Here is a 57,671-nt window from a genome sequence, read left to right as displayed (position 1 = left end):
TCCACCCATGATCCACGGGCGATCGCCAGCAGAAGCGCGATCAAGTGGGGCGATCGCACCATGGCCCGCCCAAAACCAGCGTCTAAAATAGATCAATTCATTGCTCTCGGGAGATGCCGATCGTGAACTGGCGCGGAACGACGACAACTTGGCGCGATCGCCTGTTTGGTGCTTTGGTCTATGCCCTGCCGCTGGTGGATGTGGTGGGCTTTGGTGGCTCCATCTTCCGGGAACTGCCGTTTTTGACGGTGTTGTATGTGCCGCTGCTGCCCCTGCTTCAGCTCTACCAAATTCCCTTCATGAGCTTCATCATCTTTTTGGTGCTGTTTTTGTTGGTGGTTCGTAACAGCAACATCAGCTATTTCATTCGTTTCAACACCATGCAATCGATTCTGATTTCGATTTTGGTGTCCCTTTGTGGGCTGGTGATTCAGTATGTTTTCCAGCCAATCGGGGGCTTTGTGGTGCAAACCCTGGCCAGCACGGTGTTCTTGGGAGTTGTGGTGGCGGCCATTTACTCGATCGTTCAGTCGGCTTTGGGGCGCTTGGCAGAAATTCCCAGCCTCTCGGAAGCGGTGCACATGCAGGTGCGCTAATCGCTGTTCACGGCATCGGGGCGATCGGGAGAATTCGGGCGATCGGGCAGCCCCTCGGTGGGGTATGATATACAGCCCGTGAATCCTTGTCGATCGGCAACAGCGGGGCCCTCAGCATTGCCCCCCAGTCAGCCCGATCGACCATTCTATTGTCCGCAAGGAACTACCCATCCATGTCTGCAAATCGCCTCTACGAAACGATGTACATCCTGCGCCCCGACCTCAACGAAGAGGCCGTGGATGCCAACATCAACAAATATCGGACGATGCTGACGGAGCAAGGAGCCACCGGCCTCGAAATCCAACACCGTGGCAAGCGCCGATTGTCCTATGAAATCAACCGTTGCCGCGAAGGCGTGTACATCCAAATGAACTACGAACACGCCACCGGCAGCCACATCGCCCCCATGGAAAAGGCCATGCGCCTCAGCGAAGACGTGATTCGCTACCTGACGATTAAGCTCGATCCTCGCAAGGTGAAGGCCGCCGCCGAAGCGGAATCGGCTGCTTAAATCCCAAGCTCGATCGAGTGGGGTTTGAGCTTCCGTTCAAACCAAAACAACTTAAGGGCCAGGGCGTGGGAGCTACCGCGCCCTTTTTTGCGCTCATGTTTGCGCCCGTGGTTTTGCTCAAACCCTGATCCCAGCCAGCCAACTTTTTGGGAAATCGTTACTCTAGGGCCAGGGAAATCGATCGAACGCATCCGTTCCGCAGCGTCGGGCTGGCTCCGTGAAGATGCATCCCTGATTTTGCAACAGTGCTGGCCTGAAGATTTGCCCAATTGACTTGACCAAAATTCAGCTCAACTAGGCTAAAAACTGAGCCGATCCAACTCAATTGGCTAAGCTCAGTTCGTCCAATTCAGTTCATTCAATTCAAGACCCAAAATTAACAAACGGCGGATGCAACCTATGGGTGGGGTGATGGGGAAACCACAAGATCAAAATCAGTTCAGAACCCAAAGCCATTCGCTGCGATCGGGCAACGGCAACGCCCCCGGCTGGTTGGCTTGGGTGGCGGCCCTGCTGCTGTGGCTACCGGCAACCACGGCCTGGGCCGCGCCCGGGCCGGTCATGGGTTCTGTTTTTGGCAATTTGTTTGCGGGCAATCGCCCCGAAAACTTGGGCGCAGTGGCGGGTCAACTTCGCCCCTGTCCCAACAGTCCCAATTGCGTCAGCAGCCAAACCCCAATCACGGATTTGCAACATACGATCGCCCCGCTCCAGATTATGGGCGATGCGGATCATGTCTTTGCGGCCCTGACCGAATTGGTGAAAGCGACGGAACGCACCACCGTGATTACTGAATCGCCCGATTATCTCTACGCAGAATTTGCCACACCGCTGCTGGGGTTTGTGGATGATGTGGAATTTTTGCTGGATGGAGAAACCAATCAAATTCAGGTGCGATCGGCTTCGCGATTGGGAGAATCAGACTTGGGACTCAATCGCCAGCGCATCGAAACCCTGCGGGCCCAATTGACCCAAAAGCTGGCTTTGGAACAGGCCGCATTGATCCCCACACCCTCGAATTCAACTTCTGGGAATTCAACTCCTGAGAGTTAATCTCCTCATAATTCAGCCCCTGAATGAGTTTTCTAAACCCATGGGCTAATTTGGGCGAATTCATGCCCTAGATTAGTCCCCTGATTCCTGAAAACAGAACCATTGCAGAGGATTGCAACAGACCGAACCTATGGGTGCATCGGCCACAAAGCAAGACACGATCGCCGCGATCGCCACGGCAATTGTGCCGCAACAGGGCAGCGTTGGCATTGTGCGGATGTCAGGGCCCGAGTCCTGGGCGATCGCCCGGCGAATTTTTCGGGCCCCTGGCTCCCAACCCTGGGAAAGCCACCGAATTTTGTATGGCTATTTGCACAATCCCCAAACGGGCGAAACCGTTGACGAAGCCCTGTTGCTACTGATGGCGGCTCCGCGCACCTACACCCGCGAGGACGTGGTGGAACTCCACTGCCACGGGGGAATGATGGTGGTGCAACAAACGCTACAGCTCTGTTTGCAGCAGGGGGCGCGTCTGGGGCAACCGGGGGAATTTACGCTGCGGGCGTTTTTGAATGGGCGGATTGACCTGACCCAGGCGGAAAGCATCGCGGACTTGGTGGGGGCCCAGTCGCCCCAGGCGGCCCAGGCGGCCTTGGCGGGGGTGCAAGGGAAGCTGGCCCGGCCGATTCGCGATTTGCGATCGAGCTGTATGGACTGGTTGGCGGAAATTGAGGCCCGCATTGATTTTGAAGATGACCTGCCGCCGCTGGATTTGCCTGCCGTGACGGCGGCCCTGCAAACCATCGCTACCCAGGTCGATCGCTGGTTGGCCACGGCCGATCGGGGTGAGCTGTTGCGCAGCGGCTTGAAGGTGGCGATCGTCGGGCGACCGAACGCGGGCAAGTCCAGCCTGTTGAACGCCTGGAGCCGGAGCGATCGGGCGATCGTCACGGAGTTGCCGGGAACCACGCGGGACGTGGTGGAATCGCGGCTGGTGGTGGGCGGCATCCCGATCCAAGTGCTGGATACGGCGGGGATTCGGGAAACCGATGACCTGGTGGAAAAAATTGGAGTGGAGCGATCGCGGGCTGCGGCCCGATCGGCGGATCTGCTGCTGTTGGTGATCGAAGCGCCCCGGGGCTGGACGGGGGGCGATCGGGCCATCTATGAACAAATCCGCGCCGCCGACCCCGACCGACCTCTGCCGCCGACCATTTTGGTGGTGAACAAAATCGATTTGGTGGCTCCGGAAACGATTTCGTCTCTGTTGCCCCAGGATTTTGCCCAGGTGGTTTACACGGCGGCGGCGGAAGGGCGCGGCATTGACGATTTGGAGCAGGCGATTTTGCAAATTGCCCGATCGGGTCGGGTGCAGGCGGCGGATTTGGATGTGGCGATTAATCAGCGGCAGGCGGCGGCCTTGCTGCGGGCCCAACAGGCGATCGGGCGGGTCTGCGAAACCATGGATCAACAATTGCCCCTGGATTTTTGGACGATCGACCTGCGGGACGCGATTCAAGCCCTGGGGGAAATCACTGGCGAAGAGGTCACAGAATCCGTGCTCGATCGAATTTTCAGCCGCTTTTGTATTGGTAAATAATCAACCCACAGAAACCCCTAGGGGCCGTCGATCAAAACCGGTCAACCCCGTAGGGGCGTACAGCGGTACGCCCCTACCCGACCTTGCGCTTGTATCGACCATGCCTTGACGGTTGGCCGGGTCAAAATTATGCCAATCGGAATGGATTGAAACCGGCCAAACCTTTGAGGGCGTACGGCGGTACGCCCCTACCCAGACTTTGATCCGCCGATCGCCCCTAGCAACTGCCCACTTGCAACCCGTCGGGCAACTCCAGCGTGTCGCCCAGGGTCGTGCCGTTGTGGTAGGCCGCCAGCAAGACTTCACTGGTTTTGCCCCAGGCGATCGCCCCGGTGGCATCCAGCCCGATCGCCCCCAAATCGCGACCCCGATCGGCCGCCTCCGCCATCGACTTTTCAAAGGCCGCTGCCAGGCCCAAGCCGTCATCCACCCGGATCGCGATCTTGGCCGCCAAGCATTCGTCCAAAATGTCTTCGCCAATGCCAGTGCAGCTCACGCCCGCGCGGGCCGTGGCGTAGTTGCCCGCTGGGGTGGCGGAGTCGCTGACCCGGCCAATGCGCTCAAAGCCTTTGCCCCCGGTGGATGTGCCGGCCGCCACGCACCCTTGCTGATCCAGCGCTACCACCCCGATCGTGCCGCGGCCCGCCGAGTCCGATCGCGCACCGGCCTCGACTTCGGCGATCGTGGAAGCCATCGATCGCCTGCTGAAGTTGTCCTTGCGCTCCTCGATCCACTCGTTCAGCCGCAAATCCGTGAGCGGGTTATAGATCGGCAGGGCTAGCTCCCGCGCCAACTCCGCCGATCCCACATCCGACAACACCCGATCGCTCTGGGTTTGCAAAAAGGCCGCCAGTTCGATCGGGTTTTGGATCCGCGACACATTAATCGTGCCGCTGAACCGTTGGGCGCTGCCATCCATCAGAGATGCGCTCATGCGAATTTGCCCATCGGACTGCAACACCGATCCCGTACCCGCATTGAAGCGCGGTTCATCTTCCAACAACCGACAGCCCAGCACCACCGCTTCCTGGGCGCTGGCCCCGGCCAACAAACGTTCATAGACCTGTTCCACAATGCCGGACAGCAGCGCCCGCACCGCAGCCACGCCCCCTTTGCCCTGGAGCGAGCTGCCCGCACCGCCGTGGATGATCAATTTGGGTTGGGTATTGGGTTGTGTAGATGCTTGACTCATGGCGGGTGATCAAAAGGGCGATCGCAAAAAGACCGCCTCAGATTGTCCGGCTTTGGGGGAGGCTTGTCCAGGGCATCGGAAGAGGGCGAAAGCCTTAGAGAATCCATGAAACGGGTCGATCGGGATTTGCTAAGACTCGACCCGATGCCAACCAAACACCGACCCGATCCCGATCGCGACGGGACTAGGGGGTAAGAAGGAGACCATTCAAGTATCAATTTTGACGAACCAGCCGCCGCCTTGGCCCGCAACGCCTCTTCGTTCTAATTCGGGGATCTTGCTCGTTCTCCAGCCAAGCAGGCTACAAATGTTCCAGAATCAGCGATTCTGAGGATTCAAGGCTAAGGTAGGGGGTGATCGCGGCGACTCTCACTCAATTACTGATCTCAAGCATCATCAATTCATAGCAATCCAGCGATCTGAGTAGATCTAAGGAGGTTCAAGGAGATCCGAGAAGATTTCAGGAGATCCGAGAAACTTCAAAGAGATCTGAGCGGATCAACGAAGCAATGATTTAGCACCTGACCGGCCCGGCCATCCCCATGACCATCCGCCCACCGTCGCCTGCGTTCCATGTTGGCTCAACCCTTGCTTAAAACCCTTACGAAATGGATTCGCCTCCTGAATCGGTTATGGGCCGGGTCAGTGTTGTTGTCTTGGCGCGATGGGACAGCGATCGCCCTGTTGGTGGCGGTGGTGGTGGTGATGGTGCGGGGGTTGGGCTGGATGCAGGGGACAGAGTGGGCCGCGTTTGATTTGCTGGTGCGGTGGCGGCCGGCCCGTTTGGAGCAACGGGTGGTGTTGGTGGTGGTGACGGAAGCGGACTTGCGCTTGTTTCGGCAATGGCCCCTGTCCGATGAAAAGTTGGCGGACTTGCTGGAAACGTTGGAAGAGTATGAACCCCGGATGATTGGGCTGGATTTGGTGCGGGATTTTCCCATGCCCCCGGGCAACGATCGCCTGGAAAAGTTGCTGCGCCAGTCCGATCGCCTGGTGGGGATCCGCAAGGTCAGTGGCGAGGGCATCGCGCCGCCCCCGGCCCTCATCCACAAACCTGGGGCGATCGCCGCGTCGGATTTGCTGCTGGATCCCGATCGCAAGGTACGGCGGGCGATTTTGTCCTTGGCTGACCAGCAGGATCAAGCGGTCTTTGGTTTGGGAACCCAATTGGCGCTGAACTATCTGGAGCGCCAACCCAACCCGATCACGTTGGAAGCCCTTGATGAAGAAGCGGGCCTCTATCAACTGGGTCGCGCCACCATCGCCCCCTTTCAGGGTAATGACGGAGCCTATGTGGGGGCGATCGATGATGGCTATCAACTGCTGTTGGACTATCGCGGCTTGGCCTGTCCCACCGACAGCCAGCACAATTGCGGGTTCCAGGTTTATTCGGCCAATGATGTTTTGAATCGACGAGTGCCCCTAGATGCCCTCTACGATCGACTGGTATTGGTGGGGGTCACGGCGGAAAGTCTGGGCGATCGGTTCTATACCCCCTACAGCGACACAGACCAGGGCCCACAACTGACCTCCGGCGTGGAAATTCATGCCACGATCGCCAGCCAACTGCTGTCGGCGGCGATCGACGGCTGGCCCCTCCTTCAGGTTTGGAGCGACTCCTGGGAAATGGGCTGGATTGTGCTTTGGACGGTGGGAGGCACGCTGCTGGGCTGGACTCTGCGTCAACCGTTGCTGCTGTTTGCCATGACGGCTTTGGGCATCGTGGCCATTCTGGCGGCCGCTTGGCAAGCGTTGCAATGGATGGTTTGGATTCCGCTAGTGCCACCGGTTTTAGGGCTGGTGGGCGGTTCCTTTGGGGCCTCGTTGGGGTTGGCGGCCAAAGAACGGCGCGATCGACAAACCATCACCGAGCTGTTTGAGCGCTACGTTACGCCGCAGGTGGCCCAGGTGATTTGGCAAAGCCGCCACCAAATTGTGCGGCGCGGGGAATTCATTGGGCAGATTTTGCCAGCCACGGTCATGTTTGCGGATTTGGTGGGGTTCACATCGATCGCGGAATCCAACCCACCGGAAATTATCTTTCCCTGGCTGAATGAGTATATGCAGTCCATGACCCAAAGCGTGCTCGATCGCAACGGCATCGTGAACAAGTTCATTGGCGACGCAATCATGGCCCTGTTTGGCGTACCGGTTCCCCAATCGCGCGATCACCAGGTGGGTGACGATGCGATCGCTGCCGTCACCTGTGCCGTGGAGATGGGTCAACGGCTCCAGCGCTTAAATCAACAGTGGCGCGATCGAGGCCGCCCCACCGCCGCCATCCGGATTGGTATCGCTTCGGGCCCCGTCATGAGTGGTTGCATTGGCAATGTCCGCCGGTTGGAATACACCGTTATTGGGGACACTGTGAACATAGCCGCCCGATTGGAAAGTTATGACAAGTCCTTTGATGGGGGGCTTTGTCGCATTTTCATTGAAGAAGAAACCTATCGCCATGTGCGCGACCGCTTTCCCACCCGCTTCATTGGCCCAGTTACCCTCAAGGGGCGAGAACGGGCCACAAATATCTATCAAGTGCTGTTACCTTTGCAGCCAGATGATCTCAACAAAACCCCTTAGAATGCTCGCTGCAACCCCTGCTTTCCCACATTCTGGAAGAGCAAGGTTAAACCGGCCCCGTCGGCCCAAGAATGGAAAAAGACTCGCATCACCCGGTCGGCAGGTTTTGAAAATGGTGCGGGTGAAAGTGGTGTGGGATCGGTCAATCTCGATCCATCCTGTTCCAGCTCTCTTAGCTCAGGCTATCCCAGTCTCCCATGGGACTTTTGGGCAAACACCAGCATTATTCAGCCATTTCTGAAGTATTTTAGAACCACTTTTCAAGTTATTTTGCCGACCGGCTCTTGGGTGATTTTTTCTAGTCATTTTCTTTAGTCATTTTTTAAAGGCATTTTGCTGCTTTTTTCAAAGTTCCTTTTCCAATCCACTTCACAACCCACTTCCTAAGCGCATCCCGTGGCAATGGCCCAATCCCGATCGCCCACTCAGCCACCGATTGACTAGCCTGCTCGGTCACCGATCGCAGGGAACCCGGAGCCAAACCGGCTCGATCGACCGTTGGCCCAGCGGCCACCAGCCCCTTGATCCAGACCTCAGACGAAATATGAAAGGGTGCAATTCTCATTCATCACCTAAAATGTGACCTTGTTCAACACCAAGCAAGAAGGGGCGAATATCTTTGGAGGAATACCCTTGAGCAAAGATATTCCTCCAAAGATCTTTGTTATGCCATCACTTTGATCACAGCATTGCATCCGGTCTGCTCGGTGACGAATGGCCAAGATTTTTTCTGTTGATTGCCGATGGGTTGCCTATTGATTGCCTCTTAATTGCCTGTCAATCGTTAATTGCCTGTCAATCGCCCATTGCCTGTGTGTTAGTTGCCTGTGTGTTAATTGCCCTGTTCATGACCTGCTAGCGACCTGTTGACGACCTGTCAATCACCTGTTAATCCCCCGTTGATGCCTATCAATTCCCCGTTGACTGCTTGGCAATCGCCCGTGGATCAGATAGCGATCCCCGTTGATTGCCCTCGATCGCCCAGTTGATCGCTCACCTGCCAACTGTCTGTCGGGAGGTCGCCACCCACCCCGAAGCCCCAACAATCACGCGGCGGCCCAGTCGCTTTGTGCTTATTTGGTTTTGTCTATGAAGATGCCTTGGCTACCCACGATCGTTGCGAGCGGAACTGTTGTTGCGATTTTGGCCGGCACTTGGCTGTTTGATCAGGCCGATCGCGATCGCCGTTTATACGATCGACGATCGCGCATTTCGGCGGAGCTGACGGCCCTGGAAACCCAAATTCAAAGCAACCTGAAGGTGCGGGCCATGCTGGGCTACAGCCTCGCCACCTACATTGCCACCGAAGGGCGACTCAACACCGCAGCATTCAACGCCTTTGCCGGTTCAATCATTGCCGATGATCCGGCCATCCAGGCGGTGCAGGTGGTGCAGGGGCCGCGGGTTGTATACCGCTATCCCCCGTTGTCACCCACCGAAATTAACCCCCGAGTTCCCACTTCAGCCGCTTGTCCGCCTCAGCCGATCGCAGCGGGTCGATCGCGGGCCCCTTCTTGGACATTAGCCACAGATTTACCCTGGGATTTAAATCCCGTTTGTCTCCCCCGTCTTCAGTTCGATCGCCCCCGGCCTCTGCTTCTCATCAACACCACCATGCCCATTCGCCAGTTGGCCCCCTCGAGTCAACCCCCCATCCAGGTGCAAGTGGCGATCAAGGTCAATCAAGTGGTGGAAGATTTGCGCGCCAATCGCCAATCGTCGGTGCATCTGGCCGTGTGGGTGCGAGGCCAAGCGCTGGAGCGACAGTTTGGGGAATCAATTTTGGCTCGCCAGCAACCGGTGCGATCATTCCTGCAAGTGGGCAACAGCCATTGGGAACTGGCGGCCCTGCCCCGAGATGGTTGGGTGCTGTACTCGCGTCGATCGCTCTGGACTTGGTTAACCGGCTGTGGCTTGGCGATCATTGGCGGTATACAGATCTATCGCTGGATGCAATTGCCCGCCCGCCTGGCCGATCGGGCGCAATCCAACGAAGACCGCTGGCAACTGGTGCTCCAGGGCAACAATGACGGCATTTGGGATTGGAACCCCAAGTCCGATGAAGTGGTCTACTCCAGCCGCTGGAAATCCATGTTGGGCTATCAAGCCGATCAAATTGGCAACCGCCGATCGGAATGGATTTCTAGAGTGCATCCCGATGATTTGGGTCGGGTTTTGCGGGGCTTTGACGATTATGTCAACCGCAAAATCGATGAATATTCCATGGAATATCGGCTGCGATGTCGCGATGGCCAATACAAATGGATTTCGGCTCGGGGTCAAGCCCAGTGGGATCGCCGGGGACAAGTGCAAAGAATGGTGGGATCCATTACCGACATTGACAAACGCAAGCGCTCAGAAGCAGCCCTCCGAGAAAGCGAAGAACGGTTTCGGGCAATTGTGGAACAGGCTGCGATCGGGATTTGCCAAATTGACCCCAACGGCCGCTATTTACATGTCAATCAGCGGTTCTGTAACCTCCTGGGCTACACAGAAGCAGAACTTTTGCAGCAAACTTTCCAGGATTTGACCTATCCCGGCGACTTGGCCGAAAACCTCCAACAATCCCAGCGGCTTTGGCGAGGCGACATTTCCTCCTTTTCCCTGGAAAAACGCTACCTGCGCAAGGACGGTCAGCTCCAGTGGGTGAATGTGACCGTTTCCCTGGTGCAATCCGCCAGCGACGCACAGCCCTACACCCTGGCCTTGGTTGAAGACATCAGCGCCCGCAAACAGGCGGAAGAACAGCTAACCTACAACGCGTTCTACGATGCCTTGACGGGGCTGCCCAATCGAAACTTATTTGTCGATCGGCTGAAAGTTTGCCTCAGCCAATCCCAGCGCCACGCCAATCGGATGTTTGGGGTGTTGTATGTGGACCTCGATCGGTTCAAAGTGGTCAACGACAGCCTGGGACACCATGCGGGCGATGAACTCTTGGTGCAAATTGGCCGCCGTCTGCAAAGTTGCCTGCGGTGCAACGACACCGTGGCCCGGCTGGGGGGCGATGAGTTTGCCGTGATTTTGGATGATGTGGGCACGAGTGAGGAAGCCCTTTGGGTGGCCGATCGGGTGCAGGAACACCTGAAACAGCCCTTTCATATCCATGGCCATGACTTCTACACCAGCGCCAGCATTGGCGTGGCCCTCAGCCAGGATCCCGCCACCCAACAGCCCTACGCCAACTGGCAAAACCTCATGCGCGATGCGGATATTGCCATGTATCGTGCCAAGGCCAACGGCAAGGGCTGCTCCCAAGTCTTTGAGCCAATGTTGCACCACAGCACCCTCACGCAGTTGCAAATTGAAAGCGATTTGCGCCAAGCCCTCAGCAACAACGGTTTAGAGGTCTATTTCCAACCGATCGTCCGCATTCAAGATCGGCGGTTAGTGGGCTTTGAAGCCCTGGTGCGCTGGAACCACCCCCAACAGGGTTGGATCTCACCGTCCGTGATGGTGGCGGCAGCAGAGGAAACGGATTTGATTGTGCATTTGGGGGAATGGGTGTTGGCGGCGGCCTGTGCCCAACTGCAACAGTGGCGATCGCACTGGCATCGGGATCATAGCCATCTCCCCCTCTCCATTAGCGTCAACATTGCGGGGCGACAGTTTGCCCAAGCGAACTTGGTGCAGCAGATTGAACGAACCCTGATGGAAACGGGCTTGCCGCCGGCCTGTTTGCGGATTGAGGTGACCGAAAGTGTGATTGCGGAGCGGGTCGATTCGGTGGTGGATAAGCTGGCACGGCTCAAGGCGTTGGGGGTGCAATCCTGCATTGATGATTTCGGCACGGGCTATTCTTCCCTCAGCCGATTGCAGCAGTTCCCCATCAATGCCCTGAAGGTCGATCGCTCCTTCGTGAAGGATCTGCCCTACTCGGAAGACAGCGCCGCCATTGTGCGGACGATCGTGAACTTAGCCCGCAGTTTGAACATCCACACGGTGGCCGAGGGCATTGAAACCCCAGAACAGTTGCAATGCCTAGAGCAGTTGGGCTGTGACTATGGCCAGGGCTTTTTGTTTGCCAAACCCATGCAGGCGGCCGCGGCGGAGGAATTGTTGAGGGGCGATCGGGTGCTATCGGTCATTCAGCCCCAGTTAGGCCTGAATTAGCGGGATCAACCCCAGTTAGGGCCCCTTTGGCGGCGGCAATCAGTGATCGAAAGAAAGGATGATTCAAATCCACCGGCTCGGCCGTTTCCCGGTTGGGGCCAAGCAGTCCGGTGGGTTCCCCGTCAACAAGGGCCAGCACTTTACCCTCGGGGTTACGGATCCGGAGTTCCGGTTGGCCGTCCCGATCGCCCCAGGCGCAGTTGTAGGGGCGATCGCGGAAGGTAAAGTTGGCCCGCTTGGGACTTGGGGGAGCAAGGTGCTCAAGCCCCTTGTCTACGACGACGGCTGGATCGTAGGTGGCAGGGCGATCGGCTAGGACGGGCGATCGCGCCGGGGCACTACCAGCGACAGCGGGCCGGATCGCCACCACGTCCAATTCCAAATTCACCGCGCCGTTCCAGTGGTTTTCCTTGAGCTGATAGGCCACATCCACCACGGGCGGCAACGGAAACGCATCTCCCCAACGCCAGGCGATCGCCTCCATTTGGCCCGTCCCATCAGACACCGTGAGCCGCAAATGCTTGCGATCCTGGCCCAACTGCCGCTGCCCCACCACCTGCAACCCCGGCGACCAAAACACCGGATCCGGGTTGCCAATGCCGCAGGGGTGCAGCATGTCGATTTGTTCGTACAGCTCCCCATCCAGCTCGCTCAGGCTGGCCCGCACATCGGGCTGCACCAGCGGGCAAATATGCTCCGGTTGCAGGCAGGTTTGGGCAAATTCCCGCAACCGCGATTCAAAAGCGGGCAAATTCGCTGCCGGAAGCGAAAAGCCGCCCGCCGCCCGGTGGCCGCCATGCTTGGTCAGCAGGTCTTTGCAATATTCCAGGGCTTCAAAGACGTTGAATTCCGGGATGCTGCGGGCGGAACCGCGCACCTGCTCGGGGTTCTCCTCTTCGTAAGTGCCGATGAACACGGGCGCGCCGTAACGCTCCACCAACCGGGAGGCAACAATCCCGATCGTCCCGTGGTGCCAATCCGGTTGCACCACCAGCATCACCCGCGCCGCCTTCAGATCCAAATTGCTGGTTTGATACCAGGCGTGGGCTTCCTGCTCAATTTGGTTGCAAATTTGTTGGCGCTTCTGGTTGATTTCCTCGCACTGCATGGCCCGCTCCAGGGCCTCGCCATCGTCATCGGTGGTCAGCAGGTCGATCACCACGTCCGGCTGGTGAATCCGCCCCACCGCGTTGATCCGCGGCCCCAACCGAAAGCCGATCGCCTCCGGTTTCAGGGGGCCTTTGCTGGTGCTGGCCGTGGCGTTGCCGTCCGCTTGCCCATCGCCGGCCACGTTAATCCCCGCCACCTGTTGCAAGGCGCGAATGCCGGGAACCGTCGAAAAGGGCAGCAAACTGAGGCCCCGCCTGACCCAGCGGCGATTCACGCCGGTCAAGGGCGCAAGATCGGCGATCGTCCCCAGGGTGAACAGTTGCAACAGGGATTTCCACGGGGCCGATCGCTCCATCCGCTGGGCCAAGGCCACGGCCAACACGTAGGCCACACCGACCCCCGCCAATCCGGCGTAGGGCGAGGCCGGGTCGATCAATTTTGGGTTTAGGATTGCGTTGGCGGGCGGAATTCTGGGCGGCACGTCGTGGTGATCCGTGAGAATCACGGTCAACCCCAACTCCCGGGCCCGGGCGATCGGCTCGTAGGCGGCGATCCCGTTGTCCACCGTCAGGATCAGGCTAATCCCGTTTTGGTGAAACTCCTCCACGATCCGCTGGTTAATCCCGTAGCCATCGGTCATCCGGCTGGGGATCGAGGCGGTCACATCGGCTCCCAAATGGCGGAAGGCGCGGATCAGCAGGGCGGTGCTGGTCATGCCGTCCGCGTCGTAGTCGCCACAAATCCCGAGCCGATCGCCCCGTTCGATCGCCTCCGCCAACAGATCCAGCGCCGGGGCCAAATCGGGAAACTCCGCGATCGGGCTGGGCAGTGCCGCCAAATCCGGATCGAGAAACAACTCCGCCAGCTCCGGTGAATCCACACCCCGGTTAATCAGCACCTGCGCCAACAGCGGCGACAAGCCCGTGGCCGCTGCAATTTCAGCGGCGCGATCAGCATCTTCCGGGGCGATCGCCCAGCGCGTGGCTCTCATGATTTAGCTCCGGAATGTGCAGAAAACGAATCAACCCCTAGGCCATCACCATGCCGCCATCGACGTTAATCGTTTGACCCGTGATGTAGGCTGCCGCCGGGTCGGCCGCCAAAAAGGCCACCGTGCCCGCAATTTCCTCGGGCTTGCCGTAGCGACCCAACGGAATCGCCTTCAGGATCCCTTCGCTGTCCAAGCCTTCGGTCATGTCCGTGGCAATGAACCCCGGGGCGATCGCATTCACCGTAATTCCCCGCGCCGCCAGTTCCTTCGCCACCGTCTTCGTGAAACCAATCACACCTGCTTTGGCAGCGCTGTAGTTGGCCTGGCCCGGGTTGCCCATTTGCCCCGCCACGGAAGCGATGTTGATGATCCGGCCAGACTTTTGCTTCAGCATCACCTTGCTGACGGCCTTCGTGCCCAGAAACACGCCGGTCAGGTTCAGGTCAATCACCGCCTGCCAGTCTTCCAACTTCATCCGCAGCAGCAGCGTATCGCGGGTAATCCCGGCATTGTTCACCCACACATCGACGCGGCCCCATTTATCCAAGGTGGCTTGCAACAGCGCGTCCACCTCGTCGGGCTTGGACATGTCGGCTTTCACGGCGATCGCCTCGCCCCCGTTCCCGGCAATTTCCGCCACCAAGCTTTCAGCCGCCCCGCTGGAGGCCGCATAGTTCACCACCACCTTGGCCCCTTCGGCGGCCAGAGCGAGGGCGGCGGCTCGGCCAATCCCCCGAGAAGCCCCGGTCACAACAGCCACTTGGTTTTGCAGGCGGGTTCCAGTCACGGTTACAAGCTCCCAAAAACAGATTTCAGACAACAAAATTCAATACGAAAATCCACCCGTAGGGGCGCACCGCGTGCGCCCAGCCCCCACCCGAATTGATCGAATTGGAAGGCGAATCGCGTGTGCCCAGCCCCCACCCGAATTGATCGAACCGGAGGGCGCACAGCGGTGCGCCCCTACGGAAATGCGGGTCGGGTGATCGATTAAGGTTGGGTCGATCGCGCCGCGTAATGGGCCTGCACATCGGCGATCGAGAACAGCGCCTCAAAGGCCAAGCCCTGTTGCGCGTACAGTTCCGCACCGCCCTGAAGCCGATCGACAATCGCCACCACCCGATCGACCTGGTAGCCCGCTTCCCGCAGGCGATCGACCGCCTTCAGGGCCGACCCGCCCGTCGTCACCACATCTTCGAGCACCACCACCGACGAACCCGGCTCCAACGCCGGCCCCTCGATGTAGGCCATCGTGCCGTGGCCCTTGGCTTCCTTGCGGATGATCAGGGCAGAAATCGGGCGGTTTTCCAGCGCTGACACCACACTCACCGCCGACACCAACGGGTCAGCCCCCAGGGTCAACCCGGCCACCGCCGCCGCGCCCGTCGGCACTTGCCCCAGCAGCAACCGCCCCAGCGCCAATGCCCCCTCAGGATGCAGCGTCACCGGTTTGCAGTTGATGTAATAGGTGCTTTTTTGGCCCGACGAAAGGGTAAAGTCCCCTTCCCGGTAGGCGCGATCGCACAGCAAATCCAACAGGCGATCGCGCAATTCAGCCTCACCGGCAGTGGCGGCCCAGTTCCCAGCGGTAACGGTCATGGCGACAGATGGAGCGACAGGACGAAGCAAACGAATAGCAACAAAAATTGCGACTCCCTATCCTACCGCGCCGGGTACGCACCACCGATCGTCACCGGTTCACCGGGCGATCGACCCAAATACCCATCCCTGGGCGATCGCACCACCACCTCCGTAGGGGCGCAACGCCTTGCGCCCTCCGGTTCGATCGCCTCAGAGAGGACTAAGCGCAACGCCTTGCGCCCTCCGGCTTGCGGGGATTTAACCTGCATTAATCCGGCATCACCAGCCCCTTGCTGGCCAGCCACTCCGCGTTATACAGCCGCGACTGATACCGCGACCCGCCATCGCACAGCACCGTGACGATCGTGTGGCCCGGCCCCAGTTTTTCCGCCAGCTTCACCGCCGCCCCCACATTGATGCCCACAGAGCCGCCCATAAACAGCCCCTCCTTTTTCATCAACTGAGCCAGCACCGCCAAAGCTTCCGGATCCGTCACCCGAATCGCATCATCGATCGGCACACCCTCCATATTCGCCGTCACCCGCGAATTCCCGATCCCTTCCGTGATCGAGTTACCCTCCATCGTCAGCTCCCCGGTTTTCGCGTAACTATAGAGCGCGCTGCCCATCGGATCCGCCAGCACCATTTGCGCTTGGGGGTTCTGCTCCTTCAGGAACATCGCCACACCCGCGTAGGTGCCGCCCGTGCCCGTCGCCGCCACCCAAGCGTCCACCGTGCCGTCCGTTTGCGCCCAAATTTCCGGCCCCGTCGTTTCGTAGTGGGACTGACGATTTGCCAAGTTGTCGAACTGGTTGGCCCAAATGGCGTTCGGGATTTCCGCCGCCAACCGACCCGACAGCTTCACATAGTTATTAGGATCGCGGTAGGGCACAGCGGGCACGGTCTTCACCTCCGCCCCCAGCGTCCGCAGCAGGTCGATTTTTTCCTGGGACTGGGTATCGGGAATCACGATCAGGCACTTGTAGCCCTTGGCGTTGCAAATGTGGGCGAGGCCGATTCCGGTGTTGCCTGCCGTGCCTTCCACCACCGTGCCGCCGGGTTTCAGCAACCCGCGCCGTTCCGCATCTTCAATAATGTAAAGGGCCGCCCGATCTTTAACCGACCCACCAGGGTTCAAAAATTCCGCTTTACCCAGGATTTCGCAGCCGGTTGCGTCACTAAAGCTGTTGAGCCGGATCAGTGGAGTATTACCAACTGTCCCGACGAATCCATTTTTGATATCCATTGCTCGGGGTCTAACGGCGATTTGGTGACTCAATTTACGGTGAGTTTGACTCGTTTATTCACAGTACCGGAACTTGGGAATTGTACCTAGAGCCAAATCCTAGGCGATCGCCCCTTGATTGACCCACCCAAGTTATCCATGCTAGCGTCAAACGGCAGTCTGTCCAAATAACCTGTGATCCATGACACAGGTTTGAATCCACCGAGCCAACTCAAAAGAAATTCATCGAAATCTATCAGTTGCCCAAAGTCTTTAGGCTGATTCCACCTGAGTCTTCATGCATTGTCTCCATGCTTGGAATGACATGCCTAGAGCTATTGGTTTTGGTGATTGCAAAATCAATAGCAAAATGAAGAAACTTTTTGGCAATTCGTCAAAAAATTTCATCAGTCATGGTTAGCCAACCTCAAGGCAGACGTTTTTAGCTGAAGGGCAATTAGACCAAGTTTGGATTTTTTTGAGTAGACACTTGATTGGATTAAGTCGCTTTATGTCATTGATAAACGACATGGACAAATTGCAACTTTCACTATCTCGTAGTCAACGCTTAATCGATCGGCTCTGGTCTTTAAGTCCAATTGAAGCAGGGCGATCGAGCGGGGGAACCAGCCTAAATTTTGGGGCGAATCTTGTGCTGCAAGAAGGCTACTTCCAAGCCTAGCCCGTCAGCTAACCTCGTCAGCCAATGGAAGGAGAATCGGAAATGCTAGAGCAAATCGGAAACCTAGACGCTTGGATTGCCGGAATTGTCTTCATCACCGTCATTGTGGTGATCATGACGGAATGGATTCACCTCACGGTTGCAGCTTTTTTGGGAGCACTGGTGTTGGTGTTTGCCCACGTCATGAGCTTGAAAGAGGCGATCGGGTACATCAGCCAGAGCCATGGAACCCTCGCCCTCTTCTTGGGGGTCATGATTTTGGTGCGGGCCTTTGAACCCACCAAAGTTTTTGACTATCTAGCCACCCAAATGGTGATTTTGGCCCAAGGCAAAGGCAAAAATTTACTGTTAGGGATTGTGGGCATCACAACGCCCATTTGTGCTGTTTTGCCAAACGCCACCACAGTCATGTTGTTGGCTCCTTTAATTCCCCCATTGGCAGAAGAAGTGGGCGTAGATTTCGTGCCCCTTCTGATTTTGATGGTTTTTGTGGCCAACAGTGCCGGACTTTTAACCATTGTGGGTGACCCAGCCACCTACATTGTTGGGGACGCAGTAAATTTAACCTTCACCGAATACCTAACTCGCCTCAGCCTAGGGGGTGCTGTGGCGATCGGGGTGATTATTTTGCTGCTTCCTATTCTGTTCCGAACCACTTGGAAGAAAGAGCTGAAAAATCTGGACGACTTGCCCCATCCCAAAATTAATCACCCGCGCACATTAGCCTTTGGTGGTCTGATTGTGCTGCTCGTGTTGGTCTTTTTTGTGATTGGTGAGTCGTTGCCCATTCCTGTTTCTCCCGCCGCCGTTGCCCTCCTAGGTGCTGCGTTAGCCTTGCTCTTAGCCCATCACAGCAAAATTGACACCGTTAATAACATTTTGCGAGATGTGGATTGGAGCACATTGCTGTTTTTCATGTCCATTTTTGTGCTGATCGGTGGCCTGCAAAAAACTGGCGTGGTCAGTCTTTTGTCAGGAGCCTTGGCAGCCATGCTCGGAACCAATATTTTCTTGGGTTCGATCGCCCTGATTTTCTTTGTGGGCTTGGTGTCTAGCGTTGTTCCCAATATTCCTTTGGTCGTGGCAATGGTTCCCCTGCTCAAGGAATATGTGGTGAATGTAGGGATGGCTGGGCCAGAAATTTTGGCGCAGGATTATTCTGGGAGCTTTCCTCCACAAGTGTTGCCCCTGTTTTACGCAATGATGTATGGGGCAACCTTGGGAGGAAATGGAACCCTAGTTGGCGCTTCTTCTAACATTGTGGCGGCTGGAATTGCTGAATTGCACGGCAAAAGCATTTCTTTTCACCGCTTTTTGAAGTATGGAATTCCGGTGATGTTAGCCCAATTAGTTGCTGCTTCTTTGTATATGATGATTCGGTTTTTGCTACCGGGTCAGTCCTAAGTTTGTCTACTAACTTAAAAGTAACGAGTAGAATACGGGCTGGCAATTGTCAGCCCATTTTTATGATCATTTTGCTTACTTTTAGTATAGAAATTAGAGTGTTTATTTCGGTTTTAAATATGAATTTAAGAGCTAATCTAAGCCAATTAATATAAAACACATTACGTATTTTGACTTTAATGTTTTTGTCGTTTATTTAGGAAGTTTTGGAACTACATAGTTAATTGATTTGTCAGACGATTTTATAGTGCTATTGCTGTTCTAGTAAATGTTTCAGCGATTGAGATAGAGGTATTAAGTCCGTTTGTACAACATCCCAAATAACTTGGACATCAACACGATCATATTGATGCGCTAAAATGTCTCGCATTCCTGCCATTCCCTTCCAATCAATGCTTGAATGGGTTGCTCTAAACTCTGAAGATAGACGCTTGGTTGCTTCACCAATAATGATCAGAAAATAAAGAATGGCAGCTTGCTTCTCTCGGTTGGTAGATAGCTGATCTAGGCTGACACCAGCCATCGAGCACAAAATCTCTTCGATCGCTTGGAGAATATCAACGATTGCATCCCTATCTCGATTTCTGTCCATAAATCCACATCGCTGAATCTAGAATGTCATTTCTTCGACTTAAGTTATGGCTAGTCAGGACTTCCTTTAATAAGATCAAGTCAACGGATCGGTGACATAAGGCTTCTAATTCTATTGCCATTCTTGCTCGTCGCAGTAAGCTCATATTTGCGTTTGGCAGATAGCAAAATAAGAAATCTGCATCACTAAGATTTTTTCCATCAGATCGAAAATCGTCTCGCAAAATTGAACCAAACACGGCTAATTCGGCAATCTGCCACCGAATGCAGAAATCCTTGAGCTGTTCGGGGGTGATGGTTAGGCGATTGTAGACTTCTTGAATTGATATTATGTCAGTTTTCATATCATTTACTCTCTGAACTAGTGATAACAACTGGGACATTAACTTAGATCATTAATGGGCTATGAATTTTGAGGTGGCCTTGGTAGTAGTGGCTCAATCTGTCGCAAAACATCAGGCAATTTGACCTCAATGATGGGCTTCAGTCGCTCAAAGTCAATACCATCATAATCATGTACGATCACATCTCTTAAACCTGCCATCTCTTTCCAAGGAATATCAGGGTGAGCATTGCGAAACGTCATTGACAATCGTTTGGTCGCTTCGCCAATAACAATCAGACGACGAATGACAGCATCTTGATTTTTGACAGATTCCAGGAACTCACCCCAATTAGGGATATATTCCATGATTAACTGAATGGAGTCGGCAATATCCAGTAAAGATTGATCATCTCTAGATGCACTATTTTTGGGCATATAGAATCATCTCTGAATTTAAGATTTCTTGGCGGCGCAGCCAATTACGACTATTTTTAATTCCTTGTTTGCTAATCAAGTCAATTCTTCGATGGCAGAGCTTTTCTAGTTCTTCGCGCATCTGCATGATGTCGAAAAGGCTATGACTTGAAGACTGATTCAGGCTGTAAAGCAAATCAATATCACTGACATCATCTCCGCGATCGCAGAAATCGTCTCGCAAAATTGAACCAAACACGGCTAATTCGGCAATCTGCCACCGAATGCAGAAATCCTTGAGCTGTTCGGGAGTGATAGTTAGGCGATCGTAAATTTTCTGAATTGAGATTGCATCAGTTGCCATACTCCTGCTCCACTGATGACCGATTGCGAAGGCTGCCCATTATTCTAGCCGCGCTGATTGTCAGAGATGTGAGTACTACGACATTTCAGCGCAGACGATGGCTTGCGTGATGGGCAATGGATCGGGAGGGGTTTAGGATTGCTGGAATTCTAAGAGATTGCCGTCGGGATCGGGGGCAAAGATGGCGGCGCGACCGGAGGCGCTGGCTTGCCAGGAAATACCCGCTTCGGTGAGTTGGGTTTTCAGGGCTTCTAGGTCATCCACCGCGATCGCCAGGTGGGCATTGCGACCCCAACGATCGTCCTGAATCGTGTTCACCACCCGGGGCGCAACAATCAGGTGAATTTGCCAATCATCGATCGCATACCAAAGACCGGGAAATTTCAAGGGGCGATCGATCAATTCCAGCCCCAACAATTCCCCGTAAAATTCGGCGGCGTGATCGAGATCGGTCACATTCAACGCCACATGTAGCCCCCGGATTACCGCCACGATCGCCTACCTCCGAATGTCGTAACCAAACAAATTGGCATCCACTTCCATTAGGTTAATATCCGCCAAGCCGTATTCCGCCCAGCGCCGATCAACCGTGGCGGCCACCTCCGGATCGGATTCCAAAACCTTGCCCCACTCCCGATCGATTTCGGGATAAATCTTATCGGTGGCATCGATGCCCATCCGACTGCCGAGACCGGCTTTTTCGGTAGCGAAATCCAGCGAATCCAGGGGATTTTCCGGCAGGATAAACACATCCCGATCAGGGTCAACCTTGGAGCAAACGGCCCACATCACCTGGCGCGGATCGCGAATATTAATCGACTTGTCCACCACGATCACAAATTTGGTGTAGGTGAACTGGGGCAAGGCGCTCCAAAACGCCAAGGCGGCCCGGCGAGCTTGACCCGGATAGGCCTTGTCGATCGAGATGATGGCCGCCTTGTAGCTCAACCCTTCCATCGGTAGGAAAAAGTCCGTAATTTCCGGCACTTGCGTCCGCAAAATCGGCGTGTAAATCCGGTTGAGGGCGATCGCCATCATCGCCTCCTCCTTGGGCGGTCGGCCGCTGAAGGTGGTGAGGTAAATCGGGTCCTTGCGGTGGGTGACGGCATGAACCCGCAGCAGGGGGCCGGGAGCCGCCGGGCCGTAGTAGCCCATGTGGTCGCCAAAGGGCCCGTCGATCGCCGTTTCCGAGGGGTCGATCGTCCCTTCCAAAATCATTTCGCAGTTGGCCGGCACTTCCAAATCCAGGGTTTTGCACTTGGTCAGGTGTACGCCGGAACCGCCGTAGAGACCCGCAAACAGCCACTCAGACAAGTCCACGGGGATTGGTGTGGCCGCCGCCATCAGCAACAACGGGTCAGCGCCCAGGGCGATCGCCACCTCTAGTTTTTGGCCCCGTTCCGCCGCCTTCCGCAGGTGGCGCGCGCCGCCCCGCACCGACAGCCATTGGACGGTCATCGTGTTGTTCGATTGCCGTTGCAGCCGGTAAACCCCCACATTCGGGATCTTGGTTTCGCAATCTTTGGTAATCACCAGCCCGAGCGTCACCACATGGCCCGCATCGTCGGGATAGGGGCGAATCATCGGAATTTCGTTGAGATTCACCTCTTCGCCCCGTTTCACCACCTGATGGCAAGCGGGAAATAGGTCGATATCGGGCTTGGCGCGCAACACATCAAACAGTACTTTGCCAAACTCGATCGCCTGGGAAATTTTCTTGGGTGGCTTCGGCTGTTGCAACAGGGACAGCTTGCGGCCCAAGGTTTCCAGCTCCCCGGGCGAGTCCATGTTCATAGCCCAGCAGGTGCGCTCCACCGTGCCCAACAGGTTCACGGCCACGGAGCTAGGGCTGCCTTTGACATTTTCAAAAAGCAGGGCCGGCCCGCCCGCCGCCAGCATCCGATTGGCAATTTCGGCGATTTCCAGGTTGGGATCAACGGGAACCGTAATCCGGCGCAGTTGACCGCGCTCATCCAAAAGCTTCAAGAAGCCGCGTAGATCTCGGGGCATGGGGCGATCGCGTGAATTGTCGAAGGGGTGATGTAACGAACCGTAACGATTCCCATTATCCCGAAATTCGGCACTGACCCGCCGTCCCAAGGGCGATCGCCCCCGATCGAGCCAGACCCAATCGGGCCGGGTATGATGGCCTGCTAGTTCGATCGCCCGTCCATCGCCTGTCACCCGTGAATCAGCCGAATCTTCCGCCCCATCTCCAAGGTCTGACCCGCAGCGAAGTGCTGGAGCGCCGAGCCGCCGGCCAGGGTAATGATGCCCCCCTGAAAACCAGTCGCTCCTATGCACAAATTCTCCGGGAAAACATTTTTACCTTTATTAATTTTGTTTTCGTTGCCATTAGTGTTGTTTTCTTATTTTTAGGCAGTTTTAGCGATGCCATCCTGGTGGCGGCGGTCATTTTGAGCAGCGTGGTGATTAACGCCATTCAAGAAGTGGCGGCCAAGCGCAAACTCGATGAAATTGCCCTTCTAACCCGGCCCAAGGCCACCGTGGTGCGCGAAGGCCGTGAACAGGATATTGACCCGAGCGAAATCGTGGCGGGTGATGTTTTAGTGTTGCGATCGGGCGATCAAATTTTGGTGGATGGGGAGTTGATGGCCGGGGAAATCGCCGCCGATGAATCGCTCTTGACAGGAGAGTCAGACCCCATTGAAAAGGAAACCGGCAGCCCTGTTTTTTCGGGAACCATTTGTTTAAGCGGTAGTGGCTATTATTTAGCCCAAAAAGTGGGCCGCAACAGCTTGGCCCACCAACTCACTGAAAGTGCCCGCACCTTTCGCCAGATGCTCACGCCCTTGCAATCGGAAGTGAATTTGGTGATTCGGATTTTTATGATCATCGCCTGCTTTTTTTGGGCCCTGGTGGCGATCGGGTTCATTGCCAAAGCCATTTCCTTCAATGAAACGGTACAGCGATCGGCCGTGATTGCCGGTCTGGTTCCCAGCGGTTTGTATTTAACCGTCACCCTGTCCTATGCCCTGGCGGCGGTGCGGATGGTGGGCAAGCGGGTGCTGATTCAACAGGCCAACGCCGTGGAATCCCTGAGCAATATAGATGTGCTCTGTGTGGACAAAACTGGAACCTTGACGGCGAACCGAATTCAGCTCACGGAACTGTGGCCGATCGCCCCCGGCCAGGACTTGGCCACCCTGACTCAGCAGGTGGGAACCTATGCCGCCAGCACCCGTTCCGGCAACGCCACCAGCGAGGCGATCGCCCTCGGTTGCCCCGCTCCCGGCCAAGAACCGCTCTATGAAATTCCCTTTTCATCAGCCCGCAAGTGGAGCGCGATCGCCTTTGGGCCTGACCCGATCGCCCCGCAAACCGCCGGGCCCGTGGCGGGATATTACGTCCTGGGTGCGCCGGAAATGGTGAGCGTGGGCCTGGCGGAACCGCTGCCCCCGGAATGGCGCGATCGGGCCCAGACCCTGGCTCGCCAAGGATTTCGGGTGTTGCTGTTTGCCGTCAGTCCCACCATTCCGCCCAAACCCGCCAAACGCGACAGCGCCCCCCTGCCCCAGGATTTGCAACCCCTGGGCCTGTTGGTGTTTAGCGACGAGCTGCGCCCCAGCGTGACGGAAACGCTCCAAGGATTTGCCGAGGCGGGCATTCGGCTGAAGATTATTTCTGGTGACAACCCCGACACCGTGCGGGCGATCGCGGCTCGGGTGGGTTTGGGCGAAAATCTGTCGGCTGTGTCCGGAGCCGACCTGGCCGCCATGACTGAGGCGGAATTTGCCCAAGCCGCGATCGAGCATCAAATCTTTGGGCGGATCGTCCCGGAACAAAAAGCCCGCTTAGTCACGGCCCTGCGACGTGCGGGCAATTATGTGGCCATGATTGGCGATGGCGTAAACGATGTGTTGTCTCTGAAGCAAGCCAACCTGGGCATTGCCATGGAAAGTGGCAGCAAAGCCACCCGCAGCGCCGCCGATATTGTGTTGCTGGGCGACTCCTTCGAGACCCTGCCCTATACCTTTTTGGAAGGGCAACGGATCGGCAACGGCATCCGCGATGTGCTGAAACTGTTTATGGTGCGGGTGTTTTGCGTCACCCTGTTGATTTTGTGTACGGGGCAAGTGCTGGGAACCTTTCCGCTGCTGAATAAACACAGCGCCGTGGTGACGATCGTGGCGGTGGGGCTGCCCACCTTTGGATTTCCCCTGTGGGCCCGGCCCGGGAAACCGCGCCAAAAGAGCGTCCTCAAGTCCATGCTGAATTTCACCTTGCCTGCGACCTTGACCCTCACCCCGATCGCGGTGGCGGTTTACTTGGGCTATCTGGTCACCACCATTTGGAACGCCACCCAAACGGGCGAAGAGTTGGTGGTTTTGAACGATGCGCTCTTGGCCGTGCCCCGCAGCGCCCTGGTGACGCTGTTGGTAAGCTGTGGCCTGTTGCTTGTGCCGTTTTTGAAGCCGCCAGCGGGGCCTTGGGTGGCAGCGGAGCCTCTCTGTGGCGATCGCCGCTATTCCCTGCTGGCCTTGGGCCTATTGGGGGTCTATGCCGGTTTGGTGGCCCTGCCGGGAACGCGCGAGTTTTTTGAGTTGGCGCTGTTGCAACCGGTGGACTATTTGCTGATTGGGGCGATCGCCCTGAGTTGGTGTTTGCTGTTGCGATATATCTGGCGATCGGGATTGTTTGATCGATTCTTGGGCTTCAAACTCAGCGATTGGAATCATTAACAGATCCCTAGGGCGATCGCTGGGCTTTTTTGCGCCAACGGATTGCCGGAATTTCGATCGCCCAGTAGGTGAAGCTGGCCAGGGCGATCGACCCTAAAAACACCAACCCCAACCGTTCGCCATAGGCCACCAAGGGCGATCGATTCGTGATCAACGGGCCGATCACTTTCAGTAAGGGATAGTGCCAAACATAAAGACCAAAAGACAACAACCCGAGCAATTCCCAAGCCCGGAGCGGATTAGCCGCCATGGCCAATCGCGAGAGCGGCCGGTTGCGCCCAGAACTGAAATAAACCCGTCGTTCAAAGGCAAAAATAAACAGCCCCGTCGCCAACACCGTCAGCCCCGGAGCCACCAACAACACCCGATCGCTCCCTTGATATTTCCACCAGGCGGCCAACCCATAAAGCAACACCATCGCCCCGATCGCCCAGCCTTTCCAGGGCAACCCCAGAATCGATCGGCCCCAAGCCAGGGCCACCCAGGGCCGAACCGGTAACCGTTGCCCTAGCTCGATCGGGTCTGTTTGCCCCTCCGCCGGGTCGATCGTTGGAGGTCGGTTTTGGTGCAGCTTTTGCATCAGCGGATTCAGCCAAAAACCCACCAGAAAGGCATCTAAATTGGCCGGCAAAAAAGTATAGATATAGCGAATAAAATAGGGATTTCCCTCTGTGCTGCCCAATAATTGTTCAATTAACTCAAAAACTCCGAACCGATAGAGCATTAATCCACTGGTCACCGCTGCCATGGCCACCAGTAATAATTGCCCGGTTTTCAGCCAGCGCCGACTCGCCCAAAAAATAAGAGGGGCGATCGCATAAAATTGCACTTCCGTGGAAAGCGACCATAGGGGTGCATTAAACTCAAAGGGCAAAGAATGCTCATAGGTAAAAGTCAGCAACCGCAGCAAATGCCCCCAATGATTGGGTTGCCAACTGTGGGGATAAAACACCGCTGCCGATATCAAAATACAGGCATAGTAAAGCGGCAAAATTCGAGTGGCGCGGTTTTGAAAATATCGAATGATCCCAGGTCGATCGAGCCGATAGCGTTCGGTATAAAATCCTTTGCCAATTAAGTAGCCCGACAAGCAAAAAAACACCCGCACTGCCACGCCCCCCGGCGCAAACAGCAGCCAACTCCAATCCTGTCCAGCCCAGACCAAGCTTTGGGCCGGCGGGCCGCAGTGGGCCACAATCACCAAACAGCAAGCCACCCCCCGCAAGGTCAGCAATGCATCCCAACGGTTGGGCGGGCGCAAACCAGAACCATCAGCAACCATGGCCAAGTGCCGCCAGCAAAACACTACGGTAAAGTAACACTACGGTTCGCCGCTGCTCGCCCGTCGCGCCCGGTTCAGTCTCTTTTTTATTCCAGTCTCTTTTTCATTCAGTTTTTCCGGGGACAATTCACCCATGCCTGCCCGTTGCGTTCCTTCCCGCACTGAATTTTCCCTGAATGGACTGCTGCGATCGCTGCGGTGGGCAATGTCAGCGGGGGCGATCGCCCTGGTCTTGGCCAGCGCCGGGGAAGTGGCACGCGCCCAGTTGCCTTTCCTGGATAACCTGCCGATTTTTGATATCTTTTCGCGGCCGGTTAAGGATGAATTTCCGCCCAGTCCGCTGGAACTGTTAGAGGCGGATCCGCTGCTGCCGGAGTTTCCCATGAAGCGGGAACTGTCGCCCACGGAGCGCGATCGGCTGCGTTTGGCCCTCGATGAATTGAACCTCCAGGCGGCGGCCACCCTGCGGGCCGGCAAAACCCTAGAAGCCTTCGCCCTTTGGAATCGAGAACTGCGATTGCGGCGATTTTTGGGTCTGTTTGAAGAGTTGCCGGCCCTGGGACGGGTGGGCGAGCTGGCTTGGCGGGAAGGGGCCGTGGAAGAAACGCGGGTGGTGACCGATCGAATCAAGGCGATCCAAGCGGGGCAAACGGGCCCCAAGCCGGTTTTGCCCGACGAACAACCGCTGCCCATCCCTGAAGATCCGGCCCTGCTGGAGGCCCTGGGCTTGGCCTATTACCAAGTGCGTGCGCCCAAGTTGGCCTTGGCGGTGTTGGAACCGCGCCTGTTGATGGCCAGAACGGCCGACGATCCCACGGGAATTGAAAAATATCTGGTGGCGATCGGCCAATTGCGAGCCAGCCTGTTTGAGGATGCGGCGGCTGTGGATGCCTACCGGGAGCTGCTGGCGATCGAGCGGGCCAAAATTGCTGCGGGTCGTTGGGTGGCGGTTCCCGTACCGCCGGGCACAGAACCCACCATTCCGCTCCATCGCCAGGCCGAGGTGCGCTATGCGCGGGAATTGGTGATGTTGCTGAATCGATCGCGCCAATGGGATGAGGCGATCGCCGCCCAGCGCGACTTGTTGGGGGTCTATCAGGAATTGGGGATTGTGCGGCTCATTCCGCCCTTGATGAGCGAGTTGGCCGCCAATTTTGACCGGGCCGATCGTGTGGAAGAGGCGGTGTTGCAATATCGCGAAACGGCCGCCGCCGCCCGCTCCATCAAGCAGTTGGGCATTGCCCGAGAAGCGCTCGATCGCCTGGCCACTCTCTATCGCAGCCGCCCCGCCTTTGCCGACAAGCCCGATCTGCTCGCCAGTCTTTACATCAGCCTGTTGGAGTTGGCCCGCGAGGCGGCGGACGGCTACGGGATGATGGACACCTACGAAAAGTTGGGTGATTTGTTTGTCAGTTTGAATCAACGCGATCGGGCCCGCATTGCCTACGAACAGGCGGTGATTTTGGCGAAGCAGTTGCAACACCGCGAAAGCTATTTCGCCCGCAAGCTCCAAGACCTGGGCCCCGCCCCAACCCCCTTCAACCAACCGTAGCGGACGAAAACTGGCGAAAGGCTCCCATACAAATGTAGGGTGCATGGGAGAACGCTGGGAAATCAACAACAATTTGGGTTCATCTCCCATGCACCGCCACCTGTGACGCATCCAACGACCATGATCGGTTGGGTGGCAATCGGGCTGCGGTGCATGGGAGTACGAATTAACCGTTTCGTGACGATCAAGGGTTGCTCCCATGCACCCTACGGCTACGGTTGTCGGGGCGTGGGGGCTGGTGGAGCGGGTTGGTCAGGGAACTTGCATTTCACTTCGATCCCAAAGTCGTAGTCCATGGAGCCGCGCACCAAGAAGGGAATCCCACCTTGTCCACCAATTTTGACGTTGAACTTCACGGTCATTTCTTCAACGTTGGCCGCCGAGAACTGGCGAAAGGCTCCCATACAAATGTAGGGTGCATGGGAGAACGCTGGGAAATCAACAACAATTTGGGTTCATCTCCCATGCACCGCCACCTGTGACGCATCCAACGACCATGATCGGTTGGGTGACAATCGGGCTGCGGTGCATGGGAGTACGAATTAACCGTTTCGTGACTATTGGGGCTTGCTCCCATGCACCCTACGGGTTTTCGTGAAATTGCCGCATTGATCGCCTTCCAATCATCAATTTTCGGTGCATGGGAGAACAAATCAACCGACTCGTGACCATTGGAGATTGCTCCCATGCACCCTACGGGATTGGTGGGATTTGTAGGGTGGTGAATAATGGATGGGGTGATTTGTTGCGGGGATGGATGCGATGCCCAATTATCGGCGCTGGAGATCGGAGGGGGGCACGTACTTTTTTACGGTTGTCACCTATGGTCGCTACCCGTGGCTTTGTGAGCCGATCGCCCGGCAAGCCCTGCGCCAAGCCATTCGCACCACCCAAGCTGCCTATCCATTCTCGATCGATGCGTGGGTGCTGCTGCCCGATCATCTTCATTGCATCTGGACGCTACCGACAGGCGACGACGATTTTTCGACCCGGTGGCGGCTGATCAAAACTCGCACCACTCGAGTTTGCACCCGTCAATTACCGATCGATTTACCCAGCAGTCGATCGCGTCAAACCCGAGGCGATCACCCCTATTGGCAACGTCGGTTTTGGGAACACCAAATTCGTGATGAAGCCGATTTCCAAAACCACATCCACTACATTCACCAAAACCCCGTTAAACACGGCCACGCCATCACCCCCACCGACTGGCCCTATTCCACCATCCACCGCTCGATCGACCCGTAGGGTGCATGGGAGAACGCTGGGAAATCAACAACAATTTGGGTTCATCTCCCATGCACCGCCACCCATTCAACGACCATAATTCGGTTGGGAGGAAATAATAATCTCCATTCATCTCCCATGCACCGCCACCCATTCAACGACCATCTCCACGTACCACAACCCACCACAAAGAAACGAGCATCCCTGGTCTGTTGGGTGGCGATCGCCCTGTGACCCATCAGCCATTGCGGGGTGCTGTGGTTGTGTTTTCACAGGCTACACCTTGCACCGCAACCCGTGAGCCTAGATCGGAATTTCCACGGTGAACGTGGTTCCCTCCTGGGCCGTTGAATGGCAACCGAGCGATCCTTGGTGCTGCTCCTGCACAATCTGGTAGCTGATGGCCAAACCCAGCCCCGTGCCCTGGCCGATCGGCTTAGTGGTGTAAAACGGCTCAAAAATTTTCGATCGCAGCGCTTCGGGAATGCCCAAGCCGTTGTCCTGGATGGAAATTTGCACCCGATCGGGTTGGCTGAGGCGCGTGGCGATGTGCAATTGGGGCGCAAATCCGGCTCCCTCCTGGGCCCAGCGATCGGCCAAGGCATCGATCGCATTGCTCAACAGATTCATAAACACCTGATTGAGCTGATTGGCATGGCAAGTGACCGGAGGCAAAGGGCCATAGTCCTTGGTCACTTGAATCGCCGGGCGATCGCCCTGGTCAATCAATCGGTGATTCAAAATCATCAATGTGTTGTCCAGCCCTTCATGCAAATCCACCGCCTTCATGCTGGACTCATCCAAGCGGGAAAAATTCCGCAGCCCCAACACAATATTGGTGATTCGTTGGCAACCGGATTGTAAGGAGCCGAGCACTTGCGGTAAATCGGCAATGAGGAAGTCGAAATCCAATTCTGCCAGGCGATCGCGCATGGCCGGCGAAAGATTGGGATATTCCGCTTGATAGGCCTGAATAATGCTCACCAAATCCTGGAAATAGGCTTCCATGTGATACAAATTCCCCGCAATGAAAGCCGTGGGGTTATTAATTTCGTGGGCAATTCCGGCCACCATTTGCCCCAAGCTCGACATCTTTTCCGCTTGGATTAATTGGGCTTGGGCCTGGCGCAATCGTTGAAGGGTGTCTTGAAGCTTGGCGGTGCGTTCTTCCACCTTTTGTTCCAAGGAGAGATTGGCGGCTTGCAAGGCTTCGGCCCGGCGGTGGGCTTCCATGGCAATGCTGGCCAGGCTGGCGGCGGTGTTGATCACCTCCCGGTGGTAGGCCGTGGGCTGGCAGGGAAACCGGTGCGACAGGGCAAAGGTTCCCAACACCTCGCCGTTGGCGGCCAAAAAGGGCGACGACCAGCAGGCCCGGATGCCGTGGCTGAGGGCAAAGTCTCGAAAAGATGACCAAAGGGGGTTGGTGGCAATGTCCGTGGCAAAGACCGGCTCGCCGCGATAGGCCGCCGTGCCGCAGGATCCGGCACATTCGCCAATCATCAGCCCATCAACCCCTCGGGCAAATTCGCTGGGCAGGCTGGGGGCGGCCCCGGCACGCAGGCATTTTTGCTCGGGATCCAACACCAAAATTGAGCAATAGGCTCCGGGAAGTTCCTGCTCTAGCAGTTCACAGAGTTGATTAAAAACGAATTGCAGCTTGGCTCCTTGGGCGATCGAGCCGAGAACGCGGCTTTGGGTGTCAATCAAGGCTTCCGATCGCCGCCGCTCGATCGCCCCCGCCAGCACATTGGTCACAGCTTGCAGGAAGTAAACGTCATCTTCCGAGAACGATCGGGGCTGTTCGTGATGAATTTCCAGCAGCCCCAGCAGTTGATCGCGGCCCACCACGCCCAGCAGCAAACCGCTTTGGCTGTTGGCGGGCAAGGGAAGGGGAAAGTTCTGTAAATCGTGACCCAAGGGCACATTCGCCGCCAGCAATTGCGATTCCACACTGAAGAGCGACTGCACCAGGGGCACGTTAGCCACGGTCACTTCTGTGGGTTCGTTGGCGGCGGCGGGAATGGTGGCCACGCGCCGCAGGGATTGGCGATCGGACAATACGCGCCAAATGCTGCTGTAGGAGACTTTCAGCACTTCTGTCACCGCCTGCACGGCCCGCTCAAACAGGCGATCGAGCTGATTTTCAAGCAAGGCCCACTGGCTTAAGGCTGTGATCACCATCTGCGCATTGCGATCGCTCAAGCAAGAGTAGGTCGCGCGATCGGGAGCCATCAAAGGAGAGTGGATTGCAGGATTCGCAAAGCTCATAGGGATTAAATGCGGTGGAGTTTCGGTCAGAGTGCTAATGAAAATCTGTATTCACGAAAACGCTATTCACGAAAACGCTATTCACGAAAATGCCATCTACAAAAACACCCAAAAAACCAGTGAATCGCCTCGGGCATTCTTGTGCTTAATCGGGGTTTGAATCCTGTTATAGGATGGCTCAAAAACCGAATTTCAAAAGTCGGCATTGATACTCAATTTGCCCTAGCAGTAGGTTGGGTTGAGCTTTGCAAAATCCAACGCAATCCATGCAATCTTTGCAATCTTTGTGGTTGTTGGATGACCCTGCGGAAAGCAAGCCACGGGCCTCAAGCCAACCTACCAGTTGAGCAATTTTGACAATTTTGTCAGTCAGCCAGCCTGATGGGGGAGAGAGATGTGGGTGCGGGTCTTGAGGGGTGCAAGCGGCCACGTGGCGATCGCTCGCAAATCGCGTTGCTTGCGAACTGCGAACCAAGGGTCGGGATTGCCCTGATGGGGGCCTACGGTAGCGGCTAAAGGCGAAAAACTCGGGAATAGGCTCCCAAAAACGCGAAATTCCCGAATGTGAAGGGTTTTCATGACAAATTAGTTACGAAAACGACCTAATTCGGCTTGGTTAGCGAGCGATCACCTAACGAATTTAGGCAAACCCTAGGGACTGTCGTCATTTCCTAGGATCAGTCGAAAACGGTTGATTTTCCATGCCCCAATCGTCGTAACAAGGGGCTTAAGCCCCTTGTCCCCCACAATCTGACAACGGCGGAATCAGGGTTTCAGGCGATTTGATGACAGGCCCTAGCGATTGAGTAACCATTTTTGGATTAATTCCATCAGTTGCTTCAGGCGCATGGGCTTGCTGAGGTAATCGTTGGCCCCCGCTTGCAAGCAACGCTCCCGATCGCCCGGCATGGTCAGGGCCGTGAGCGCAATAATCGGCACGTCCGCCAGTTCCTCATCGTTGCGAATTTGCCGCATCGCTTCAATGCCATCCACCCCAGGCATCTGGATATCCATCAAAATCAAGTCGGGCCGCTCCAGGGTAGCCAAGGTCACGGCGGCGGCTCCGTCCCGGGCCACCAATAGCCGATAGCCCTTCGTATCCAAATAGGACGACACGGTGACGATGTTCGCTTCGTTGTCTTCCACCAGCAAAATCAAGGGCGCTGATGCGGGCCCCTCCAGCAGCGATGTGGTTTCCGTTACCTCAGCGCCTTGGCCGCTGACCGCTGCTGCTGGTACGGCCTGCGTGAGGGGCAGTGTGAAGAAAAAGCAACTGCCTTGACCCAAGGTGCTGGTGACGTTCACGATGCCTCCGTGAAGGTTCACAATCCGCTTCACCAGGGCCAGGCCCAGGCCGGTTCCTTCGTATTGACGGTTCAAGGCGCTATCCACCTGAATGAAGGGCTGAAAGAGCCGTTTCACGTTTTCTTCGCTGATGCCGATGCCGGTGTCAGTGACGCTGAACCGCAGGGCTTCGTAAAGGTTTTGGCCGTTGGGGTCGGGCTGGTCGATCGAGCCGTCCAGGTTGGCATAGCCCACCTCCAGCAAAATGGAGCCACCTTCTGAGGTGAACTTCACCGCATTATTTAACAGGTTGATCAACACTTGTCTCACCCGCCGTTCATCAATGCGGATGGGCGGAAAATCCCGGGGCAATTTGGTGCTCAGGCGAATTCGTTTTTCCAAGGCCTGTTGTTTCACAAAGGCCAAACTGGAATCGCAAAGGGGGCGAACTTCCACATCGTTGTAGGCCAATTCCACTCGCCCCGCTTCGATTTTGGCCAAATCTAAAATGTCGTTAATCAGGGACAACAAATGATTGCCGCTGCGTTCAATAATTTGCAGCACTTTGATTTGTTGCTCGGAAACGGGGCCAAACACATTCTCTTGCAGCCCTTCCACAATGCCCAAAATGGCATTGAGCGGGGTTCGTAATTCATGGCTCATATTGGCCAAGAATTCATCCTTGAGGCGGGTGGCGCGGGCCAATTCTTCGTTGTTGAGGGCAAGCTGTTGGTTGCGCTCGGTCAGTTGTGCTTGGGCGGCTTGCCGTTGGGTTAGTTCCTGTTTCAGTCGATCGACCAAAGTGGCTTGCTGAATGGCGATCGCCAATTGGTTAGCAATTTGTTGCAGCAACTGAGCCTCAGATTCTTGCCAAACCCGCTTTTCATGGCAAGCATGAACCACCAAAACGCCCCAGAGTTTGTTGGGTGCGGCAGGGGCAACCCAGCGGTGATCTTCGTGGGCAAAGGCTTCCTGCAAAATCGGAGCCACAATTTTGGATTGAATTTGGCCCTCTTGGGAATATTCCCGCAGACAATCGGTCCAGCGATCGTCCATCACGTCGGCCACAATTCTGGCCTTGCCTTGCCAATACCACTCCAAAATTTCCGAAGACCAAACTTCATCTTCCCAATGGCGATCCTTGAGGTGAACTAATCCTTCAAGGACGGCTTCTTCGACGATCGCGCTGCGGCCATCATCAAACAGTTGAAACACAATCACCCGATCGCACTGCATCACCGCTTGCACCTGCTGGGTGACGGTGTTTAAGATTTGGTGCAAATCTAAGGATTGCCGAATGCGTTCGGTAATTTGTGCAAGAACAGTTTGTTCCTGTAACTGGCGGCTGATGCGTAATTCGGCCTGTTGACGCACCTCCAGTTCTTGCTGCACTTGGTAATAGAGACTGGATTGTTGAATTGCGATCGCCAATTGATTAGCAAGCCGGTGGGCCAATTCCACCTCATCCGGCAACCAGTGGCGCGGGCGATCGCACTGATGAATGCACAGCAAACCCCACAGTTCTGAACCACAAAGCAGCGGCATCACCAAATTAGCCCGCACTTCAAATTGGGCCAGAATATCGCTGTGGCATTTGGTGAGACCGTTGTTGTAAATGTCATCCACCACAAAATAGCGACCATTGGCATAAAGCTGGGAATAGTTATCCCCAAAACAATGGTCATGAATACGAAGACTGAGGGCAGAAGAATAGGGCGGAATCACCGATTCGGCCACGAAGCAACCATCGTCGTAGTCTGTTTGGGGATAAAACTGAAAAATTCCAACTCGATCGGCTTGCAGCACGGCTCGAATTTCATTGCAAGCCACGTCAAAAATAGTTTGTAAATTCAAAGATTGCCGAATTCGTTCAGCAATCATGAGTGCTAAATGCTCACTTTCGGCTTGTTTTTTTAAGGTAGCCTCGGCCTGTTTGCGTCTCGTAATTTCCTGAGCTGTTCCCAAAATTCCAAAAGTTCGACCATGAGCATCTTTGAGCGGAATTTTGTTGGTTTCTAACCAAATTGTCGAGCCATCCACCAAGCCATATTCCAATTCACAGCGGAGAACAGATTCCCCCGATCGCAAGATTTGTCGATCTTCTTCTTGGATCTGTGCCAGAGTTGCTGGATTCCAAGGTAGTTGATCGTCTCCGACTCCAATTAACTCCTCAGCAGAATTTAGGCCAATGATTGTGGCGCTGTAGTTATTAATGCCTTGATATTTCAGGCGCTGATCTTTCCAAAAAACAGCAATCGGAACCGTATCCAAAATCCCTTGCAGGAGTTGTTGGGATGCATGACACGCACGCTCGGCCTGTTTTTGGGCACTGATATCACGACAAACGCAAATTAATAATCCATCGTCTGTGACGGTGAGGGATAAGCCCTCATCAAAGCTACTCCCATCGGACCGCTTGGCAATAGCTTCCCCTTGCCAAGCCCGATCGCGGATCAAAATTGGAAAAATGTCTCGTTTAAAGCGGTCTAATTCTGCCTCGCTATAGAGACTGCGCCAAGACTTTCCCAAAAGCTGCTCTGGGCTGTCATACCCAAACATTTCCAAATGGGATTGGTTGAGGTAAACGTAAGTATCTTCTTTGAGAATAGCGATCCCATCTTTGGCGCATTCAATGGCAGCTAATTGCTGCTTCAAAATTGCGTTTAGGTGTTGTTGGTCGCGCAGATCAAGGGAGAGATGGGAATATGACCCGGCGCATAATTCAGAAGATGCAGAGCAGGAAGCGATCAAAGACTGAGCTTGTTGAGTATATTGAGCAATCGGTGGCTGAGAAAGTTCAGGATCTGGCTTGGGTTCTGGCTCAATTTTTTGTTCGATCGCCTGTTTAACCAAACTGCGATGCAACAGCACGGCGGCCACTGTTTTGCGGAGGGCCAAACCGGTTAAATGCTCTTTAACTAAATAATCCATGGCCCCCAGTTTCAGGGCCTGTTCCGCCAAGGATTCTTGGTGGGCTTGAATCAACACAATCACCGGTAGTGGCAATTGACGTTTGATGCCCTCGTGGAGACTTTCGAGCACGTGAATGCCTGTGCGATCAATCAAATCTAACAGCACCACATCGGGCCGGTGCGATCGCCACCACTCAACACCCTGTTCCCGACTCGGCGGAACCAAAATTTCATATTGCCGATGGAAATCACTCTGCAAGATCGCTTGCAAATAACTGGTATAAACTTTTACTTCGCTCTTAGAGGCCCCAATTAATAAAACTTTTGTCGGTGATTGCATCGGCGGAGTAACAGCGGTATTGAGGCGTAGTTGGCTCATGGATCAAGATAGCGCGGTAATTTAGGGAGAGCGAGTTGATTGCGCTGAGGTTTGCGAAAGCCACACAGAGCAAAATCTTCCTACCCCAACCGAATCAGGCGAGCATAATGAAATTCCAAAAGACGTGGAAAAATTGAAAAAGGGTAAAAATTGTTCAAAACTAGCCCTAATTTGCTATTTGCTGCCCTCAGGATTCGTTCTCCTTATTTCTAGGATAGATGAATTTTGATGGATGATGATCCGTGAACAAGGGAGAATCAGGGTTAAATCAGGTATTAATTTACACAAGTATGGTTTTCTTGAATATTCGTTAAAAATTCGATTTTGAAGAACATGGTCGCGACTGAGTGACCATGTTCTTCAAAATCTTTCTGGATTAATTCCCGTGATCAGGGTTTTGAAAGTCCTGACCACAAAAAACTTAATGGGTGAAACCAATCACTCAGTCCCAATATTTTTAATAATCCCTGGTTTCTAGGCTAACAGGGCGAAAAGGCATTGTCTACCGTGGCGAAGATGTTATAGATTTTCAAAAATGCTTGTTTAAAACAATTAGAACTTGAAAAAAGTTGAAATACTTGAAAAAAGCTGAAATTATAGGCTGTCTGATTTCTATTCCTGGTTCTGGCTGCCGCTGACGGTGATTATTGATACCTCTCAGGAATCGCTGATGCCACCAAAATAGCCCAGCCCTGGAAGGCTCATTTTGAAAGCATGATTGACAAGCATTTCCCAGCCCCTGCTATGACTGTTTTCAGGTCGGTTAGCCAATCGCCCGGAGCAGAGCATACATAGCCGGAGCGATCGCCAGGGCTGGCAAAAACGAACCGACCCGAATTTGAGTCACCGCCAATAGGTTCAACCCGATCGCCACAATGGCCAAGCCGCCCACACCAGTGAGGGCCAACACCTGGGGATCGGTGGCTGGGTTGGGCACAAATTGGGTCAGCAAGCCCGCCGCCAGGGACAGGGCCCCTTGATAGATCCCCAGGGGCAACACTGAAAAGGCCACCCCCAACCCGGAGCTACCGGCCAGGGCGATCGCCGCCAGGCCGTCCATGGAGGCCTTGAGAATCAAGATTCGATCGTCGCCCGTGAGACCGTTGTTCAGACAGCCCACCAAGGCCATGGGCCCCACGCAGAACAACAAACTGGCAGCCACAAAGCCTTCGGTGAATTGACCGTCGCCCTTGACTTTGCTCTTGAGCCAGTCGCCCCACTGTTGCAAGCGGCGTTCGATCGCCAAGGCTTCTCCCACCAGACCACCCACCACCAGCGCCACCAGCCCCAACACAATCCCATCGATCGCAATGCCCTGAAGCCGGCTCAGGCTTTGGGCCATTTGCAACCCCACCAAAATCACAATTAGCGCCACGCCTTGGGTGACGATTTGCAGCATGTTGGCAGACCAGTAGTTGCGCAGTAGCAAACCCAGGCCGCTGCCAACCAAGATGGTGGCAATGTTGATGATGGTTCCGCTGAGGGGATTAAAGGGGGCCATGGGGCGATCGGGGAAGGTTAAGCGAGCAGGTTGAGAAGACGGGGGCGCGAACGCCGCGATCGCGCAACACAATCGACCAGCGTAGGGCCATTTCAGGCGATCGCAAGGGGCTGATTGGTGGGCTGATTGGGATCATGCTTAGGATTTGCTGGGGAGCCATTGGGCCGCGCCAGTGAACAGACCGGCTTTTGAATCTGTTCCTGAATCAAGTTTCTGAATCCCCTGAATTCAATTTCTGAATCATTTGAATGAGTTGCGAGCAATTTGGCCGCGCCAGCGGAAACACCGGCTTTTAAAATGGGCCAGGGAGCCAACTATCAACGCTGCCAATCTTTGTCATAAATTCTGATCATCCATGACCCCACTCAGCTCCTTTAATCCCCCACCCCGTCACTCACAGCCCCCCTTGGGCCGCCGTTTGTGGGCCCTGACCCTGGCGCTGGTGGCCGCCGTTGGCCTTTGGTTTAGTGCCAGCGCCCCTGCCGCCGCCACGGGGGTGTATGACATGCCGACCTTTGACCCGCAAACTTGGGTGCTCGATCGTGCCGATTTGTTCAGCCGCCTCACCAAAGGCAGTCTCGAAAAGTCCCTGCGCGATGTGGCCCAGTCCACGGGGTCAGAAGTTCGGTTTGTGACGTTCCGCCGCTTGGACTATGGCGAAACGATCGATAGCTTTGCCCAAGAACTTTTTGAAACCTGGTTTCCGGAAGCCGAAGACCAAGCCAACCAAGTGTTGATGGTGTTTGATGCGGTCACCAACGATGCGGCGATCGAGGTGGGCAGCAGCGCCCAAGCAACCCTCACCGCCGACATTGCCACCAGCGTGGCCCAAGAAACCCTGCGCGTGCCAATCCGCGATGGCAACTACAACGAAGCGTTCATCGCAGCTAAAGATCGGCTGGCCGTGGTTTTGGCTGGCGAACCGGATCCCGGCCCGCCGGTTGTCGTCAGCAAAATTTCCGTAGAAAGCACCTTCAAAAAGGCTGAAGAGACCGATCGCAATGGCTCCACGATCCTGGTCGTGGTGCTGTTGATTTTGGCCACCGTGATCCCCATGGTCACCTACTTCGCCTACGTGCGCTGAGGCCGATATTTTTGGGCCTGCGCTGGCGGAGATGTCTTCAGACCTAGACCTGAGGTTGGCTGAGTGCTTCCGAGTTGCCAGATTCTCTGGGGCCATGGCAAAAGCCATAACCTTGGCTATGGTCGTCTTTCAAGTCATCTCGCGTTGCGGGGGCTGGCCTGGGGCGGTCTAATGGGAGGGGCAAAAATTTCTGGCCCTTCCCTGAATCAAGACCAATTTCGCCGAAATTCAGGCACAATTACGGGCACAATTAATAAAACCATTAACACTCTTGATAGTAGTAATTCCTTCCGGTTAGTTCTGCTCATCTTTAGGCTCAGTTCTAGGACGCTTCCTGACCAATTCAAGGGGCACTGACCCATAGCCCGCCATCAGCCCGAATCAACACAGACCGGCTCGATCGGCTCCTGCCCTGGGCCAGATGCTTGCCAAATCCAATCGCTGATTACCCCCCATCCTGACTGCTCTCCCCCCCTGGGAACCTATGGCTAGGGTGATAGAATTTCAAATATTTGTTCGGGACAGCGCCGGAAAGCAGCCGCGCGTAGGTGTTGCAGCTCTCAGTGCAGCCCTCCAGTGATGAGCAACCCGATCTCAGTCAACGTTTTCCGACCGTTACCCACGAGGAGAAAAACTACCTATGCCGCAACTCGAGGCACCCGCTGCGATCGACTACCAAAGTGAAACCTACAAAGATGCCTACAGCCGCATCAATGCGATCGTGATTGAGGGCGAAGACGAAGCCGCCAGCAACTACGTGCGTCTAGCCGAGCTGATGCCCACCCATGCCGAAGAATTGGCTGACCTGGCCAAGATGGAGGCCCGCCACAAAAAAGGCTTCACCGCCTGCGGCAAAAACCTGAACGTGACTCCCGACATGGACTTCGCCAAGAAGTTCTTTTCGGATTTGCACGGCAACTTCCAAGTGGCGGCGGCCGGTGGCAACATCGTCACCTGCCTGTTGATCCAAGCGCTGATCATCGAAGCCTTTGCGATCTCGGCTTACAACGTCTACATCCCCCACGCCGATGATTTTGCTCGCAAAATCACGGAAAACGTGGTCAAGGATGAATATCTGCACCTGAACTTTGGCGAGCAATGGCTTAAGGCGAACTTTGAAAGCGCTAAGGATGAGCTAGAGCGTGCCAATCGCGAAAACCTGGCGATCGTCTGGCGCATGTTGGACGAAGTGGCCGCTGACGCACTGGTGCTGGGTATGGAGAAGGAAGCCTTGATGGAAGACTTCACGATCGCCTACCAGGAAGCGCTGCAAAACATTGGCTTCACCACCCGTGAAACCCTGCGAATGCTGACGGCCGGCTTGGCAGCCGCTGCCGCCTGAGGCGAAGGGCAGGCTTGGGGGGTTCCAGTTCACGCTGGGCCCCCCAGCCCAATTCCCGCCGCCCGATCGCTGTAGATTTGCGCCCAGCTTGGGGCCATGATTTTCCAAGACTGTTGCTGTGCAGTCTCCGACCTCGATCGTGATGATTTGGCGATCGGGGTCATGTTCTTGAACGCAGTCACCCCAGCCCCCGGGCCCATCCTGACAGGGCTTGCAAAAGGGCAGAACCAGTAAAAGGCCAAATCAGTAGCCAAAGCGGCTGATTCTGGCCCAAACCGCTGCTTTGATGGCTCTGTGATGGGCTTGTGCAATGGGTTGGATTCCTGCGCTTCCCTGTTCGTTCCCTTCGCTTCCTTATCCCCCTTCAACCCGTTTAGCAAAGAGATGTTTGGTCTTATCGGTCACTCCCCCAGCTTAGAAAGAACGCACGAAATCGCGCGCGAGTTGGGTCTTCCCGAATGTGCCGATCGGGATTTGGAGTTTTGGTGCAGTGCGCCGCCCCAAGCGGTCGATACCGTGCGGGTGAAGAGCGCCACTGGACAAGAAATCGAAGGTCAGTATATTGACTCGGGATTTTTGCCGGAAATGCTCACCAGCAATCGCGGGAAAACCGCTGTGCGCAAGGTGCTGAACGCGATGGCCCATGCCCAAAAGCTGGGGTTGTCGGTGACGGCGCTGGGGGGCTTTTCCTCGATCGTGTTTGAAAATTTCAATTTGTCTCAAACCCGTTTGGTGCGGAATGTAGAGCTAGACTTTGCTCGCTTCACCACCGGCAACACCCACACGGCTTACATCATCTGCCGCCAAGTGGAAGAGATGGCCAAGCGGTTGAATCTGGAACTGTCCCGAGCGACCGTGGCCGTTTGCGGAGCCACGGGTGATATTGGCAGCGCCGTTTGTCAGTGGCTCAATGCCCGCACAAATATCCAAGATTTGCTGTTGATTGCACGCCAGGAAGATCGCCTGCAAGCGCTGCGGGATGATTTGGGACGCGGCAAAATCCTGTCCTTGGAAGAATCTTTGCCCCTAGCGGACATTATCGTTTGGGTGGCCAGTATGCCCAAGGGGGTGGAAATTGATCCGACAATGCTGAAAAAGCCTTGCCTGATCATCGATGGTGGCTATCCGAAAAACATGGGCACCAAAATCCAAGCGCCGGGTGTGCATGTGTTGAGCGGTGGTATTGTGGAGCACACCCTGGACATTGACTCGCGGATCATGCGGGCGATCGGGATGGTGAACCCAAAGCGCCACATCTTTGCCTGCTTTGGAGAATCAATGCTGTTGGAATTTGAGAAGTGGTACACGAACTTTTCGTGGAACCGCAACCAAATCACGATCGAGAAGATGCTGCAAATTGGAGAAGCCTCGATTAAGCACGGTTTCAAACCCTTGTTGCTCGATCCTGTCGGCTAAAGACCCCATGCGCCAGCTTTGGGGCCCCGTTGCCCACCGGGGCCCCTGCCGAAGTTGGCAACCACGACCGTTGCGCGATCGCGCCTGTGTTTGACCTATGGCTACTGCAAATCGAAAACCTCTGTATCTGGACTTTGAAAAGCCGCTCGTGGATCTGCAAGAGCGCATTGAGCGGATCCGTCGCCTCGCGGAGGAGAACGGGGTGGATGTGAGCGATCAAATCCAGCAGTTGGAGGAGCGATCGAACCAGTTGCGCCAAGAGGTCTATGGTGGTTTGTCGGCGGTGCAGCGGTTGCAAGTGGCTCGCCATCCCCGCCGCCCCAGCACCTTGGACTACATCAACGCCATGACCGATGATTGGCTGGAGTTGCACGGCGATCGGCGCGGGGGAGATGACCCGGCGATCGTGGGCGGTGTGGCCAGCTTGGATGGGATGCCCGTGGTGATTTTGGGCCACCAAAAAGGCCGCGACACCAAAGACAATGTGGCCCGGAATTTTGGCATGGCAACCCCCGGCGGCTATCGCAAGGCCATGCGCCTGATGGAACATGCCGATCGATTCGGAATGCCGATCATTACCTTTATTGACACGCCCGGTGCTTGGGCGGGGGTCGATGCCGAGCGGCTGGGCCAAGGCGAGGCGATCGCCTATAACCTGCGGGAAATGTTCCGGCTCAATGTGCCCATCCTTTGCACCATCATTGGCGAAGGCGGCTCCGGCGGGGCCCTGGGAATTGGCGTTGGCGACTGGCTGATGATGTTTGAGCACTCGGTCTACACCGTGGCTTCACCGGAAGCTTGCGCCTCAATTTTGTGGCGAGATGCGGGCAAGGCGGCCCAAGCGGCCGAAGCCTTGAAGATCACGGCGCGTGATCTGAAGGATTTGGGAATTTTGGATGAAATTTTGTCGGAACCTTTGGGCGGGGCCCACTCCAACCCGCTGGAAACGGCCGAAACCCTGAAGCAGGCGATCGTGCGGGCCTTGGAACAACTCCTGAGCCTGTCGCCCCAGGCCCGGCGCGATCGCCGCTATCAGAAATTCCGCAAAATTGGTCAATTTACCGAGGGGCCGATCGAATCGCTGGTGACCTCCGCTTCGTAGCCGTTGCCGTGGGCAGATCCAATTAAGCGTCTGTACCCGATCATAGAAATGAGCATCCTGTATTTTTCCCGTGGGGATCAGTCTCGCAGGGGCCTTGGAGGTATCTATGAGCGATGCGACCAGCGGCGCGATCGACCGTGCGATCGCCCCATCTATGGAGTTTTTTGATGGGGTGGTTGAAGATCCCAGCAACGTGAGCCTGCGACGGGATCCGACCACGGGCGCAAAGATCGTGATGATGGTTTTTGAGCAACTGAACTGCATTGAGCGCTTTCGGGCCGTGACCAATCGGTTTTCCGGGAGTCTGCGCCTGCGAGACGAGGAAGGCGACATTTTGGTAGAACCTTCCAGCGTGCGGTTTATCTTCGGCGGGCCCGAAGGCGATGATTTTGAACGGTTTGAATGTCAATTTCGGATTGAAATCCCGGAACAGTGGGATCGGTTCATGCGGTTCATGAATCGCTAGGCCGATGCCAATGGAATGGGCTATGCCCCGCGCTAGGCGATCGCCATGGCCGGCGATCGGGTGGGTGAATCAACGGCTAATTCACGGCTAATTCATGGGGGCTGATCGACAAATCGACAATGGATCGACAATAGGATGAGTCGATCTTTAGGCATGGATGATGCGTTCTCGGGATCTGAGTCCTTCAAAGCCACTCAGCCAAAATCACTCCGATCCGTTGCGCCAATCCATCCATTCAGATCCCGCGTTTCTACCGTTTTTCTGGCGAAGAGTCCCCCATGAAAGTTGCAATCACTGGAGCAACCGGTTTCGTTGGCCGTGCCTTGGTGCAGCGGTTGAATCAGCAAGGGGATTCCCTGGTGCTTTTCAGTCGCGATCGGGCAAGGGCGGAGCGCTATTTTCCCCGATCGGCCTTTCCCAACCTGTCAATTGTGGGCTATGAACCCACGGCCGCTGGCGATTGGCAACAGGCGATCGCGGGGTGCGATGGGGTGGTGAACCTGGCCGGTGCTCCGATCGCGGAAGGCCGCTGGACCACGGCCCGCAAGCAGGAAATTTTAGACAGTCGCCAACTGGGAACTCGGCGAATTGTGGAGGCGATCGCGGCGGCCAATCCCAAACCCGCCGTTTTGGTGAATTCCTCCGCGATCGGGTTCTATGGCCCCAGCGAAACGGCCACCTTCACCGAGGCCAGCTCGGCCGGCCAGGGCTTTTTGGCCCAGGTTTGCCAAGCTTGGGAAGCGGAAGCCCAGGCTGTCACGGCCCAGCAAACCCGGTTGGTGATTTTGCGCACGGGCATTGTGCTGGGAGATGGAGGTGCTTTGGGCAAAATGCTGCCGGTGTTTCGGGCCTTTGCGGGCGGCCCCTTGGGCACGGGTCAACAGTGGTTTTCCTGGATTCACTTGATGGATGTGGTGAACCTGATTGAGCGATCGCTCAAGGATCCCAGCTTCAGTGGGGTTTATAACGCCACCGCTCCCAAACCGGTGCGGATGGGGGAACTGTGCCAGGTGCTGGGCAGTTTGCTGAATCGCCCCTCTTGGTTACCGGTGCCTGCCTTTGCGCTGGATCTATTGCTGGGGGAAGCGGCTCAGGTGGTGTTGGAAGGTCAATGTGTGCTGCCCGATCGGGCCCAACAGGCGGGCTTCCAATTTGACTATGGGGATTTGTCGGCGGCCTTGCGGGCGATCGTCTAGGGCTTGCCGGGGACGGGGGAGCCAAAACGGTGGATGCTCCCGCTGCCCAGTGGCTCCTGTTCCTTGCTGGCTCAGAGTCTCCGGCATTTAGACTTCTGGCTTTTTCAACCTTGTTTCCGGTTTTGGTTGCAGCCCTATTGCCAGCCCTATTGCCAGCATTAATATCTTTGGCATCCGTCATCTCGCCCGCCCCCCTCTGCCATGTCTCCTCGCACGCTGGATCTGAGCGATCGCCTCTATGACTATTTGTTGGCCGTGTCCCTGCGGGAAGCGCCAATTTTGCAGGAACTGCGTCAGGTAACCGCTCGCCACCCCGCCGCCCAAATGCAAATTGCGCCGGAACAGGGCCAGTTCATAGCCCTGTTGGTGCAACTGATTGGGGCTGAGCGGGCGATCGAGGTGGGAACCTTCACGGGCTACAGCACCCTTTCGGTCGCCTTGGCCATGCCCGATCGGGGGCGGATTGTGGCCTGCGATGTGAGCGCCAACGACACCGCGATCGCCCAGGAATTTTGGCAGCGGGCCGGCGTTTCCCACAAAATCGATCTGCGAATTGCGCCGGCCCTCGAAACGCTCGATCAATTGCTGGCGGCCGGTCAGGCAGATTGCTTCGATTTCGCCTTCATTGACGCGGACAAGAAAAATTACCCCAACTATCTCGATCGCTGCCTGGCCCTGGTGCGACCCGGCGGCCTGATCGCCATTGACAATGTGCTGTGGGCCGGGCGCGTGGCCGATCCCACCAACCAGGAAAACAACACGGAAGCGATTCGCGAATTCAACGCTCGGTTGCACCAAGACCCTCGGGTGGATCTAAGCCTCGTCCCGATCGGGGATGGGATGACCCTCGCTCGCCGCCGTCCCTCCCCAAATCTGGCAAGCTAGACATGGGCCGCCCCTTGGAGGGGTTAATCAACAGCCCAACTCGATAGATCCTGTCCATTGCTTCATGACCGCTTGGTTGCCTTTGCCATGACCCTGCCCCTATCCCTCCCGATCGCCCTTGGCCTGTTCGTTGGTTTGCCCCTTTTGGGTCTGGCGTTGTATTTGTGGTCTCCTCGGAAGTACCAGTCCGCCAACTCCGTCGCCAACGCCTATGACGAGTGGACCACAGACGGCATTTTGGAATTCTATTGGGGTGAGCATATCCACTTGGGTCACTATGGCTCTCCCCCACGCCGCAAGGACTTTTTGGCGGCCAAAGCGGATTTTGTCCATGAAATGGTGCGTTGGGGCCAGCTCGATCGCCTGCCAGCCGGCACAACCCTGCTGGATGTGGGCTGTGGCATTGGCGGCAGCAGTCGCATTCTGGCCAAGGACTATGGTTTCCAGGTCACAGGCATTACGATCAGTCCCCAGCAGGTGGCCCGGGCCCAATCCTTGACCCCGCCGGATGTGACAGCGCAATTCGCGGTGGATGATGCCATGGCCCTGTCGTTTCCCGATGCCAGCTTTGATGTGGTTTGGTCGATCGAAGCGGGGCCCCACATGCCCGACAAGGCCGTTTTCGCCAAGGAACTGCTGCGAGTGCTCAAGCCCGGCGGAATTCTGGTGGTGGCCGACTGGAACCAGCGGGACGATCGACAAGTGCCCCTCAACGGCTGGGAGCGCCCCGTCATGAAACAACTGCTGGAGCAATGGGCCCACCCGGCCTTCGCCAGCATTGAAGGCTTTGCCGAAGACCTGGCCGCCACGGGCCTCACGGATGGCGATGTGATGACGGCTGATTGGACTCCTGAAACCTTGCCCTCTTGGCTTGACTCCATCTGGCAAGGGGTAGCCAGACCCGCCGGCCTGATCAAGTTTGGTGTTCCGGGCCTGGTGAAGTCTTTGCGGGAAGTGCCCACCTTGCTGCTGATGCGTTTGGCCTTTGGGGCCGGGCTTTGTCGGTTTGGCATGTTCCGAGCAGTGCGGGCGGCGGCTCCGGTTTCGGCTCAACCGGCCACGACTGCCACCGCTCGTTAAGGCAAAAGGCTCGCTCAAGTTGATCGCCCCAATCGATCGCCCCAATCGATCGCCCAATCTGACGTTCCTTGCAAGTCATGCTTTTTCCCAATCCTGTGCCGAGTCCCGCCGGGTGGCAACTGTTTCGCTGGCTGTTTGATCCGCTAACTTTTCTGGATCAATGCACCGATCGATGGGGGTCAACGTTTTCCCTGGGACTGGTCACCGGGTTGCGCATGACCCTTGTGGCGGATCCAGAGGCGATCGCGGATGTGTTTTCCCTGGATCCCAACCACATCGAAAGCGGTTCCATGAATTATCTGCTGGAGCCGCTGGTGGGTCTCAATTCCCTGCTGTTGTTGGATGGTAATCCCCACCGTCGCCATCGCAAGTTGCTGTTGCCGCCGTTCCATGGCGAACGCATGACAGCCTATGGGCGGTTGATTTGTGACTTAACCCGCCAACAGGCGGCGGATTGGGGATCGCAAAAGGTCATTGCTGGGCGCAAGGTAACCCAAGTCATTACGCTGAAAACCATCCTGAAAGCGGTGTTTGGGCTGGTGGATGGCGATCGCTATGGCCAAATCCAAGTTTTGGCAGCCAAAATTCTAGACCTGCTGGGATCGCCCTTCACCTCTAGCCTGTTGTTTTTGCCGTCCTTGCAGCGGGATTGGGGGCCATGGAGTCCTTGGGGCTATTTTCTGAAGTTGCGGAATCAGCTTGATGTCTTGCTCTATGGGGAAATTGCCGATCGCCGCGCTGAGCAAGTCCAAGCTCAACAGGACGCTGCTCAACCGAACCCAGCCACCAATCGGGGGCCGAGCGATCGCACCGATATTTTGAGCTTGTTGTTGGCGGCTCGCGATGAAGCGGGCCAGCCCATGAGCGACGAGGAAATTCGCGACGAATTAATGACCCTGCTGCTGGCCGGCCATGAAACCACCGCCACGTCCTTGGCTTGGGCCCTGTGGTGGGTGACGCAGTTTCCGGCCATGGGCGATCGAATCCGGGCGGAAATTGCCGAACTGGGGCCGGATCCGGAACCGATGGCGATCGCCAAACTGCCCTACCTGAACGCTTTTTGCCAGGAAACCTTGCGCCTGTATCCCGTGGCCCTGATTGGCAGTCCGCGCCGCTTGCTGAAGCCCACAACGATCGGGCGCTATGACTATCCCGCCGGGGCCATTGTCTCGCCCAACATTTACAGCGCCCATCGTCGGCCGGATTTGTATCCCAACCCAACCCAGTTCCAACCCGAACGATTTTTGGAGCGATCGTTCAGCAATTCAGAATTTTTGACCTTTGGCGGCGGCAGCCGAAGCTGCATTGGCATGGCCTTTGCCCAGTTTGAAATGAAGCTGGTGTTGGCAACGCTGCTGATGGACTGGTCGGTGGCCTATGCCGGGGTGTTGCCTCCCCGCCCGGCCCGCCGAGGGGTGACCGTGGGGCCTGATGGGCCGCTGCGATTGCGGATGACCCGGCGCGATCGGGTGGCTCCTGCCCCAGTGCCCAAGCCCCAAACGGTGGCCTAGGGCTGATCGATCGGGCGGTGAATTATGGGGCCGCGATCAAGTCGGCCCAAGCAAACCGGCCCAAGCCAGCCAGGCCGTGCCATAGGCCGCCTCCGTCTGCTTTGCCGATCGCACGGGGCAACCCAAATGGCGCGATCGAATGGCCGTCCATACATCATTTTTTGCCCCACCGCCGGCCGTCTGCACCAATTGCAGCGGGCTGGCTCCCAATTGCTGAAGTAACTGATAGCCTTGGGACTCAATCCGGGCTAGGCCTTCCAAAATACCTTGCAAAAAGGCGGCGGGATCCGCCGGTCGGGGCGTGAGGCGCGGTGGCAAATGGGGATCACAAATGGGGAAGCGATCGCCCGGTTCCAGCAGGGGGTAATAGTCGAGGGGGCTGGGCTGCTGGGGATCAATTTGGGCAGTGAGCCGTTGTAACTCTTGGTCAGAAAAAAAGTGCCGCAACACCCGGCCGCCGGCATTGGAAGCCCCACCCACCAACCAGCGATCGACCGAGGGGGGGCTAGCGGTCGTGTTGCCACTCCCAGGGGCCAGGGGGGCCATGGCCAAGCGGGCCATTAACGATCGCCCCAGAAAGTGGCTATAGACCCCATGGGCGCGATCGGCCACGGGCTGCTCGCTCAGTAATTTAATCGCTAGGGTAGACCCCAAGGACGTGACCGCCTGGCCCGGTTCCTGGACTCCGCTGGCCAAAAATGCCGCAATGCTATCGGTAGTGCCGGTGCAAATTTGGCAATCGATCGGGAAATCCCAGCGATCGGCCCACAGGGGCAAAATGGTTCCGATCGCCTGGCCCGGTTGTGCAATCTTGGGCAGCGATGGCCCAATATCCAAACGGCGCAACCATTGGGGATAGGTTTGGCGGATGGGGTCGCCACCTAACTTCAGCGCGTTGTGATAGTCCGTGATGCCAAATTGACCGTGCAGTTGGGCCCCGAGCCAATCCGCTTGATGGAGCAATTGGGGTGGATCCACCGTGGGCCACTGACCGCCATATTGCGTAGCTCGCCACCATAGCAGCTTGGCTAGGCTGGAGGTGGCGCTGTGGGTGACGTGATCTGCCGGGGCGATCGCGGCAATTTGGGGCAAAACGGATTGGCCCCGATCGTCATCGTAGGCGAGAGGATCGGTCAGGGGATGGCCCTGGCGATCACAAAGCAGCACGGTTCCCGAAGTGCCATTGATGGCGATCGCCCCCGTTTGTTGCCGCACCGATCGGGGCAAATCCGCCAGCAGCGCCGTCAATTGCGCCAGCCAATCCGCTGCACTCCCCGATCCCGTCCCCGATGCGCTTACCTGCGCTTGGGCCACCACGGCTCCCTGTCGATCGACCACCATGGCTCGGGCCCCGGAGGTTCCAAAGTCAATGCCCATGGCCAACTGATTAGCCCATTGTTCATCAAGGCCCCAATCCTGACCCATCATTCCTGCCCATATCGCTAGTTAGTCAATTGCCAATTAACTTGCAAACTAAGATTGCAAATTGCTCGTAATTGCTTGTCGTTGAATCACTGGTTAACGTTGAAGCTTGATTGCTGCCTTTGCCCGATTTTGCCCCTATGCCCCAGCCGATCACGACTTCTGCCACCTCACCCCAGGAATTGGTGAAAACCCAGCACGACTTTTTTAAGTTGGGCTACACCCGCGATGTGGATTATCGGCTGCGGCGGCTTCAGGATCTGCGCCGGGCCATTGAAGAACAACAGGATCAGCTCCTGCGGGCCCTACAGGTGGATTTGGGCAAACCTCCCTTTGAAGCGGTGCTGGCGGAGTTGGAATTTTGCCTGCTGGAAATTGACCACGCCCTCAAACATCTGCGGAGTTGGACTAAGCCCCGATCGGTCGGGTTGCCTGTCACCCTCTGGCCCGGTCGAGCCAAGGTGCAGCGGGAGCCGTTGGGTGTGGTGTTGATTATGGGGGCCTGGAATTATCCGGTGCAGTTGACTTTGGGGCCGCTGGTGGGGGCGATCGCGGCGGGCAACTGCGCGGTGATTAAGCCCTCAGAGGTTGCCCCCCAAAGCTCCCGGGCGATCGCGGATTTAATTCGCCGGGCCTTTGACCCGATGTATGTGGCGGTGGCGGAAGGGGGAATTCAGGTCAGCCAAGCCCTGTTGGAAGAACCTTTCGACCATATTTTCTATACGGGTGGCCCCACGGTGGCCAAGGTGGTGATGGCCTACGCAGCCCAGCGACTCACACCGGTCACCCTGGAGTTGGGGGGCAAAAATCCTTGCATTCTCGATCGCTCGGCTGACTTCCCGATCGCGGCCCGGCGAATTGTGTGGGGCAAGTTTTTCAACGCAGGACAAAGCTGCTTGGCTCCTGACTATGTGTTGGTGCCGCGCGATCGGGAAGCGGAGTTTCTGGCGTTGGCCCAAGCGGCCATTACCGACTTTTTTGGCCCCACCCCCAGCCTCAGCCCGGATTTTGCCCGGATTGCCAATGACTATCACCTAGAACGGTTGTTGCGGCTGATTCCCGGCTCGGGCCAGGTGGTGATCGGCGGGGATGCGGATCCGCTGCAACGCTACTTGGCCCCGACCCTATTGGCGGCGGTGCAGTGGAGCGATCCCGTGATGCAAGAGGAGATTTTTGGGCCCATTTTGCCGGTGTTGGCCTATGACCACCTGGACGGGGCGATCGCCCAGATCAACGCCCGGCCCCATCCCTTGGCTTGCTATGTGTTTGCCAACGATCGCACCATTAGCCGGGCGATCGGCCGGGAAACCACCTCGGGAGCCCTTTGTGTGAATGATCTGTTGGTGCAAGCCACCGTGCCCGATTTGCCCTTCGGCGGCGTGGGAGCCAGCGGCATGGGGCGCTATCACGGCCGGGCTGGGTTTGAGCTATTTTCCTATCAGCGCAGCCACCTGTGGCGATCGGCCAAGCCGGAATTTCCGATGCGCTATCCGCCCTACGACGACAACAAATTATCCTGGCTGTCGCGATTGCGGTCTTAACCGTTCCTTAAGCCCAAAGAAACCCTAGGGGACGATCGTGATCGTGATCACCCCCTGTAGAATAGGAGGCTGCAAGTTAGCCCAACCCGCTCCTAAATCACCCAATCGCAGATCCTCAGTGATTTGTCGCGATTTTGGCTGGCAACTTTGGGCCAACCCCTCGCTTCGTCAACCCGCAGCGAACTAGACCTTTCCTATCTGCCAACCGCACACTCGCCCCATGCCGAAGGTACTTGTCTCCGACCCGATCGACAAAGCCGGCCTCGACATTCTGTCGCAAGTGGCCCAAGTCGATGTCCGCACCGGCCTGCCCGAAGATGAGCTGGTGCAAATCATCGGTGAATATGACGCGCTCATGATTCGATCGGGTACTCGTGTCACTGCCCGTGTGATCGAAGCCGGCCAAAGCCTGAAAATTGTTGGCCGCGCTGGGGTCGGAGTCGATAACGTGGATGTGCCCGCCGCCACCCGCCAAGGGGTTGTGGTTGTGAACTCGCCGGAAGGCAACACGATCGCCGCCGCCGAGCACGCCCTGGCCATGATGCTGTCCATGTCGCGCTACATTCCCGCCGCCAACGAATCCACCAAGGCCGGCAACTGGGATCGCAAGAACTTCACGGGCGTGGAAGTTTACAAAAAGACGCTCGGGGTTTTGGGCTTGGGCAAAATTGGTTCCCATGTGGCCTCCTGTGCCAAGGCCATGGGCATGAAGTTGCTGGCCTATGACCCCTTCATTTCCAAGGAACGCGCCGAGCAGTTGGGTTGTCGCTTGGTGGATTTGGACTTGCTGTTCCGTGAGTCGGATTTCATCACCCTGCACATGCCGAAAACACCGGAAACGGCCAACCTGATTAATGCTGAAGCGCTGGCGAAGATGAAGCCCACGGTGCGGATCGTTAACTGCGCCCGGGGCGGCATCATCGACGAGCAAGCGCTCTACGAAGCCCTGAAGGAAAATCGGATTGGCGGCGCGGCCCTTGATGTGTTTTTGGATGAGCCGCTGGGAGATTCGCCCCTCAAGGGCTTGGGCAAGGAAGTGGTGCTGACTCCGCACTTGGGTGCTTCCACCGAAGAAGCCCAAGTAAATGTGGCGATCGACGTGGCGGAGCAAATCCGCGATGTGCTGTTGGGGCTGCCAGCGCGATCGGCCGTGAACATTCCGGGTCTTTATCCCGATGTGATGGAGCAACTGCGGCCCTACCTGAAGTTGGCGGAAACCCTGGGCACTTTGGTGAGCCAACTGGCTGGCGGTCGGGTGGAATCCCTGACGGTGCGCCTGCAAGGGGAATTGGCAGAAAAAGACAGCAAACCCATCACGATCGCAGCCCTGAAAGGTTTGTTGTCCCAGGCTTTGCGGGAACGGGTGAACTACGTCAACGCCAGCATTGAAGCCAAGGAGCGGGGCATCCGGGTGATTGAAACCCGCGATTCTTCCGTTCGGGATTACACCGGCTCGCTGCACCTGTCGGCGGTGGGTTCGTTGGGCGAGCACTCGGCCACGGCCACTCTGCTGAGTGACGGGGAAATTCACATCACCGGAATTGATGATTTCCCGATTAACGTCACCCCCACCCGCTACATGCTGCTGACCAAGCACCGGGATATGCCGGGGATCATTGGGAAAATTGGTTCGCTGCTGGGGAGCTTCAATGTGAACATCGCCAGTATGCAGGTGGGCCGCAAGATTGTGCGCGGCGATGCGGTGATGGTGCTGAGCATTGATGATCTGCTGCCCGATGGCCTGCTCGAAGAGATTGTGAAGGTTCCGGGTATCCGCGATGCCTTCACGGTGGTGCTTTAGCGATCGCTCAGATTAGGGTTCAGATTAGGGTTGGGAAACCCAACCCCTACGGCGGTGGCAATGACGACGGATCCTAGGCTTCTTTGCTGAAAAACTATCCGGAGCTAATGACTGGAGGGCTGAAAACCACTCCATGTAGATGCACCCCGATTGAAACCTCGATTGCTGGCTGGCCCAGCTCGAGGTTTTTTCTTGCGCAAAAATCGGCTGATCACAAAAATCGGCTGATAAGTAGATCGATGGGCTAACCCATGAGTCAGCCTATGAGCAAAATTAATGGTCACTCCCTGACAAAAAAACTAGGCGATCGGGCCTGACCCTGCTACCATACGGCCTAAGTTTTGTTACAAAGACAACAGTTTGCTGGTCGCATCTTTATTGATGCTGCTCACCGAGTCTGGCTGAGTCTAGCTGGATAAAACCTAAAAGGGGTCGGCAATTGGTCGGAGCAACGGCAAAACCGGATAACCGATTAAGCGCGATCCATAACGTTTGCAAGCTGTCCTATACCCATTTGGCTTCGATCGCCCGATCGATCCCAATCATTTCACTGTGGTATGAGCCTCAAGCCGGAACCACTGCCGAAGGGAGTTTCACGCTCAAGGCTTTTACGCTTTCGTGCATTGGTCTAAGATTCCCTTCAGTTTGAAGCTCAACCAGTTCAACCACGTTAACGACCAGCAAACCTGAAACCGGGAGGCAAACGTGCTGCGTTTGGAACGCATCCAAAAAATTTACCCAACGGGCCAAGTCCTGCGGGATGTGAGCTGGGAGGTCAAGCCCGGCGATCGGGTTGGGTTGGTTGGTGTGAATGGGGCAGGTAAATCCACCCAACTCAAAATCATCATGGGTGAGATTGAGCCAACGGCCGGGCAAATTATTCGCCCGGCTGATCTGCGCATTGGTTATCTCAACCAAGAGTTTGATGTGGATCCTTGCCGCACGGTGCGCGAAGAACTGTTCTCGGCTTTCACGGAAGCTTGCGAGGTGCAGGATCAAATGCACCAGGTGCAAAACGAGATGGGCGCGGCGGATCCCGATCGCCTAGAAGCGTTGCTGCGCGATCTCGACCACCTACAACGCCGGTTTGAAGCCCTGGATGGCTATGGCCTAGAAGCCCGGGTCGATCGACTGTTGCCGGAGTTGGGGTTTGAGCCGGACGATGGCGATCGGCTGGTCAGCTCCTTCAGTGGCGGCTGGCAAATGCGGATCTGCTTGGGCAAGGTGATGCTGCAAGAGCCGGATCTGTTGCTGTTGGACGAGCCGACCAACCACTTGGATCTCGAGTCGATCGAGTGGTTAGAAGGCTACCTGAAGCAACTGGGCAAACCGCTGGTGCTGATTTCCCATGACCGAGAATTTCTCGATCGACTCTGCACCACGATTGTGGAAACCGAGCGCGGCGTGTCCACCACCTACTTGGGTAACTATTCCCAATACCTGACCCAAAAAGAAGAAAATCGCAGCGCCCTCCAGGCGGCCTACGATCGCCAGCAAAAGGAACTAGACAAGCAACAGGCCTTTGTCGATCGGTTCCGGGCCAGCGCCACCCGCAGCACCCAAGCCAAGAGCCGCGAAAAACAACTGGAAAAAGTGGAGCGCCTCGAAGCGCCCGTGGCTGATGTGCGCACCCTGCGATTTCGGTTTCCGCCCGCCCCGCGCAGCGGTCGCGAGGTGGTCAAAATTGAAGACCTGACCCACGCTTGGGCCGATAAGATCCTGTTCCTGGGTGCGAACTTGACCGTGGAACGGGGCGATCGAATCGCCTTCCTTGGGCCCAATGGTTGCGGTAAATCCACCCTGTTGCGCATGATCATGGGTCGGGAAGCCCCCACCGAGGGAACCGCCCAAATTGGTCAACACAACGTGATCCCCGGGTATTTTGAGCAAAACCAAGCCGAAGCCCTGGATTTACACAAAACCGTCATTGACACCCTGCGGGACGAAGCCCCAGACTGGAAAGAGGAAGAGGTGCGCAGCCTCTTGGGCCGTTTCCTGTTCAGTGGCGAAGCGGTTCTCAAGAAAGTTGAATCCTTGAGTGGGGGCGAAAAGGCGCGTTTAGCCCTCGCCAAAATGCTCGTTCAGCCCGTTAATCTGCTGATTTTGGACGAGCCAACCAACCACTTGGACATTCCTGCAAAAGAAACCCTCGAATCAGCCCTGACGCAATTCGATGGCACTGCCTTGATCGTGTCGCACGATCGATACTTTATTTCGCAAGTTGCCAACAAAATTGTGGAAGTTCGTGAAGGCGAACTGCGCGTTTATCAGGGCAACTATCGCTACTATCTCGACAAGATTGCCGAGGAACAAGAGCAAGCAAAGTTGGCAGCCATTGCCCAAGAGAAGGCGGACAAAGCGGCCGCCAAGCGCGAGAAAGAGCGCGAAAAGCAACGGGCCAAGCAGGACGCGAAAAAAGCAAACACCGGTTTGTAAATACCTTGTAACGTCTGGGATGCGCCACAAACCATCCCAGGCTTATAGGTTAAATCTCGGTGCTATTATGGCGGGAAAATTAAGCAAATATGAAGAGCAATCAGAGTATGGTGGAGTCAACTGTCTCCCCTGTCGTGCTGATCATTCTTGACGGCTGGGGCTACCGCGAAGATCGCAACGGTAATGCGATTGCCGAAGCGAAAACCCCGATCGTTGATAGCCTTTGGGCAGCCTATCCCCACACACTGATCCGCACATCAGGTAAGGCGGTTGGACTGCCCGAGGGGCAAATGGGTAACTCCGAAGTGGGCCACCTGAACATTGGTGCGGGTCGGATTGTGCCCCAAGAGTTGGTTCGCATTTCCGATGCCGTTGAAGACGATTCAATTTTGAGCAATCCTGCCCTGGTCGCCACCTGTCAGCAGGTTAAAGCCAGTGGCGGCAAGCTCCATCTGATTGGCCTTTGTTCCGATGGGGGTGTGCATTCTCATTTGGATCATGTGGCCGGGTTGCTGAAACTGGCAACGCAACAGGGAATCACGGAAGTCTGTATTCACGCCATCACCGATGGTCGCGACACCCAGCCCAACAGTGGCATTGAGTTTCTGACTCGACTGCAAGGGCTGATTGATGACGCGGGGGTGGGTCAAATCACGACGGTTTCCGGGCGCTACTACGCGATGGATCGCGATCGCCGCTGGGATCGGGTGCAAAAGGCCTACCAGGTGATGGCCACGGAGGGTGAAGTGGATGGGCGATCGCCCGTGCAGATCCTTCAGGACTCCTACGCGGAAAAGGTTTTTGATGAGTTCATTCTGCCGGTGCGGGTGGCTCCGGGGGCCGTGGCGGCCCAAGACGGCGTAATTTTCTTCAATTTCCGTCCCGATCGGGCGCGGCAGCTCACCCAAGCGTTCATGGATCCTCAATTTGATGGGTTTGAGCGCGAACTGGTGCAACCGATCCATTTCGTCACCTTCACCCAATATGATCCCGAGCTACCCGTGGCCGTGGCCTTTGCGCCGCAGGATCTGAAAAACATTTTGGGTGAGGTGTTGGCGAATCATCGCCTTCGCCAGTTTCGAGCTGCCGAAACGGAAAAATATGCCCATGTCACCTACTTCTTCAATGGTGGTTTGGAGGATCCCTTTGAAGGGGAAGATCGGGTGCTGATCCCGAGTCCGATGGTGCCAACTTACGATCGCGCGCCGGCCATGTCTGCGGACGCGGTAACCGATGCGGTGGTTTCCGCCATTCAAAAGGAGGTCTACTCCTTGGTGGTGGTGAACTATGCCAATCCAGACATGGTGGGGCACACCGGACAGATGGAAGCGGCCATTCAGGCCATTGAAACGGTCGATCGCTGTTTGGGCCGGGTGTTAACGGCGGTTTCCAAGGTGGGCGGCACGGTGCTGATCACCGCTGACCACGGGAATGCGGAATACATGTTCGATGAGGCGGGTAATCCCTGGACGGCCCACACCACCAACCGTGTCCCATTCATCGTGGTGGAAGGGGAGCGTCGAAAGGTGGTCGGCCATGGCTGCGATGTTCAGTTGCGGGATGATGGTTGCTTGGCGGATATTGCGCCGACGATTCTGCAATTGCTGAATTTGCCCCAGCCCTCTGAAATGACGGGCAAGTCGATCGTGGCTCCGGCGGCCTATGAAGCCAAGTTGAATCGCACGCCGGTCACGGTAGGCGTTTAGACCCACGGGGGCCGCTGGGGGTCTCCATCCGGCTGTAAAATGTTGATTCCGCTATTGCTGGGTACAATCCTGCGTTTCCTATGTTGACCACGATTTTGGAAATAATCTGGGCCCTGTCTGCCCTCGGTTTGGTGGTGTTTGTGCTGTTGCACAGCCCCAAGGGTGACGGTCTCGGCGGCATTGGCGGCCAAGCTCAACTGTTTTCGAGCACCAAGAGCGCGGAAGCCACGCTAAATCGCATTACCTGGACGCTGGCTTTGGTGTTCATGGGTTTGGCGGTGGTGCTGAGTGCCGGCTGGCTGAAGGGTTAGGGGCGATCGCCCAATGGGTGGGGTGTCCCGCAACCGACAACGATGGCAGAGCGCGATGGTCTATGGGGCGATCGCGCTCTGCTGTGTTTTGGGCGGTTGGGTCTGGAGTGGTCTGGGAATTTGGGGGCTAGCCGATCGAGGGGGGGATTCGCTCGCCCAAGCAACGGAACCGCCGCCGGCCCTGCTCTCCCAATTGCCGCCGCCCCAGGTATACCCGTTGCCAACCCGTTTGCAACAGTGGCGCGATCGCCCTGCGGCCCAATCAAGACTTGTTCCGCCGCGTAACGGGGCCGGGGATGACTTCGACCCAGATTCCTCTAGTCCAGATTACTTCGACCAAATTGAACCCTCGATCGTGGGTCACCTGATCTGGTCGCAGTTTCCGATCACCGTTGCCCTTGCCCCCACACCGCCCCGCGCGGCAGCTTGGCGCAAGGCCGTGACCCAGGCGATCGCCGATTGGCAACCCTATCTATCGCTGCAACTGCTGGACGCTGGGGATTCAACCCCGGCCGACATCACCATCGCCCTGGGCAATCCCACCCTGCGCAATGCGGCCGGTTTGCCCCGAGCCGCCAACGCCCGCACCACCTATGAGTTCTATTGGGATCTACGGGGCGATCGCCCCCGACTGGCCCACCGATTTACGATGCTGTTGCGGGGCGATCGCGCGTTTGCTCAACTGTTGGGCACGGCTCGCCATGAGTTGGGCCATGCCCTGGGAATTTGGGGCCACAGTCCTAATCCCCAAGACGCGCTTTATGCCGCCGCCGTGGCCAATCCGCCCCCCATTTCCGATCGGGATCTGAACACCCTAGTAAAAATCTATGAGCAACCCACCCGCCTCGGTTGGCCATTAAACTAACGTCAGTTCGGGATAAGGGGAGCGGAAGAAAGACGGGGCTGGTTAAGCTGAGGCATTAACAAAAAAGCCCTCAACCCAACCCCGTCATGCTCAGTCTAGAAGCTCTGTTCTGCAAAATCGACGATT

General features: G+C 56.3%; 46 protein-coding genes and 1 riboswitch. Of the genes, 25 read left to right on the top strand and 21 right to left on the bottom strand.

Annotated features, from left to right (window positions below; translation table 11 throughout):
• Positions 1 to 122 precede the first annotated feature (122 nt).
• Positions 123 to 596 (top strand): Tic20 family protein, encoded by a 474-nt coding sequence (locus H6F46_RS14495; protein WP_099532778.1) that lies wholly within the window; start codon positions 123 to 125, stop codon positions 594 to 596.
• A 7-nt stretch (positions 597 to 603) separates the two neighbouring features.
• Here H6F46_RS14495 and H6F46_RS19150 read toward each other — a convergent pair whose 3' ends face one another.
• The gene (locus H6F46_RS19150) at positions 604 to 741 is read right to left on the bottom strand and encodes a hypothetical protein (RefSeq protein WP_206753592.1); all 138 of its coding nucleotides are present in this window, start codon (positions 739 to 741) and stop codon (positions 604 to 606) included.
• A 28-nt stretch (positions 742 to 769) separates the two neighbouring features.
• On the opposite strand from H6F46_RS19150, the gene rpsF reads away from it, so the two are divergent.
• From rpsF to mnmE, 3 genes are all read left to right on the top strand, one after another.
• Positions 770 to 1,108 (top strand): 30S ribosomal protein S6, encoded by a 339-nt coding sequence (gene rpsF / locus H6F46_RS14490; protein ID WP_099532772.1) that lies wholly within the window; start codon positions 770 to 772, stop codon positions 1,106 to 1,108.
• 411 nt (positions 1,109 to 1,519) lie between these two features.
• The gene (locus tag H6F46_RS14485; protein ID WP_242027969.1) at positions 1,520 to 2,161 is read left to right on the top strand and encodes a DUF1499 domain-containing protein; all 642 of its coding nucleotides are present in this window, start codon (positions 1,520 to 1,522) and stop codon (positions 2,159 to 2,161) included.
• Between the two features lie 130 nt (positions 2,162 to 2,291).
• On the top strand, positions 2,292 to 3,701 hold the full coding sequence (gene mnmE / locus H6F46_RS14480; RefSeq protein WP_190355480.1) for a tRNA uridine-5-carboxymethylaminomethyl(34) synthesis GTPase MnmE: 1,410 nt from the start codon (positions 2,292 to 2,294) through the stop codon (positions 3,699 to 3,701).
• A gap of 217 nt (positions 3,702 to 3,918) precedes the next feature.
• Here mnmE and H6F46_RS14475 read toward each other — a convergent pair whose 3' ends face one another.
• Positions 3,919 to 4,893 (bottom strand): isoaspartyl peptidase/L-asparaginase, encoded by a 975-nt coding sequence (locus tag H6F46_RS14475; RefSeq protein ID WP_190355479.1) that lies wholly within the window; start codon positions 4,891 to 4,893, stop codon positions 3,919 to 3,921.
• A 573-nt stretch (positions 4,894 to 5,466) separates the two neighbouring features.
• Here H6F46_RS14475 and H6F46_RS14470 point away from each other — a divergent pair.
• Positions 5,467 to 7,473, top strand: a complete 2,007-nt coding sequence (locus H6F46_RS14470; protein ID WP_190355478.1) for a CHASE2 domain-containing protein — start codon at positions 5,467 to 5,469, stop codon at positions 7,471 to 7,473.
• A 322-nt stretch (positions 7,474 to 7,795) separates the two neighbouring features.
• Here H6F46_RS14470 and H6F46_RS14465 read toward each other — a convergent pair whose 3' ends face one another.
• A complete protein-coding gene (locus tag H6F46_RS14465) occupies positions 7,796 to 8,038 on the bottom strand; it encodes a hypothetical protein (protein ID WP_190355477.1) in 243 nt (80 codons plus the stop codon).
• A gap of 524 nt (positions 8,039 to 8,562) precedes the next feature.
• On the opposite strand from H6F46_RS14465, the gene H6F46_RS14460 reads away from it, so the two are divergent.
• Positions 8,563 to 11,586, top strand: coding sequence for a GGDEF domain-containing phosphodiesterase (locus H6F46_RS14460; RefSeq protein ID WP_190355476.1), 3,024 nt, complete (start codon positions 8,563 to 8,565; stop codon positions 11,584 to 11,586).
• Here H6F46_RS14460 and recJ read toward each other — a convergent pair.
• From recJ to H6F46_RS14435, 5 genes are all read right to left on the bottom strand, one after another.
• Positions 11,558 to 13,687 carry a single-stranded-DNA-specific exonuclease RecJ gene (recJ, locus tag H6F46_RS14455; RefSeq protein WP_190355475.1) on the bottom strand — a complete coding sequence of 710 codons (2,130 nt, stop codon included), beginning with the start codon at positions 13,685 to 13,687 and terminating at the stop codon, positions 11,558 to 11,560. The genes H6F46_RS14460 and recJ overlap by 29 nt on opposite strands.
• A 37-nt stretch (positions 13,688 to 13,724) precedes the next feature.
• Entirely contained in the window at positions 13,725 to 14,474 is a 750-nt protein-coding gene (gene fabG / locus H6F46_RS14450; RefSeq protein WP_347278340.1) for a 3-oxoacyl-[acyl-carrier-protein] reductase, read from the bottom strand.
• Positions 14,475 to 14,677: 203 nt separating this feature from the next.
• Complete coding sequence (gene pyrE / locus H6F46_RS14445; protein ID WP_099534761.1) at positions 14,678 to 15,286, bottom strand: orotate phosphoribosyltransferase; 609 nt, start codon at positions 15,284 to 15,286, stop codon at positions 14,678 to 14,680.
• A gap of 62 nt (positions 15,287 to 15,348) precedes the next feature.
• Positions 15,349 to 15,537 carry a hypothetical protein gene (locus H6F46_RS14440; RefSeq protein WP_190355474.1) on the bottom strand — a complete coding sequence of 63 codons (189 nt, stop codon included), beginning with the start codon at positions 15,535 to 15,537 and terminating at the stop codon, positions 15,349 to 15,351.
• Complete coding sequence (locus H6F46_RS14435) at positions 15,537 to 16,514, bottom strand: cysteine synthase A (protein WP_099534760.1); 978 nt, start codon at positions 16,512 to 16,514, stop codon at positions 15,537 to 15,539. Before H6F46_RS14435 ends, H6F46_RS14440 begins: the two co-directional genes overlap by 1 nt.
• Before the next feature lie 534 nt (positions 16,515 to 17,048).
• Positions 17,049 to 17,211: riboswitch (cyclic di-AMP (ydaO/yuaA leader) on the top strand.
• Between the two features lie 6 nt (positions 17,212 to 17,217).
• On the opposite strand from H6F46_RS14435, the gene H6F46_RS14425 reads away from it, so the two are divergent.
• On the top strand, positions 17,218 to 18,579 hold the full coding sequence (locus H6F46_RS14425; RefSeq protein ID WP_099534766.1) for an ArsB/NhaD family transporter: 1,362 nt from the start codon (positions 17,218 to 17,220) through the stop codon (positions 18,577 to 18,579).
• Between the two features lie 250 nt (positions 18,580 to 18,829).
• Here the strand turns inward: H6F46_RS14425 and H6F46_RS14420 are convergent, their stop codons facing one another.
• The 6 genes from H6F46_RS14420 to H6F46_RS14395 form a co-directional block, all read right to left on the bottom strand.
• Positions 18,830 to 19,171 (bottom strand): DUF86 domain-containing protein, encoded by a 342-nt coding sequence (locus tag H6F46_RS14420; protein WP_099534759.1) that lies wholly within the window; start codon positions 19,169 to 19,171, stop codon positions 18,830 to 18,832.
• Positions 19,152 to 19,514 carry a nucleotidyltransferase family protein gene (locus H6F46_RS14415; RefSeq protein WP_190355535.1) on the bottom strand — a complete coding sequence of 121 codons (363 nt, stop codon included), beginning with the start codon at positions 19,512 to 19,514 and terminating at the stop codon, positions 19,152 to 19,154. Before H6F46_RS14415 ends, H6F46_RS14420 begins: the two co-directional genes overlap by 20 nt.
• 59 nt (positions 19,515 to 19,573) lie before the next feature.
• Positions 19,574 to 19,930 carry a DUF86 domain-containing protein gene (locus H6F46_RS14410; RefSeq protein ID WP_190355472.1) on the bottom strand — a complete coding sequence of 119 codons (357 nt, stop codon included), beginning with the start codon at positions 19,928 to 19,930 and terminating at the stop codon, positions 19,574 to 19,576.
• The gene (locus tag H6F46_RS14405; RefSeq protein WP_190355471.1) at positions 19,917 to 20,273 is read right to left on the bottom strand and encodes a nucleotidyltransferase family protein; all 357 of its coding nucleotides are present in this window, start codon (positions 20,271 to 20,273) and stop codon (positions 19,917 to 19,919) included. The genes H6F46_RS14410 and H6F46_RS14405 overlap by 14 nt, the downstream gene beginning before the upstream one ends.
• Before the next feature lie 132 nt (positions 20,274 to 20,405).
• Positions 20,406 to 20,765: a VOC family protein gene (locus H6F46_RS14400; RefSeq protein WP_190355470.1), complete on the bottom strand. Its 360-nt coding sequence runs from the start codon at positions 20,763 to 20,765 to the stop codon at positions 20,406 to 20,408.
• Between the two features lie 6 nt (positions 20,766 to 20,771).
• On the bottom strand, positions 20,772 to 22,283 hold the full coding sequence (locus H6F46_RS14395; RefSeq protein ID WP_190355534.1) for a UbiD family decarboxylase: 1,512 nt from the start codon (positions 22,281 to 22,283) through the stop codon (positions 20,772 to 20,774).
• 176 nt (positions 22,284 to 22,459) lie between these two features.
• Here H6F46_RS14395 and H6F46_RS14390 point away from each other — a divergent pair, with 176 nt between their 5' ends.
• Positions 22,460 to 24,976: an HAD-IC family P-type ATPase gene (locus tag H6F46_RS14390; RefSeq protein ID WP_347278339.1), complete on the top strand. Its 2,517-nt coding sequence runs from the start codon at positions 22,460 to 22,462 to the stop codon at positions 24,974 to 24,976.
• 7 nt (positions 24,977 to 24,983) lie between these two features.
• Here the strand turns inward: H6F46_RS14390 and H6F46_RS14385 are convergent, their stop codons facing one another.
• Positions 24,984 to 26,258, bottom strand: a complete 1,275-nt coding sequence (locus H6F46_RS14385) for an acyltransferase (protein WP_190355469.1) — start codon at positions 26,256 to 26,258, stop codon at positions 24,984 to 24,986.
• Between the two features lie 133 nt (positions 26,259 to 26,391).
• Here H6F46_RS14385 and H6F46_RS14380 point away from each other — a divergent pair, with 133 nt between their 5' ends.
• Positions 26,392 to 27,810 (top strand): hypothetical protein, encoded by a 1,419-nt coding sequence (locus tag H6F46_RS14380; RefSeq protein WP_190355468.1) that lies wholly within the window; start codon positions 26,392 to 26,394, stop codon positions 27,808 to 27,810.
• Between the two features lie 212 nt (positions 27,811 to 28,022).
• Here H6F46_RS14380 and H6F46_RS14375 read toward each other — a convergent pair whose 3' ends face one another.
• Complete coding sequence (locus H6F46_RS14375) at positions 28,023 to 28,214, bottom strand: CU044_2847 family protein (protein ID WP_190355467.1); 192 nt, start codon at positions 28,212 to 28,214, stop codon at positions 28,023 to 28,025.
• A gap of 349 nt (positions 28,215 to 28,563) precedes the next feature.
• Between H6F46_RS14375 and H6F46_RS14370 the strand changes: the two genes are divergently transcribed.
• Positions 28,564 to 29,058: a transposase gene (locus H6F46_RS14370; RefSeq protein ID WP_242027968.1), complete on the top strand. Its 495-nt coding sequence runs from the start codon at positions 28,564 to 28,566 to the stop codon at positions 29,056 to 29,058.
• A 282-nt stretch (positions 29,059 to 29,340) separates the two neighbouring features.
• Here H6F46_RS14370 and H6F46_RS14365 read toward each other — a convergent pair whose 3' ends face one another.
• The 4 genes from H6F46_RS14365 to H6F46_RS14350 all read right to left on the bottom strand — a co-directional run bounded on the left by H6F46_RS14365 (position 29,341) and on the right by H6F46_RS14350 (position 37,517).
• Positions 29,341 to 31,305, bottom strand: a complete 1,965-nt coding sequence (locus tag H6F46_RS14365) for a GAF domain-containing protein (RefSeq protein WP_190355465.1) — start codon at positions 31,303 to 31,305, stop codon at positions 29,341 to 29,343.
• A 795-nt stretch (positions 31,306 to 32,100) separates the two neighbouring features.
• A complete protein-coding gene (locus H6F46_RS14360) occupies positions 32,101 to 35,880 on the bottom strand; it encodes a GAF domain-containing protein (RefSeq protein ID WP_190355464.1) in 3,780 nt (1,259 codons plus the stop codon).
• A 763-nt stretch (positions 35,881 to 36,643) separates the two neighbouring features.
• A complete protein-coding gene (locus H6F46_RS14355) occupies positions 36,644 to 37,381 on the bottom strand; it encodes a DUF554 domain-containing protein (RefSeq protein ID WP_099534996.1) in 738 nt (245 codons plus the stop codon).
• A complete protein-coding gene (locus H6F46_RS14350) occupies positions 37,368 to 37,517 on the bottom strand; it encodes a hypothetical protein (protein ID WP_190355463.1) in 150 nt (49 codons plus the stop codon). The genes H6F46_RS14355 and H6F46_RS14350 overlap by 14 nt, the downstream gene beginning before the upstream one ends.
• Before the next feature lie 219 nt (positions 37,518 to 37,736).
• Between H6F46_RS14350 and psb32 the strand changes: the two genes are divergently transcribed.
• The 9 genes from psb32 (at position 37,737) to H6F46_RS14305 (ending at position 47,463) form a co-directional block, all read left to right on the top strand.
• Entirely contained in the window at positions 37,737 to 38,465 is a 729-nt protein-coding gene (gene psb32 / locus H6F46_RS14345) for a photosystem II repair protein Psb32 (RefSeq protein WP_190355462.1), read from the top strand.
• Positions 38,466 to 39,105: 640 nt separating this feature from the next.
• Positions 39,106 to 39,807, top strand: coding sequence for an aldehyde oxygenase (deformylating) (locus tag H6F46_RS14340; RefSeq protein WP_099534994.1), 702 nt, complete (start codon positions 39,106 to 39,108; stop codon positions 39,805 to 39,807).
• A gap of 384 nt (positions 39,808 to 40,191) precedes the next feature.
• Positions 40,192 to 41,223 carry a long-chain acyl-[acyl-carrier-protein] reductase gene (locus H6F46_RS14335; protein WP_099535008.1) on the top strand — a complete coding sequence of 344 codons (1,032 nt, stop codon included), beginning with the start codon at positions 40,192 to 40,194 and terminating at the stop codon, positions 41,221 to 41,223.
• A gap of 97 nt (positions 41,224 to 41,320) precedes the next feature.
• On the top strand, positions 41,321 to 42,325 hold the full coding sequence (locus H6F46_RS14330; protein WP_190355461.1) for an acetyl-CoA carboxylase carboxyltransferase subunit alpha: 1,005 nt from the start codon (positions 41,321 to 41,323) through the stop codon (positions 42,323 to 42,325).
• A 106-nt stretch (positions 42,326 to 42,431) separates the two neighbouring features.
• The gene (gene psb28 / locus H6F46_RS14325; RefSeq protein ID WP_190355460.1) at positions 42,432 to 42,791 is read left to right on the top strand and encodes a photosystem II reaction center protein Psb28; all 360 of its coding nucleotides are present in this window, start codon (positions 42,432 to 42,434) and stop codon (positions 42,789 to 42,791) included.
• 278 nt (positions 42,792 to 43,069) lie between these two features.
• Positions 43,070 to 43,987, top strand: coding sequence for a TIGR01777 family oxidoreductase (locus H6F46_RS14320; RefSeq protein WP_190355459.1), 918 nt, complete (start codon positions 43,070 to 43,072; stop codon positions 43,985 to 43,987).
• Between the two features lie 201 nt (positions 43,988 to 44,188).
• The gene (locus H6F46_RS14315) at positions 44,189 to 44,872 is read left to right on the top strand and encodes a class I SAM-dependent methyltransferase (protein WP_190355458.1); all 684 of its coding nucleotides are present in this window, start codon (positions 44,189 to 44,191) and stop codon (positions 44,870 to 44,872) included.
• 87 nt (positions 44,873 to 44,959) lie between these two features.
• A complete protein-coding gene (locus tag H6F46_RS14310; protein WP_190355457.1) occupies positions 44,960 to 45,952 on the top strand; it encodes a methyltransferase domain-containing protein in 993 nt (330 codons plus the stop codon).
• 77 nt (positions 45,953 to 46,029) lie between these two features.
• Positions 46,030 to 47,463, top strand: coding sequence for a cytochrome P450 (locus tag H6F46_RS14305; protein ID WP_190355456.1), 1,434 nt, complete (start codon positions 46,030 to 46,032; stop codon positions 47,461 to 47,463).
• A 36-nt stretch (positions 47,464 to 47,499) separates the two neighbouring features.
• On the opposite strand, the gene H6F46_RS14300 is transcribed toward H6F46_RS14305, so the two are convergent.
• On the bottom strand, positions 47,500 to 48,891 hold the full coding sequence (locus H6F46_RS14300) for an FGGY-family carbohydrate kinase (protein ID WP_242027967.1): 1,392 nt from the start codon (positions 48,889 to 48,891) through the stop codon (positions 47,500 to 47,502).
• A 134-nt stretch (positions 48,892 to 49,025) separates the two neighbouring features.
• Here H6F46_RS14300 and H6F46_RS14295 point away from each other — a divergent pair, with 134 nt between their 5' ends.
• From H6F46_RS14295 to H6F46_RS14270, 6 genes are all read left to right on the top strand, one after another.
• The gene (locus H6F46_RS14295) at positions 49,026 to 50,426 is read left to right on the top strand and encodes an aldehyde dehydrogenase family protein (protein ID WP_190355454.1); all 1,401 of its coding nucleotides are present in this window, start codon (positions 49,026 to 49,028) and stop codon (positions 50,424 to 50,426) included.
• Positions 50,427 to 50,646: 220 nt separating this feature from the next.
• Complete coding sequence (serA, locus tag H6F46_RS14290; RefSeq protein WP_099534988.1) at positions 50,647 to 52,227, top strand: phosphoglycerate dehydrogenase; 1,581 nt, start codon at positions 50,647 to 50,649, stop codon at positions 52,225 to 52,227.
• 705 nt (positions 52,228 to 52,932) lie between these two features.
• Positions 52,933 to 54,663, top strand: a complete 1,731-nt coding sequence (locus H6F46_RS14285; protein ID WP_190355453.1) for an ATP-binding cassette domain-containing protein — start codon at positions 52,933 to 52,935, stop codon at positions 54,661 to 54,663.
• A 107-nt stretch (positions 54,664 to 54,770) separates the two neighbouring features.
• Entirely contained in the window at positions 54,771 to 56,369 is a 1,599-nt protein-coding gene (gene gpmI / locus H6F46_RS14280) for a 2,3-bisphosphoglycerate-independent phosphoglycerate mutase (protein WP_099534986.1), read from the top strand.
• 80 nt (positions 56,370 to 56,449) lie between these two features.
• Entirely contained in the window at positions 56,450 to 56,680 is a 231-nt protein-coding gene (gene secG, locus H6F46_RS14275) for a preprotein translocase subunit SecG (RefSeq protein WP_099534985.1), read from the top strand.
• A 13-nt stretch (positions 56,681 to 56,693) separates the two neighbouring features.
• On the top strand, positions 56,694 to 57,545 hold the full coding sequence (locus H6F46_RS14270; protein ID WP_190355452.1) for a peptidase: 852 nt from the start codon (positions 56,694 to 56,696) through the stop codon (positions 57,543 to 57,545).
• Positions 57,546 to 57,671 lie beyond the last annotated feature (126 nt).

It is taken from the genome of Limnothrix sp. FACHB-1083 (assembly GCF_014696485.1).
GTDB lineage: Bacteria > Cyanobacteriota > Cyanobacteriia > CACIAM-69d > CACIAM-69d > CACIAM-69d.
Note: the sequence above shows the minus strand (reverse complement) of the source record. Positions and strands in the feature narration are given on the sequence as shown.

Excerpts from the sequence above, each read along its gene's own strand:
- H6F46_RS14465 (WP_190355477.1), bottom strand. The coding sequence starts at position 8,038 with ATGAGAATTGCACCCTTTCATATTTCGTCTGAGGTCTGGATCAAGGGG.
- recJ (WP_190355475.1), bottom strand. The coding sequence starts at position 13,687 with ATGAGAGCCACGCGCTGGGCGATCGCCCCGGAAGATGCTGATCGCGCC.
- H6F46_RS14435 (WP_099534760.1), bottom strand. The coding sequence starts at position 16,514 with ATGGATATCAAAAATGGATTCGTCGGGACAGTTGGTAATACTCCACTG.
- rpsF (WP_099532772.1), top strand. The coding sequence starts at position 770 with ATGTCTGCAAATCGCCTCTACGAAACGATGTACATCCTGCGCCCCGAC.
- H6F46_RS14360 (WP_190355464.1), bottom strand. The coding sequence starts at position 35,880 with ATGAGCCAACTACGCCTCAATACCGCTGTTACTCCGCCGATGCAATCA.
- H6F46_RS14335 (WP_099535008.1), top strand. The coding sequence starts at position 40,192 with ATGTTTGGTCTTATCGGTCACTCCCCCAGCTTAGAAAGAACGCACGAA.
- H6F46_RS14385 (WP_190355469.1), bottom strand. The coding sequence starts at position 26,258 with ATGGTTGCTGATGGTTCTGGTTTGCGCCCGCCCAACCGTTGGGATGCA.
- H6F46_RS14470 (WP_190355478.1), top strand. The coding sequence starts at position 5,467 with ATGTTGGCTCAACCCTTGCTTAAAACCCTTACGAAATGGATTCGCCTC.
- H6F46_RS14320 (WP_190355459.1), top strand. The coding sequence starts at position 43,070 with ATGAAAGTTGCAATCACTGGAGCAACCGGTTTCGTTGGCCGTGCCTTG.
- H6F46_RS14375 (WP_190355467.1), bottom strand. The coding sequence starts at position 28,214 with ATGGGAGCCTTTCGCCAGTTCTCGGCGGCCAACGTTGAAGAAATGACC.
- gpmI (WP_099534986.1), top strand. The coding sequence starts at position 54,771 with ATGGTGGAGTCAACTGTCTCCCCTGTCGTGCTGATCATTCTTGACGGC.
- H6F46_RS14295 (WP_190355454.1), top strand. The coding sequence starts at position 49,026 with ATGCCCCAGCCGATCACGACTTCTGCCACCTCACCCCAGGAATTGGTG.
- H6F46_RS14410 (WP_190355472.1), bottom strand. The coding sequence starts at position 19,930 with ATGCCCAAAAATAGTGCATCTAGAGATGATCAATCTTTACTGGATATT.
- H6F46_RS14365 (WP_190355465.1), bottom strand. The coding sequence starts at position 31,305 with ATGAGCTTTGCGAATCCTGCAATCCACTCTCCTTTGATGGCTCCCGAT.
- pyrE (WP_099534761.1), bottom strand. The coding sequence starts at position 15,286 with ATGACCGTTACCGCTGGGAACTGGGCCGCCACTGCCGGTGAGGCTGAA.
- H6F46_RS14270 (WP_190355452.1), top strand. The coding sequence starts at position 56,694 with ATGGGTGGGGTGTCCCGCAACCGACAACGATGGCAGAGCGCGATGGTC.
- H6F46_RS14350 (WP_190355463.1), bottom strand. The coding sequence starts at position 37,517 with ATGATCCCAATCAGCCCACCAATCAGCCCCTTGCGATCGCCTGAAATG.
- H6F46_RS14380 (WP_190355468.1), top strand. The coding sequence starts at position 26,392 with ATGCCTGCCCGTTGCGTTCCTTCCCGCACTGAATTTTCCCTGAATGGA.
- H6F46_RS14340 (WP_099534994.1), top strand. The coding sequence starts at position 39,106 with ATGCCGCAACTCGAGGCACCCGCTGCGATCGACTACCAAAGTGAAACC.
- H6F46_RS14415 (WP_190355535.1), bottom strand. The coding sequence starts at position 19,514 with ATGAAAACTGACATAATATCAATTCAAGAAGTCTACAATCGCCTAACC.
- H6F46_RS14425 (WP_099534766.1), top strand. The coding sequence starts at position 17,218 with ATGCTAGAGCAAATCGGAAACCTAGACGCTTGGATTGCCGGAATTGTC.
- H6F46_RS14475 (WP_190355479.1), bottom strand. The coding sequence starts at position 4,893 with ATGAGTCAAGCATCTACACAACCCAATACCCAACCCAAATTGATCATC.
- H6F46_RS14300 (WP_242027967.1), bottom strand. The coding sequence starts at position 48,891 with ATGATGGGTCAGGATTGGGGCCTTGATGAACAATGGGCTAATCAGTTG.
- H6F46_RS14305 (WP_190355456.1), top strand. The coding sequence starts at position 46,030 with ATGCTTTTTCCCAATCCTGTGCCGAGTCCCGCCGGGTGGCAACTGTTT.
- serA (WP_099534988.1), top strand. The coding sequence starts at position 50,647 with ATGCCGAAGGTACTTGTCTCCGACCCGATCGACAAAGCCGGCCTCGAC.
- H6F46_RS14370 (WP_242027968.1), top strand. The coding sequence starts at position 28,564 with ATGGATGCGATGCCCAATTATCGGCGCTGGAGATCGGAGGGGGGCACG.
- H6F46_RS14315 (WP_190355458.1), top strand. The coding sequence starts at position 44,189 with ATGTCTCCTCGCACGCTGGATCTGAGCGATCGCCTCTATGACTATTTG.
- H6F46_RS14395 (WP_190355534.1), bottom strand. The coding sequence starts at position 22,283 with ATGCCCCGAGATCTACGCGGCTTCTTGAAGCTTTTGGATGAGCGCGGT.
- H6F46_RS14355 (WP_099534996.1), bottom strand. The coding sequence starts at position 37,381 with ATGGCCCCCTTTAATCCCCTCAGCGGAACCATCATCAACATTGCCACC.
- mnmE (WP_190355480.1), top strand. The coding sequence starts at position 2,292 with ATGGGTGCATCGGCCACAAAGCAAGACACGATCGCCGCGATCGCCACG.
- H6F46_RS14420 (WP_099534759.1), bottom strand. The coding sequence starts at position 19,171 with ATGGACAGAAATCGAGATAGGGATGCAATCGTTGATATTCTCCAAGCG.
- psb32 (WP_190355462.1), top strand. The coding sequence starts at position 37,737 with ATGACCCCACTCAGCTCCTTTAATCCCCCACCCCGTCACTCACAGCCC.
- H6F46_RS14485 (WP_242027969.1), top strand. The coding sequence starts at position 1,520 with ATGGGGAAACCACAAGATCAAAATCAGTTCAGAACCCAAAGCCATTCG.
- psb28 (WP_190355460.1), top strand. The coding sequence starts at position 42,432 with ATGAGCGATGCGACCAGCGGCGCGATCGACCGTGCGATCGCCCCATCT.
- H6F46_RS14330 (WP_190355461.1), top strand. The coding sequence starts at position 41,321 with ATGGCTACTGCAAATCGAAAACCTCTGTATCTGGACTTTGAAAAGCCG.
- H6F46_RS14440 (WP_190355474.1), bottom strand. The coding sequence starts at position 15,537 with ATGCAGGTTAAATCCCCGCAAGCCGGAGGGCGCAAGGCGTTGCGCTTA.
- H6F46_RS19150 (WP_206753592.1), bottom strand. The coding sequence starts at position 741 with ATGGTCGATCGGGCTGACTGGGGGGCAATGCTGAGGGCCCCGCTGTTG.
- H6F46_RS14405 (WP_190355471.1), bottom strand. The coding sequence starts at position 20,273 with ATGGCAACTGATGCAATCTCAATTCAGAAAATTTACGATCGCCTAACT.
- H6F46_RS14310 (WP_190355457.1), top strand. The coding sequence starts at position 44,960 with ATGACCCTGCCCCTATCCCTCCCGATCGCCCTTGGCCTGTTCGTTGGT.
- secG (WP_099534985.1), top strand. The coding sequence starts at position 56,450 with ATGTTGACCACGATTTTGGAAATAATCTGGGCCCTGTCTGCCCTCGGT.
- H6F46_RS14460 (WP_190355476.1), top strand. The coding sequence starts at position 8,563 with ATGAAGATGCCTTGGCTACCCACGATCGTTGCGAGCGGAACTGTTGTT.